Genomic DNA, 56457 nt, shown 5'->3' with positions numbered 1-56457 from the left:
ATGCGGACTGCGCGGCGGTGGTCGAGCTGCCCAGCCGGGACACCGAGGCAGTGCTCGCGCTGGCGCGGCGTGGGTTCGCGCCGGTGAGTGTGATCGCTGTTCGACCCGCTGGTCGGGGAGTTCCGGGGGCTTCCGGTGTCCGCGTTCGTCCGGCGACGCTGGACGATCTTGACGCGGCGGTGGCGCTGAACCTGGAGGTCGTGCGGTACGACGCGCCGTTCAACAAGATCACTCCGCGGGGTGATGTCGTGGAGGCGTTGCGGAATCAGCTGCTGTTTCTGCTCGCGGAGCCGCGGCCGGTGGTGTGGGTGGCCGAGCGGGCGGGGCGGATGGTCGGGCTGGCGCACGTCCAGTTGCCGCCGACTTCCGGGTGGGCTCAGCGGTACACGAGTGCCGAGGGGGTCGGGTATCTCGCCTGCCTGGGGGTCGCCGGGGACGAGCGGGGCGACGGAGTGGGGAGCGCGCTCGCCGCGCGGGCGCATGAAGTGCTGGACGGGGCTGGGGTTTCGGTGACATTGCTGCACCACGCGCTGCCCAACCCGCGGTCCACGCCGTTCTGGTACCGGCACGGCTACCGTCCACTATGGACGACCTGGGTGCGGCGTCCGGTTTTTCGGTGAGTGCGGCCGGTCGCGCGCTGTCCGCTCGATGGAGTGGGCTTGGTTGACAGGAGGACGAGCGCGCCGCTCCCTCCCGTTCTCCCGACACATGGGGTGATCGCGGGGGTGTCGCGGCCATCGCTCGTTTGGGGGCGGTGTGGCCATGAAACGCTGATGCCTCAGGCAAGGCGACGCGCGGTGGTGGCGCGCCGAAAGATTTTCGAGAGCGCGGCAACCTTTTTCGCGGTGCTCGGATCTAGGGGAGTGAACTGTGCACGACCTGGCGGCGGCGGGAGGTGGCGTGCGCGGCGACCTCGACTTCGACGAGTTCGTGCGGGAGAGGTACGACCAGCTCTTGCGCTATGCCGTCATGTTGACCGGGCGCCGGTGGGATGCGGAGGAGGTTGTCCAGGAGGCGCTGTTGCGCTGTCTGCGCCGTTGGCGACGGGTTCCCGCCGATAACGCCGTCGCCTACGCGCGCAAGGCGATCTACCACGAGTTTCTGCGGGTGGCCAAGCGCAAGGCGGTTGTGCCGTTGGACGAGTTCGCCGAGCAGCTGGGGCTGGAGGACTTCTCCGGGGCGGTGGTCGACCGGGACCACGTGCTGATCGTGTTGCAGCAGCTGCCGCCGAGACAGCGGGCGGCGGTGCTTGCCCGGGTGGTGTTGGACCTGTCCGAGGCCCAGGCCGCGGCCGAGTTGGAGTGCACTGTCGGGACCGTGAAGTCGCTGACCAGCCGGGGGATGGCCCGGGTCAGGCAGCTGTGGACCGCCGAGCAGGCGGCCTCGCCGGGGAGGAGCAGGCCATGATCGCGGACGAGCAGGATCGCGCGGCGGCGGCCAGACTCCGAGCCGAGCTGGTCGGGATGGCGGTGCGCAGCCCGGACGGGCACGTCGAACGGGTGCTGCGGCAGGTGCGGGAACGCAGGCGGCGGCAGCGGCAGCAGCGGGTGCAGATCCTGACCGCGGCGGCCGTGGTCGTCATCGCGGTGGCGTGCGCGTCAGTGGTGCTGTGGCGGTCGGTGGAGCCGAACCCGAGAGTGGTGGCCGGGCCGGACCCGATCGTGGCCGCCGCCCCGGTCCTCGACTGGCCGTTACGCGGTGACCTCGCCGCCGACGCCGACCTGCTGGCCAGGGCCGAGACGGTGTGGCGGGAGTCGGACCGGGCCCCGTCAAGCCCGATCCACCCGGTCTACGCCGGGCAGTCGCCGAACCGGGCGGCGAGCTTCGTGGTCGTCGCGCTGGCCGCGCAGGACTCAGACGGGCGCGACCAGGTGGCGTTCGTGACCAGCCCGGTGAGCGTCAGCGGCGCCCCCGACCACAGCGCGCTGACGCTGCGCGCGGTCACCACCGTCGACGTCGGCCAACGCGGTGTCGGCTTCCTCGCCGTCCGCCCCGGGCCCGGCGACGAGGACATCGAGGGCGGCGGCCCGATCGGGTTCGCCATCGCCGCGCCAGGCGTGCCGGGCATCGAGGTGCGCACCGGGATGGTGGACCACCCGGCGCCGACGCCGAGCGTGGAGCCCGGGGTCGTCTGGCCGGTCCTCGCGCCCGGGGTCGGGGCGTGGAACGCGGGCCTGGAGATTCAGTCGGCGCCGGGGGCGGCGCCCACGGTGTTCCGCCTGGCCGCGGGCGTCGACGACCAGGAAACCGGCCCGGTCACCCTGACGACCGCCAACGGCGTCCTCCGCGCCGTCGGCGAGAACGTGCGACCGGGCGACCTCATCACCACCCCCGAGGGCGCCATCGGCGTCGTGACCGCCGCGGACGGCGAGGTGGACACCAGCCTCACCGCCATCGCGGCCGTGGGCAGCGTGCACACCGCCATCTCCGCCGTCCCAGGCCACCTGACCGGCGGCGACACGGTCCTGTTCACCCCCACCGCCCCGGGCGAGGTGGCCCCCGGCAACCGCGTCGTCCTCACCTGCCCCAACGGCGTCGCGGTCACCATCGCCACCCTCACCCGAGCGGGCGACACCTGGCAGGCCACCCCCGTCACCGACCCGACAACGGCCACCGCGGCGACGCGCGTCGGGACCAGGTAGCCCTCAGTTGGTCGAGGCCCACCCGTCGCCCCATACCCGGGCCCCCGCGTTCCAGTCCTTGGTGATCCGGAAGTAGTGCTCGTGGAACGGAACGAGCCCGTTCCAGCAGTACCCGTGGTAGCCCCCGCTCAGCGAATACCGCACCGGCAACCCGATCCGCGTGTCACTCCCGAACGCGTTCCACATCTCCACCCGCACCTCCCGCCACCAATACGACGAGTCGGTGCTCCCCGTGCCCCGCAAACTCACACAGGCCCGCCCCAACACCGAAGGCCAAAACGTCCGCGAAGCCAACGAGGTGGTGAAATCAAAGGAAAAATTGAACGGCAAACTCACCGCCTGAGCGACAAAATCCCCCGTCCCCGTAGCCCGATCACCCCCGTCATCGACCACCAACGCCAACTCAGGAGCCCCCGCGACGGGCCCACCAGCCACCGGTCTGGCCACCTCAGCCGGTTCCTTCCCCTTGCGTTCCGCCCCAGCCTCGGCCCCCGCCCCCACCAAAGCCACCACCAACAAGATCACAGTCGCCACCCGCTTCGCGCCGCCCACAACCCCTCCCACCCACACCCAAAGAACACAGAACGCGAAAACTAGCGGCGCACCCACACCACCCACGTCCATCATTCGGGTGACCACCCCGCAAAATGCGACAAACGCTCGCACCCCAGATCCCCAAAAAGCCTAAACAACACCCCCATCCGCCCGCCGACACCCACCAACCGAAGTGACCACATATTCGGCCCGACGTTTAGTGGTTGTGTCCAACCGACCAGGGGACCCGCCGAAGCGCACCGAGCCACGCCCGCCGAAAGCGAACGCCTTGGCCAACCCCGGTGAAGCCGCGTGCCCATGCACAGCACACTCCTGTATCCACCTCAAAACCGCGGGCGCCACACGAACCAACCACCATCGCGACGAACCCGGGGCACGGCTGATTCGGAACCGATCGCACCGTGGGCGACCCCGCAATTGGTTACACACCTCGCTGGCGCGAAGCGCCGAGCCCTTGGTCGGGCAGGGCTGGAATGGTCACCGATCGCACCGTGGGGGTCTGGGGGCTCGGCCCCCAGATACAACAACGGCCGACCAGGTTCGCGCTCTCCGCGAACACCAGTCGGCCGAGGCCGTGGCGGGTGAAGGATTCGAACCTTCGAAGCTTTCGCGACGGATTTACAGTCCGCTCCCATTGGCCGCTCGGGCAACCCGCCGGGGTGTCCAGTGCTGCTTGGACGACGGGAACCTTACCCAATGCCACCCGGTGAGTTCCAATCGGTCCCCCCTTGCGCGCGGGGGCGGGCTGGTGGGGGTGGCCGGCGGTAGCATCCGAGCCGTCCGAGGGATCACTGAGCGCGGAGGTGCGAGGCACGTGGCGGACCCGTCATTCGACGTGGTGAGCAAGGTCGACCGGCAAGAGGTGGACAACGCGCTCAACCAGGCGGCGAAGGAGCTCGCCACCCGGTTCGACTTTCGCAACACCGGGGCGCAGGTGAGCTGGTCCGGTGAGGAAGCGATCACGTTGCAGGCCGACACCGAGGAGCGGTGCGCCGCGGCGATCGAGGTGTTCAAGGAGAAGCTGATCAAGCGGGGGATCTCGCAGAAGGCGTTCGACGTCGGCGAGCCCGCGTTGTCGGGGAAGGTCTACAAAGTCACCGGGACGCTGGTGCAGGGCATCACGACGGAGAAGGCCAAGGAGATCGCCAAGAAGATCCGTGAGGAGGCCCCCAAGGGCGTCCAGGCGCAGATCCAGGGCGACCAGCTGCGCGTGTCCGGCAAGAAGAAGGACCACCTGCAGGAGGTCATCGCCCTGCTCAAGGGGGCCGATTTCGGCATCGCGCTGCAGTTCACCAACTACCGGTAGACAGCGCAAAACCGAGCAGCGGCAGCCCGCGCGGGGCGGGCATCGTGGCGGCCACGACTCGTCGGGGTCGCCATGGCGCCCGTCCCGGTAGCCTCGTTGTCGAGGGGACCTCGGGCGCGCTGGTCGGGCTCGGTCTCCACCGGGCTGGCGGGCCCCGACCCAGGACCAGACACGACAGGAGCCGTGATGAAGGGCATCGTCCTCGCCGGAGGTAGTGGGACCCGGCTGCACCCGATCACCCAGGCGGTGTCCAAGCAGTTGCTGCCGGTCTACGACAAGCCGATGATCTACTACCCGTTGTCGGTGCTGATGCTGGCGGGCATCCGGGAGATCCTGATCATCTCCACGCCCGCCGACCTGCCGAACTTCCGCAGGCTGCTGGGCGACGGCACGCAGTTCGGCGTGGCGTTCTCCTACGCGGAACAGGCCGAGCCCAACGGGCTGGCCGAGGCGTTCATCATCGGCGAGGAGTTCATCGGCGACGACGACGTGGCGCTGGTGCTGGGCGACAACATCTTCTTCGGGGTGGGTTTCTCCCAGTTGATGCTCGCCAACGTCACCGACATCGACGGCGCGGTGCTGTTCGGGTACCAGGTGAAGGACCCGCAGCGCTACGGCGTCGGCGAGGTCGACGCGACCGGCAGGCTGATCTCCATCGAGGAGAAGCCCGCCCAGCCCAAGTCGAACCGGGCGATCACCGGGCTCTACTTCTACGACAACGACGTCGTCAAGATCGCCAAGAGCCTCACGCCGTCGGCGCGGGGCGAGTTGGAGATCACCGACGTCAACCTGGAGTACCTGCGGCAGGGCCGCGCACGGCTGCTCGACCTCGGCCGAGGGTTCGCCTGGCTGGACACCGGCACGCACGACTCGCTGCTGGAGGCGGGGCAGTTCGTGCAGGTGCTGGAGCACCGCACCGGCGTCCGGCTCGCCTGCCTTGAGGAGATCGCGCTCGACCGGGGCTTCATCACCGCGGACCAGTGCTACGCGCTGGGCGCGAAGCTGGCGAAGTCCGGCTACGGCGACTACGTGATGGGCCTGGCCAAGGCGGCGGGCGCCGCCGGGCAGCCCTAGACCTGGCTCGGCGGCTGGCCCAGCGCCATCCGCTCCAACCGCAGGACGCGGTCGGCGATCGGCGGGTGCGTGGCGAACCGGCGCGCGAGGCCGTCGCCGGGGCGGAACGGGTTGGCGATCATCAGGTGCGACTGGGACACCACCGCGGGCTCCGGCGCGAGCGGGGCGGCGCGGGTGCCCGCGTCGAGTTTGCGCAGCGCGGCGGCCAGGCCGAGCGGGTCGCCGGTGAGTTTCGCGCCGGACTCGTCGGCCTGGTACTCGCGGGAGCGGCTGACGGCCAACCGCACGATCGTCGCGGCGATCGGGCCGACCACGGCGACCAGCAGCAGCGCGATCGGGTTGGCGCGGTCGTCGCCGTCGTCGCCGTCGTCGCCGAAGACGCCCGCGAGCATCGCCACGCTGGCCAGCGTGCTGATCGCGCTCGCCAGCGCGCCCGCGACACAGGAGATGAGGACGTCGCGGTTGTAGACGTGGGCGAGTTCGTGGCTGAGGACGCCGCGTAACTCGCGCTCGTCGAGCAGGTCCAGCAGCCCGGTGGTGCAGCAGACCGCGGCGTTGCGCGGGTTGCGGCCGGTGGCGAACGCGTTGGGCGCCTGGGTCGGGCTCAGGTAGAGGCGCGGCATCGGCTGGCGCGCGGCGGTCGCCAGCTCGCGGACTATCCGGTACAGCGCGGGCTGCTCGGCCTGGGACACCGGCCGGGCCCGCATGGCGCGCAGGGCGAGTTTGTCGGAGTTGAAGTAGGCGTAGCCGTTGACCGCGACGGCGACCCCGAGCCCGATGAGCAGCGCCGTGGTCCCGAACAGGGAGCTGACCAGCAGGATCATGGCGCTCAACCCACCGAGCAGGAGCGCGGTCTTGAGCCCGTTGACATGCCCGTGCATGAGTCCGCCTCCCCTGGTGTGAAACCTGTGTCTGGTCCGGAAGGCCAACGAGCACGTTCGCTGAGAAGTTCCAACCGGACAGTTCGGTCAGCCGCCCGCGTCAGTTGCCGCTCTCACCGAGCCGCCAGTAGGTCGTGGGCCGCACGCGCTGCCGCGGATAACCGCGCTCGGACAACAGATGCGTCCGCACCGCGAGCATCGCGCCGCGCTCCCCCGCCAGCCACACTTCGGGCGTGCCATCGGGTAGTTCGGCTGCCCTGATCGCATCGACAAGCACGGTGCTTTCGCCCGCGGGGACGCCGTCGCGGTGCAGCCAGGTGACCCCGGCGATCGGCTGTTCCTCCGCCGCGTCCGCCACCTCTACGTAGGCCAGAACGGGCTTACCGGGCGGCAGGACAGCGAGGATCGATGAGATGGCGGGCAGCGCTGTCTCGTCCCCGGCAAGCAGGTACCAGTCGGCGGCCGGGTCGGGCTGGTAGGCGGGCGACGGGCCGACGAAGATCATGTGCTCGCCGACCTGGACGCGCTCCGCCCACGCCGAGGCCGGGCCGGAGTCGCCGTGCAGCACGAAGTCGAAGTCGACCTCGTTGGTGACCGGGTCGTGCCTGCGGATGGTGTACGTGCGGGTAAGCGGGCGGACCTGCGACCAGAGCGCGCGGGCGGACTCCAGCGTCAGCGGCTCCGGCAACGCCGTGTCTTCCGGGTAGAAGTAGAGCATCACGTTCTGGTCGGTGCCCGCGCCCGCGAGGTCGGCCAACGAGTCGTCCTGGACGGTGACCCGCGCCAGACGCGGGGTGACCCGCTCGACGCGGACGACCGGGACCCGCCAGAGGCGGGTCTCCTGCCTGCGGGAACGTCTGCGGGCCGGGGCTTCGGATTCGCTGCTCATCACCGCTCATCCTCGCGCTCGGTCCGGTTGCAAGCCAAACCAGCTACCGTTCGTCGGAACGAACAGTGGCGAGGGGGACGGTCATGACGGTGACGCTGCGGTTCGCAGGCTTAGAGCAGTCCGTCGCACGACTTTCCGAAGGCTCGGTTAGCTCACTAGAGCTGGTTGAACAGGCTCTTACGCGGATCGCGGAGACCCAGCCCACGCTTAACGCGTTCCGGGTAGTGCGGTCGGCCTCCGCCCGCGCCGAGGCCCGCGAGGCCGACCGGCGGCTCGCCGCGGGCGAGCGGCTGCCGCTGCTGGGCGTCCCGATCGCGATCAAGGACGACGTGGACATCGCGGGCGAGCCGACCGCGTTCGGCTGCCCCGGCGACTTCCCGGCGGCGAGTGCGGACTGCGCGTTGGTGCGGCTGCTCAAGGCGGCGGGCGCGGTGATCGTGGGCAAGACCAACACCCCGGAGTTCGGGCAGTGGCCGATCACCGAGGGCGCCGCGTTCGGTGTCACCCGCAACCCGTGGGACCTGACCCGCTCCCCCGGCGGCTCGTCGGGCGGGTCGGCCGCTGCGGTGGCGGCCGGGATCGTGCCCGCGGCGGTCGGCTCGGACGGCGCCGGGTCGGTGCGCATCCCGGCGGCGTGGACGCACCTGGTCGGGATCAAGCCGCAGCGCGGGCGGCTGCCGGAGGGCGAACTGTTCCATGGCATCACCACCAGCGGCCCGTTAGCCCGCACTGTCGGCGACGCGGCACTGCTTCTAGACGTGCTAACCGGGCACGGTAGGACGACTTTCCGCGACGCCGTTAACCGCGAGCCGGGGCGGCTGCGGATAGCACTGTCGCTGCGTCCCGCGTTCACCGGTGTGCGTGGGGTCGTCTTGGACCCTCTTGTGCGTGAGTCGGTTGTGCGGCTCGCGCGGGTGCTGCGATCGCTGGGGCACGAGATCGTGGTCGCGGACCCGCCCTACGGCCTGATCGGCCTGAACTTCCTGCCCCGCTCCCTCGGCGGCGTGCACGACTGGCACGGCCGCGTGCCCGACTCAGCGCTGCTCGACCCGCGCACCCAGGACAACGGCCGGATGGGGCGGCTGCTGAGCGGCCGGGCACTGGCCGCGGCCCGCTCCACCCTGATCCTGTTCCAGCGCCGCGTCGCGCGGATCTTCGACCGGGTCGACGTCGTGCTGGCCCCCACCACGGCCCGGCCGCCGCTGCCGGTGGGCGCGATCGACGGCCTGCGCGGCTGGCGGACCGACCAGGAGATCATCCGGGCGTGCCCGTACGCGTGGCCGTGGAACGTGCTGGGGTGGCCCGGGGTCAACGTGCCCGCGGGCCTGACACCGCTGCCGGTGGGGGCGCAGTTGCTGGGACCCTCGGACAGCGAACCGCTGCTGATCTCCCTGGCCGCGCAACTGGAACGCGTCGAACGCTGGGCCGAGCAAATCCCGGCGTGAGATGGGCCTGCCACTTCAGGGAGCGGGCCCCGGGAAAGTCTGCTGCTGTTCATCCGCGAGGAAACACCCAGCGGACAGCCTTCGCCGAAGCGGCGTGTCGGTGACCGCGCACCAGGCAGCCCGCCCTGGTCGGGCCCCATCGCGACTCGGCCGCGCGCGAATCACGCCGCCGCGATTGCGCGGCAACGGCCCACGACGAGATGCTGCGGACAGTGCATGACCGGCCTGGGCGTCCCCGCATCCGAACGCCTGACCGGCCCTGTCGTCACCTTTGCTGCGGGCGCGCACAACCGCGCCGCCTCGCCACCGCGCCCGGTCCCCACCGGCGCAGGCGAAGGCGGTAAAACCGCTGGTCAGCCCTGCGGCGCGGTGAACACCGGCCCAGCCATGGCCGCCACGGCCCGCCTGACCTGCGGCGCCTGCGGGGTCTCCTCGTCCGGAACGCCCTGGAAGACCGGAACGGGCGCCTTCCGCTTCTGCTGCGGCGGGGTGGTCGGAATCTCTTGAGTCATGAACATCCTTCGTGTGATGGCCCGCCTGGCCTCCGACCTCGACTGAGGGGAGTTCGCGGGAAGCGGCCCAAAGACCGCGGGCAAAACCCGGCGACTGAGGCCGGTCACCACCGACTGTACGCGATGATCGACCGGTCGTGGTCAAAATATCGCCCGCCGTGACAGCGCGCCGGACCATCCGATCACAGGGCCACGACACTCCCGGCCCGCTCCGCGGCCCGCCGACGCTGGCTCAGCCGGGCGGCCTCCCTCGCCCCCTGCTCGTGTCAGCAGCAGGCTGGTACTTCTACCGCGACGACGCTTACAGCGCACTGATGGCGTTGTGTGTGCCCGGGGTCGTAAAACTGGCCGCCTACCCTTTGGTACCTGCGCGATCTCCGCCGCACCGAGCGTGACCGATGACGGCTTCCACGACCTAGCCGGACAAGATCGACATGACGTAGCACGACCGGGTGACGTTGTCCGTCTCTCGCCCTGGCCGCGACCTCGGCAGACGTTTATTGTCGGTGGTACGTGGCAGGCTGGCTTCAACGACTTGGGGAGGGAGCCGACATGGGCAACAGCGTTGCGGCAGATGTCGAGATCGTTGAACTGACAGCGGAAGAGGCCACTACCGCGTTCGATGCCATCGCTCAGCGTGAGATGGGCATCTCGGGCGAGGAATTCCTCAACCGCTGGGACGCAGGCGAGTGGAGCGACCAGGACTTGGACGAAGTCCCTGGCCTCGTGGACGTCTGGATGAGCCTGCCACTGGTGCGGTGACTCCGCGGTGCCCGGACGGACTCCAGAAGAAGCCGTACAGAACTTTTTGAAGCCCTTGCAGGCCGCCCTCAAGGTTTTGGATGGCCATGCGAACATCACTGTCGCCAAGAAAGGCGGCTTCCGAAAGGGTGTCACCTACGAGTGGTCACTCAACGCAGGCCGTGGCATGACCCTCGCTCGAACCGGGACATTTTACGCCTCGATGCGCTTTGAAGTAGTAGATTCAAACCCTGTCGAGCACGAAGAGGCGCACCGGGGGAACCTGCGCTGCTCATCAAGGGCCTACAACTACAAGCTTTCCACGCCACGCGGGTCTGACCTCTGGCGCATACACTGGCACCCCACCGGAACCAGTCCAGTAAAAGATCCACACCTGCACATTCCCCCAGATCTCGATCGCCACCTCCCTACCGGGAGAATCACTTTTGAACAGGCCATCAAGTGGCTCACCGAATATGACGCACCCCTCCGGGTGGCGAGAGATCAAGCCTTAGAGGAACTGGCGAAAGCCGAAGCCGGACATCTGCTCTACCGCTCTTGGTCTGACATACCCGTCAAAAACTAGCCCAGCGTCCCCAAGACGAGGACTTCTCGACTCCGGCACGACACGTCAGCCGCAACTCCCACATGGGGCGGCCTGCCCGGCGAGGGTATCCTCGTCGTTTGACGCCGGGTCCCGTGGAGACTCCGAGGACGCCGATCGCGTGTCACGTGTGCTGCTATCGCCTGCACAGCCTCTTAATCCCACGGGTTTTGGCCTGAAGACCTTGGGCGCCCCGGTGCGCCGTTTGAGGCGACATCGCATGATCGCATAATGCGGGATTCGGACAAGGCGCGCGGCCGCGGCAACAGCTATCCCCGGAGTTCCATCGTGCAGGCCCTCGCCCTAGCGCCTACAGCCCGGTCTACCTGGGGAAACGCACCATTTTAAGATCATATAGACCTCGGCGTTCCGCGCCTGTTCCGTGCCCAAGCTTCACCGCGTCTATCGTCTCGCTCCCGTCACGTTCGCCGGACAGCCACCCCTGCGGGTAACGCCCCTTGCCGCTGTGACGACGGCAACACGACACTGTCGTACGCGCGAAGGGGTGATCAGTGCTGCCAGTCGGTCGTACCGCCTTCCCCAGGCGGCCACCTCACGTCCCCGTGGTGCGGTCCGCGCCAACGTTTCCGGCACCGCCACCCCGAGTAGGGCGCGGACCGTGCCGCGGGCTCCCAGGGGTCCAGGGGCAGGGTGCCCCTGGTACCACTCAGGTCAGCTTCTCAGAGCGTCCCTCCGACTTGGCACCCATGGCGGATCGACGGCCCCGATCGTCCTGGTCCTCGTCGCCGGACGACTCTCCAGTTCCCGTGCCGCCTGCGCGGTGCGGCGCGCCCCGGGACCAACAGTCGGAGGCCGTGCCGCGCGCCCGCGCGGGCGTAGCGGAGCGGAAGCCCGCGCCGTGGCGCGATGGATACGAACCCCCGACTGACGGGACAGGCCAACGCGCGCCGCGCCGCGCAGGCGGCGCGGCCTTGATCCTCTAGAGCCAAGTTCTGCAACTAAACAGGGACTCGATTCTTGTGCCTGAAAACCAAAGAAACCGAAGGCGTAAATAGATTGCTTCATATTCCAGCTGCAACAATGGAGTCATCAGAGCGAGTCAAGAGGTTCAAGGAAAATTTGTCAGTCCGCACAGATGATGAGGATTTCGTCCGCCGCTTCATATTGCATGGGGCATGTTTTGCCATGAACGACCAGGTTCACTACGATCTCAAGGAAAGGATCTCGTCAAAATTTTCCATCGATTCAGCGACGGATATTTTTGTCGTAGGATCGGCGAAATTAGGTTTCAGCATCGCACCTTCAAAGCGATTTCGCCATTTCGGCGAAAGCTCAGATATTGACGTTGCCATCGTCAGTCATGAGCTCTACAACAGAATATGGCATGAAATTCATCAATACAAACTATCGGGAGCCGACTGGCCTAAACGGGAATCGTTTGAGTCCTATTTAGCGTGGGGATGGATTCGCCCGACAAGCTGCCCGGTGGGCACAATTTTCATTTCACCAATATTTGGTGGGATTACTTTAGAAAACTGCAAGCCGACAGGGTCGGTGGCCCCTACAAGGTACGAGGAGCACTTTATCATGATTTAAGCTTCCTTATAAAATACCAGAGCGATGCAGTCAGCCTGTGCAGACAGCAGGAACAATTGGAGCAGCTTTGATGCAGACATCCGCCACTAATAAGCGCCTTCGTCTTATCTTGACCGGAATTCGAGACAAGACCGTAATTCCGAATCCTCATTTTCAGCGTCGACTTGTTTGGTCCAACGAGCATAAAGTAGCATTCTTGGACACAGTGTTGGCGGGCTTGCCTTTCCCTGAAATATTTACCAGCGCGGGACAAGTTGACCCTGATACCGGCGACGGTAAAGAACTAATCGTTGACGGCCAACAGCGAATTACCACCTTATACCAGTACTTTACGGCCTCCGAGACGCTGAGTCTCCCCGATAGGATACCCCCTTACTCCAAGCTAAGCTCAAAACAAAAAATCGAGTTCCTCGAATACGAGGTAGTGGTGCGTGACCTCGGTCCCCTCAGCGAAGATGAAACAAGAGATATCTTCCAAAGAATCAACAGCACTAAGTACTCGTTGAATGCCATGGAAGTCAACAACTCTAGATTCGACGGTGCATTAAAGCAGTTCGCAGAAGAAATTGCCAGCAGTTCGTTCTTCGTGAACAACAAGTTTTTTTCGGCCCTGGACGGCCGACGCATGAACGATGTAAAATTCGCCCTGACTCTTATCATCACCATGCTCAGCGGCTACTTCAACCTCGACAACGAGCATGAAGCCTACCTCGTTAAATACAATGACGATTTTCCGAACGCCGAAGAAGTCCGGGTACGTCTATACCAAGTATTCGATTTCATCAAGGAATGTGGATTCGATCGGCAGTCGAGAATCTGGCAGAAAGGACATATGCTCACGGCAATAATTGAAATAGATCATTTGTTGACTTCTACTACAGGCACCCTAAGCAGCTCGAAGACCAAGCAGGCCCTCGAAGAATTCTACCAAGAAGTGAACACCGTTCCTGAGTCACGTAGCCCTAGCTTGGATGCAGCAGAGTACTATAGGAGGAGCCGCTCCGGGCTGAATAACCGCAGTAATAGGATCAGTCGAGGAGAGGTCCTGCAAGGAAGATTACGTGCGGCGCTTACTTCGTGACATCCAACTTCTGACAGCTACGAAAATAGAGAGCTGTGAGGAAGTACGGTCACGACCGCGTCCGCCACGTTCAGAAAACGGTCAACTTTACTTCGCCGGTTGGCGTAGCCGATACAACACACACCCAACATCTGTCCAGCTTGGATGTCACTTTCGGAATCACCAATAAAAGCGGCACTACACGGGGGTATCGAAAGTGCATGCAGCACATTCTGCAACAGATACGGGTTCGGCTTTAGCTTCGTAGGATCGGGGAAGTCTCGCGCCGAAATTGCAGTAACCACTTCCATCAGGTCGTGACGGAAGCAGTACGTTTCAACCGCCAACCGACTATTGTTGCTAACAATGGCGAGGGAACGACCGGTTTCATGCCAAGCACGCATGAGGTTGTGCGCCCCTGGCGTAGGAACAGCGCTGCTTATGGCATCAACCTCATGAGCCGCGAACGCTGCTTCAACATAGCGGGCTTCATCGGAGTCAAGGGTAGCGGCGTAATGGAGAACGTCGAACGGGTCATGAGTCGCGCAAATGCGCCCAGGCAGGGTGTGGCCCGCCCGGCTCAGAATATTGCGAAGCTGCTCAGCGACAACCCGAGCGGGAAACCCCGCAAAAACTGAACAGACGGGGCCGTCAAAGTCGAGTAGGAGCGCATCGGATCTAGCGAAGATACGGCGAACAGTGTTCCAATCGTCCACAGGCGGCGTCGTCACGGTGTGAACTCCACGGAGACGGTGTTCCACATGCTGTTGAACCAGGTTTGGGCTTGGTCGACGTATTGGCTGCCGGTGCTGGTGTCGTCGTCGGTGGCTGAGTGGTGGAAGAGGATGGCGTCTTTGCCCATGAGGTCGTAGATGGGTGTGGGGGTGTCGCCGAAGGTGAGGATGTGTTCTCGGACGGGGTAAAAGCCGAAGAAGGTTTCTTCGCCGTTGATGATGTAGAGCTTGAACAGGGGGGCTGCGTGGTGGACGCGGACGGTGGCGCGGGCTTCTTTGATAAGGCCGAGTGAGCCCAGCTCGTTGACGGTGTCGGTTATGGCGCCGATGTGGCGGTGCATGATCGCGGTTGCGCGGGCTCGGAACTCGGGGCTGTCGGCTAGGTCTTCGACGCGGCACGGGATGGCTAGTGGTGCTCTGGTGTCGGGGATGAGGATGCGGACATGGATGGACTCCGGGCGTAGGCGTCCTTCGCGGATCTTGTCGAGGGGTTCTTGCATCGCGCCGTGGAGGGTTTCGCCGGAGAACCCGGCGAAGTCGATGGTGACGTGTTCGGTGGCGAAGGCGCGTTCGATGTGGGGGCGCAGGCCGACAGGGCGCTCTGTGCGTTCGCGGACGAAGACGCCGCTGCCCTGGCGGGAGACGATCAGGCCCTCGTCGCGTAGCTCACGTAGGGCGTTCTGCACGGTCATGGGGGCGACGTTGTAGGTCTTGGCCAGCTCGTTGCGGGAGGGGAGCTTGTCCCCCGCGCTGAACTTCTTGGTCAGGATCGCCGCCCGTAGGGCGTTGGCGACCTGCACATACGGCGGTCGCGGGTCGTCTGGGTCCAAAGCCATGAAGATCCCTATCCGTGCCTCGTGGGTGTGGCGATCTCGAAATTGCCACACCCAGTCTGACTTTCGGCGTAGGGCTTGTCTAGCTGACCTAGCGAGCTAGCCGTCTTCCGCCACCGTTGACATGTCTAGCCAAGCTGGCGTACCGTCCCTACTTGTACAGCTCGACTAGCTCAGTTAGACAGGTGGAGGTCGCTATGCCGGTCATCCCTACTCGGTTCGCGGTGGAGTTTGGGGAGGTGTTCCCGCTGGGTGCGTTCGTGCTCGGTGTGGAGCCGTCGATGGCGTTCTCGGACAACCCGGGGGCGGCGAAGGTGCAAGAGCGGGACAAGGAGACGGGGCAGCTCGTCTGGGTCGTGCGGGCGTTGGACGCGAACAGTGAGGCTGCTCGGTTCGGGGCTGAGTTCAAGGTGAAGGTGACCGCGGATCACCAGCCGGTTCCGCCTCCTGCGGCCAACGGGTTCCCGTTCGCGGCGGTGGAGTTCGAGCGGTTGACGATCACTCCGTATGCGAACAACAAGGGGCGGGTCGCTTACAGCTTCCGGGCCTCGGGGATGCGGGCGCCTGGTGCTGCTCGTGCGGGCAAGCCCGCCGCGGGCGTTGAACAGAAGAACGCGGCGTGATGACCGGGCGGGCGTCTCGTGAGGCTGTCGCCCGCTGGAACCTCGCGTATGCGGAGCAAACGGCGGCCATGTTCGCGGCGGCTGGCCAAGAGCCTCCGGACGGAGACGCGATCCGTCGTCTTGCCTCTGCTTACGCCGCTGTCGCGGCTGCGTGGCGGACCTTGGCCGCTGAGTTGGCCATCCCGTTGTGGGCACGCCACGCGGCTGCGATCGCCGCCGAAGAGTTCGACCGTCGCGCGGGCATGGAAGACCTGCGCGACCAACAACAGGGCGGGAGGCCCGAACAATGACGGTGAATGTGACGTGTGCTCCGGGTCGGGATGCGTGGGCTGGGTTTGTGGCTGGGAGTCCGGCGTTGGTGCTTTACATGGGCGTTGTGAGTGTGACTGTCCAGTGTGAGCAGGGGCCGGATGGTCATCTGTATTTGGCGAACTTCTGCCGGGGTCTGGCTCGTGAGGCGGCTCGGATGGCGGCGGTGGTGGACCCGGATGGTGAGGCCGCGCCTGCGGAGGGGCTTGGGCCTCGGCATCGGTTGGTCACCGGTGACGATGGTGATTCCGGGGCGGGGTACTGATGCTCGGTGCGATGGCGGGTGCTGGGCTGGGTGCACGTGGTCGTGCCTTCCCTGTGGGAGGGAGGGTGTTGTGGCGGCTGCCTCGGTTCAGCGGTGGAAGTCGACGGGGCCTGTGCCTTTGACGTTGGCCGGTGCGCGGGAGTACGTGCAGCCTGGGCCTGAGCGGTCGGCGTCGCGGAAGGAGTGGATTTCCTTCTATCAGCACTGCGCGACGGTGTTCCGCAAGGTCGCGGGCACCGATCCCCGGCACACGCATGAGGCGATGGCGGAAGCGGCCATTGCCAAGGATTGGGCGGCGAAGCTCCAAGAGAACCGGGAGAAGGTGGGGCCGGAGGCGTACTACATCCCCTGACAGTCCGTATCGGACAGATGAGTTGATCACGCGCTGGTCGCGTGGCGATGCCGCACGCCTGTGTTGCGGCGCAACAACTGTAAGGCACAGAAGCGGATGATGGTTGGTCGCCGTTCCGCTTCTGTGCTGTCCACACCAGACACTGGAGTAGACAAGTGATCACGTTAGAGCAGAGCGCTCACACAGCGCTAGTCGGGTCCACCGGTCGGCGTAGCGGGGGTGGGTTCTGATGGGGCGCAAGGAAGGTTCCCGTTGGGTGGACCCGGCGCCGTTGGAGGTGTCACGTCCTAGGTTGCCGTGGTGGACGATGCTGCCGACCGGGGCGAAGGTCGCCCTGCTGCCGTTCGCAACCCTGTGGGTTGCCTGCTGGCTGGTCTGGCAGGCGGGCAAGGTGATCCGCCGGTATCCGTTGGCCGTGACGGTGTTGGTGCTGGTGGTGTGGGGTTGGGCCACGGTCGGCGAGTGGGCGGTGACGGTGATTGGTGGTGTGTTGCTGGTCGGGTTCTCGGCCTGGTGGTACTGGTGGCCCGACACTTTCGAGCGCTACGCCCTGGCCCTCCCCCGCACCGAGATGCGCCGGTTCTGGGTGTATTCCTGCCAGTGGCGTTCGGTGATGCGCTTGTCGGATTTGGTGAAGGACAAGCGCGGCCGGGAGTATCGGCCCAGGTTGGGCAGGGTTCGGGCGCAGGGCTGGCGGGACTGTGTGAGGGTCCGGATGGTCAAGGGTCAGGCACCTGAGCAGTGGGAACTGCGCGCGTCGGGGTTGGCGCACTCGTTCCGGGCGAACTCGTGCCGGGTGCGGGTGGTTCGGCCGGGAACGATCGAGCTGGACCTGATCCACTCCGACCCGTTGGCCGCTGCCGTGCCTGCCCCGGTGTTGTCGGAGAACCCGGCGTCGGTGGATCTCAAGCGCCTGGTCGTGGGCCGCACCGAGACGGGTAGGCCGTTGCGGCTGCGGCTGCTCGGGACCCACGTGTTGGTGGTCGGTGTCTCCGGGGCCGGTAAAGGCTCGTTGCTGTGGTCGGTGGTTCGGGCGCTGGCTCCCGCGATCCGAGCGGGGCTAGTGCGGCTGTACGGGATCGACCCCAAGGGCGGCATGGAGTTGGGGCAGGCGCCGCACGTGTTCCACCGGGTCGTCTACGACAACGGTGAAGAGGCCGTGGTCATGCTCGAAGAACTCGCCGTAGAGGTGAAGCGGCGGGCCGGGTCCTACCGGGGGCTGCGGCGCTCGTGGTCACCGAACACCGGGGACCCGTTCCTGCTGCTGGTGGTCGATGAGCTGGCCGACGTGATCGCGTACCAGACCGACAAGGGGTTGCGGGATCGCGCGGTGCGGGCGGTGCAGGCCATCACCTCCCAGGGGCGGGCTCCGGGGGTGTGCGTGCTGGGGCTGTTGCAGGACCCGCGCAAGAAGATCATCGGATTCCGGCACCTGTTCTCCACCCGCATTGCGATGCGGCTGGACGAACCCGCGCAGGTCGACATGGTTCTCGGCGACGGCGTGCGCCAACGCGGTGCCGCCGCGCATGAGATCAGCGAGCACACACCTGGGGTGGCCTGGGTCAAGGAGGACGGCAAGCGGGAACCGGTGCGGGCACGGGCCTTCCATGTCACCGATGACGACCTGGCCCAGCTCGTCGGATACGTCACGGGGCAACCGGTGATCGAGGCGGCTGTTGTCGAGCTTCCGAGCAGGGGTGAGGCGGCATGACCGCGATCATCGACGCGCTCCATGCCGTCACCGACCACATGAGCACCCACGACCTGCCGGAAGTCGTGTCGGTGGAAGCCCGGACCTACAGCGAAGAACAGGTAGTCGTCCAGCTTCCGGGCGGGTCCTTCACGGCCACGGCTGCGGCGCTGGTGCGGTGGGCGGGCACCCTCACCGACGTCACCGCGCACGTGTGGCGTGTCCCCCACGGGGAAACGGTGCACCTCGACGTGGCGGGCGCGCTGTCGGACGGGACCTCGGTTCGGGTGTACGACAGCGTCGACCATGACCCGGCTGTGTTCGGCGACTTGCAGCCTGGCGGGCGGCAGAGCGTGGGCCTGTCCGTGCTGCGGGCCTGGGCCGCCGATGTTCCGGGGGTGGCGGCATGACCGCGCCTGTATCGGTGCCCGGTGGGACACGGGCGGAGCGGATGCGCCAACCGCTGGTGCTGGATGTGGTGACCGCGACGGCGGAGAAGTACGGGGTCTGTGTCCGGCCGTTCACGATGGAGGTCGGCGACCTCGACTCCGGGGAGCTGCGGCATGTCCCGGTCCCGTGCGGGTCCACAGTGGAATCGGTGTGCGGGCCGTGCGCTCGCAAAGCTCGGGCGCTGCGGATGGTCCAGTGCCGCGAGGGCTGGCACCTGGCCGACGAACCCGTCTTCGACACAACCCCACCCACCCGGGAACAAACCCAGTTGATGGAGTTCCGGGCCGATCTCGTCACCGAATACCGGGCCGCTGTCGAGGAAGGCCAGGCGGGGCACGCGGACGAGCTGCGAGAGGAAATCCGCTCCGTCGATGACGAACTACGGGCACTCGGGGTCCGTGGACGGCTGCCCTCACCAGACAGGCCCGGCAAGCGGGCACCGAAACGGTCGACCAGGCGGCGGCAGGACGCGCCGAACCTGCCCCGCCGCAAAGTGGAGAAGCGCACCGTGGGGCGGGAGTACGCGGGCGGGTTCCGGCCCTCGATGTTCGTCACCCTCACCTGCGACAGCTATGGGCCGGTCCGCCCTGATGGGACACCGGTCAACCCTGGGCGGTACGACTACCGGCGGGCGGCTCGGGACGCGGTGCACTTCGCCTCCCTGATCGACCGGTGGTGGCAGAACCTGCGCCGCGTCGTCGGCTGGGACGTGCAGTACTTCGCCACCGTCGAACCACAGAAACGAGCGGCGCCGCACCTGCACACCGCGATCCGCGGCTCCATCCCACACGACGTGCTCCGACAGGTCACCGCGGCCACCTACCTGCAAGTCTGGTGGCCACCCCACGACGAACTCACCTACACCGGGAACAAGGTCCCCACCTGGGACGGGGAACGGTTCGTGGACCCCGACACCCGGGAACCGCTGACCCCATGGGCCGACGCGCTCGACAACGTCCAACACCCGGCGCACGTCTCCACCTTCGGGGCACAGGTGCACTCCAAAGGCATCCTCGGCGGCACCGAACAAGCCGGACGCCACATCGGATACCTCACCAAGTACCTCACCAAATCCACCGGTGAAGTCATCGAATCCGGCACCGACCGCCAACGGGCACACCACGACCGCCTGCACCAGGAACTGAGCATCACCCCCTGCTCACCCCGCTGCGCGGTCTGGCTGCTCTACGGCATCCAGCCACTGGGATGCACAAGCAAGACAACCCCAGGGCACTGCAAGGGCCGCGCCCATCGGCGAACAACCCTCGGCCTCCCAGGTCGACGGGTCCTCGTATCGCGCAAATGGTCTGGAAAGACCCTCGCCGACCACCGGGCCGACCGGAAAGCGTTCGTAGTCCAGGCCCTCGCCGCAGTCGGCATCGAGAAGCCCGAACCCGACCGGACACGCCTGGTCTGGCACAAGGTCAAACCAGGCGACCCAACCGTGCCGCCACGCGCACACCTGCTCATGCACGCCATATCCGAACGCATCCGATGGAGAGCCGAATACGACGCGGCGTTGCTCGCGGCAGATGTTTCAGCAACCGCGGCCTGAGGGGGAGCTATGACGCAGGAGAAGTTCGAGAAGCTGTTCAGCACGGCGGAACTGTGTGAGTACCTGGGGATCAGCCGGGACACGTTGTACGAGTGGCGGGAGATCAACGCCGCTCCCCCGGCTTTCAAGCTGCCCAACGGTCACCTGCGGTTCCCTGAGTCGGGGCTACACGACTGGATCGCCGCGCAATGGCGGGGTGCGGCATGAGGCCGACCCACCAGGTTCGGTTCTGGGCTATCAAGACCCGGGCGAGTCGGGCTGACGGGGCGAAGGTGCCTCGGCCGTTCGGGGTGCGCTGGGTGACGGCTGGGCGGGAGCATTCGGAGTGGTTCCGGACGAAGGCGCTGGCGACGAACCACCTGGGGAAGTTGCAGGCGGCGGCCAACCGCGGTGAGGCGTTCGATATCGACAGCGGACTTCCGGAGACGCTGTACCGGGAGGCGAACAGCCGGACGTTGCTGCAGGTCGTTCAACGCTTCATCGACATTGAGTGGTCGGACGCTGCGGCGAACACCAGGCGCCGGTACGTCGACAATCTGGCTACGGCTGTGGGCGCGTTCCTGGTGGAGTCGCGGTCGGCTCCTGATCCGCTGGTGGTGCGGCGGGTGTTGACGACGTGCCTGCTTCCCACGAATGCGCGCAAGCCGGATGCGCAGTCGGCGGAAGTCGCCGAGTGGATCGTGAAGCACTCTCGGCCGGTGTCCGAGCTGGCCGACAAAGTGGAGATGGCGAATCTGCTGCGGGCGTTGGGGCTGAATCTGAATGGCAAGCCCGCCGCGGCCTGGACGGCTCGGACTCGGCGGGGGACGTTGCATCACGCGTTGTCGCTGGCGGTGGAGCTTGGAGAGTTGGGGCGGAATCCACTGACGGGGATCAAGTCAAGTCGGGCTAAGGGGAATCCGGAGGTTGACCCTCGGGTGGTGGTGAACCCGGCTCAGGCTCGGCAACTGTTTGCCGGAGTGACCTATGTCGGGCGGCATGGGCGGGGTGGCCGATACGACTACCTCTATGGGTTCTTCGCCTCGATGTACTACGCGGCGCTGCGGCCTGCTGAGGCGAACCGGCTCTTGGAGCAGGACTGCAAGCTCCCGGATTCCGGGTGGGGTGAGTTGGTGCTGTCGCAGTCGGCGTCGCTCTCCGCGGCTCGGTATACCGACTCCGGGGAGCGGTGGGAGGAACGGGCGTTGAAGCGGCGGGCTGCGGGGGCGGTGCGGGTGGTGCCGATTCCGCCCCAGCTCGTTGCGATTTTGCGGGAGCACATCGACCGGTTCGGGGTGACCTGGGACGGGCGCCTGTTCCGCGGGCAGGAGAAGGGGGAGCCAGTGACGCCTGCGGTCTACACCGATGCGTGGAAGCGGGCTCGGCTCATCGGGCTGTCACCGTAGCAGGCTCGGTCTCCGCTGGCGAAGCGGCCGTATGACCTTCGGCACGCGGCGGTGTCGACCTGGCTGGCGGCTGGAGTGCCGGTGGCTGAGGTCGCCGAGCGGGCTGGGCACACGGTCGATGTGCTGTTGAAGGTCTACGCGAAGTGCCTCGACGGGCAGCGGGACGCCTCGAACAGCCGGATTGACGATTGGCTGTCGTGAACATCGACGCAGGTAGAGTGGGTGGAAACGGCTTCCGGGTGATCACCTGGGAGCCGTTTCGCCGTTCCGTGATGGTTCCGTGGCGAGCCACATTCGGCCCTGGTTCTCGACGGACAGTCACAGACGACCATCGACCGGTCTTGTGTCGATCTTCGCAGGTCATGGGACAAATTAGAGCCTGTCCCTGCTGACGCGAGAGTCACTTACAGTGACGGATTTATCCCCGGAGTTCCATCGTGCAGCATTTGGGGCCGCCGCCGGATTTGCGGAGTTCGGAGATGTCCACGAAGTGGGGTTCGTAGCCTCGGGCGAGTAGTTCGGTCGCCAGGTGGGTGGCCTCGGTGGGGAGGATGACGTTGTGGCCGTCGGAGACGGCGTTGAGGCCTAGGCAGGTGGCGTCTTCTTCGGTGGCTATCACCGCGTCCGGGTAGAGGCGGCGGAGTAGGCGTTGGGTGCCTGGGGTGAAGGCGTCCGGGTAGTACGCGATGGTGGCTCGGGTGGTGAGGGTGGCTTCAGTGAGGACGAACAGGGCTACGTCCAGGTGGTAGTAGCGGGGATCTACTAGGTGCAGGGAAACCACGGGGACGCCGAGGACCTCTTGGGCTTCGGTGTGGGCGCCGGGGTCGGTGCGGAAGCCGGTGCCTGCCAGGAGGAGGTCGCCAGTCCAGGTGAAGTCGCCTTCGGCCTCGTTGGTGTGGGTGGGCATCACCACTGTGCGGTAGCCGTGGGTGAGGAACCAGGTGCGGTAGAGGTCCGCTTCAGGGGCGCGTTGGGGGGCGCGGAAGCGGGCGCCGAGGACCACACCGTCGATGACTGTTGCCGCGTTGGCCGCGAAGACCATGTCGGGGAGGGCCGGGTGGGGGGTGATCAGGTCCACCTGGTGGCCTAGGCGCTCGTAGGTCTGCTTGAGCGCCGTCCACTGGGTGACGGCCTTCGCCGTGTCCACTGGGCGGGTCGGGTCCATCCAGGGGTTGATGGCGTAGTCGACCCGGAAGTGGCGGGGTTCGCACATCAGGTACCTGCGGGTGATCGGCGGGGCAGGGCGAACCTGGACGGACGTCATGGATCGAAATGTAAGTGGCGGGAATCCTGTCGACAATGCCGTTTTGACGCCGTTCTACCGGCAGAATGTTGCGTGTGGACGTCATAGATCAACGAATCGTTTCGCGGCTGGTGGCTGATGCTCGGTCCAGCTACGCCGAGATCGGTAAGGCGGTGTCGCTGTCCGCGCCCGCGGTGAAGCGGCGGGTGGATCGGCTATTGGAGACGGGGGTGCTGCGGGGGTTCACGGCGGTGGTGAATCCGGAGGCCCTGGGGTGGGGGACCGAGGCGTTCGTGGAGGTGCACTGCCAGGGGAACGTGTCGCCGGATCGGATTCGGCAGCGGTTGGAGCCGTTGCCGGAGGTGGTGGCCGCGTACACCGTGTCCGGGGCCGCCGACGCGATCGTGCATCTGCGGGCCGCGGACATCCACCATTTGGAGGACGCGCTGGAGCGGTTGCGGGCCGTGGACATGGTGTCGCGAACGGTGTCCACCGTGGTGCTCTCCACACTGCTGGAGCGGCCGCCCGCTCCGGACACGCCCTAGGGTCGCCGTCATGACTGATGTTCTCCTGGAGCGGCGCGACGGCGTCGCCGTCATCACGCTCAACGATCCCGACCGGCGCAACGCGTTGACGCTGTCCATGTCGGCTCGGCTGGCTTCGCTCGTCGCCGAGTGCGAGGGGGATCCGGGGGTGTCGGCGATCGTCGTCACGGGGGCGCCGCCCGCGTTCTGCGCGGGAGCCGACCTGTCGGTGCTCGGGGAGTCGCGGGAAGAGGGGCTGCGGGGCATCTACGCGGGGTTCTTGGCGGTCGCGCGCTGCTCGCTGCCGACGATCGCCGCCGTGGGCGGGGCCGCGGTCGGGGCCGGGCTGAACCTCGCGCTGGCCGCCGACGTGCGGTTGGCCGGGCCCAAGGCGCGGTTCGACGCGCGGTTCCTCCAGTTGGGCATCCACCCGGGCGGCGGGATGACCTGGATGCTGCAACGGCTCGTGGGGCCGCAGACGGCCACGGCGATGACGCTGTTCAAGCAAATCCCCGACGCAGCCGAGGCGCTGCGGGTCGGGCTGACGGTGGGGACCGTCGAGGGGGACCACGCCGCGCTGGTGGACGCGGCGGTGGCGCTGGCCGCGCCCGCGGCGGCGGGACCGCGTGAACTGGTGCTGTCGATCAAGCGAACTCTGCGGACGACGGCGGCCTTGACCGACCACGGCGACGCCGTGGAGACCGAGCTCGTCGCCCAGGTCGACTCGATGGCCTCGCCCGCCTTCGCCGAGCTGCTGGCCAGCATGAAGGCGCGGATCTCCGGGAACCCGACAAGCACCCCTTAAGCGGACGAGAGTATCCACACAGAGAGAAAGCCTGGCCCACTCTTCGGGATAGCTGTAACCCCGGGTTACACTAAAATCAGGTCGACGTCAGGCCCGTGACCGATACTTGTGCCGGTCACGGCGCCGGGCTGTGATCTGTAGCGCGTTGCGGCGGCTCACGCCATCGCGATGCCTACCGTGAAAAGTGGGAAACAACAGGTCGGCCGGTGCCGTGCTGGTGAACGCTCAACAGAGCACAACCAGCCGCGCTCCAGAGGGCGGAGACTACCCTCGGGCGCGAGCCGCGGCGCTCCGGCCGACTCGGCGGGAGCCAGGCCGTGGCCCAAGTCGGCGTCAGGAGAGAGGGATCGGCGAGCTCATGAGCACACGAGTGGACGGCGACGCTGCCGGATCTGCCCGACCAGGCGGGGTGAAACTCGACCGGGTCGTCATCCGATTCGCCGGTGACTCCGGTGACGGCATGCAGCTCACCGGCGACCGCTTCACCTCGGAGGCGGCCGCGTTCGGCAACGACCTGTCGACCATGCCCAACTTCCCCGCGGAGATCCGCGCACCACAGGGCACCATCCCCGGTGTCTCCAGCTTCCAGGTGCACTTCGCCGACTACGACATCCTCACCCCCGGCGACCGCCCCGACGTGCTGGTGGCGATGAACCCCGCCGCCCTCAAGGCCAACATCGCCGACCTGCCCGCGGGCGGCACGCTGATCGTCAACACCGACGAGTTCGTCAAGCGCAACCTGGTCAAGGTCGGCTACGACGCCAACCCCCTCGACGACGACTCGCTGGCCCCCTACCAGGTCCACCAGGTCGCCATGGCCACGCTGACCCAGGGCGCGCTCGCCGAGACCGGCCTGGGCAAGAAGGACGCCGAGCGCTGCAAGAACATGTTCGCGCTCGGCCTGCTGTCGTGGATGTACCACCGGCCGACCGAGGGCACCGAGCGGTTCCTGCGCGAGAAGTTCGCCAAGAAGCCCGAGATCGCCGAGGCCAACGTGCTCGCGTTCCGCGCGGGCTACTACTACGGCGAGACCACCGAGGCGTTCGCCGTCACCTACCAGGTCGCCCCCGCGAAGCTGGCCACCGGCACCTACCGCCAGATCACCGGCAACACGGCCCTGGCCTACGGCATCGTCGCCGCCGGGCAGCAGGCGAAGCTGCCGGTGCTGCTGGGCACCTACCCGATCACCCCGGCCTCGGACATCCTGCACGAGCTGTCGAAGTACAAGCAGTTCGGCATCACCACCTTCCAAGCGGAAGACGAGATCGCGGGCATCTGCGCCGCCCTGGGCGCCAGCTACGGCGGCGCGCTTGGCGTCACCAGCACCTCCGGACCCGGTGTCGCGCTCAAGTCCGAGACCATCGGCCTCGGCGTGATGACCGAGCTGCCGCTGCTGGTGATCGACGTGCAGCGCGGCGGCCCGTCGACCGGTCTGCCCACCAAGACCGAGCAGGCCGACCTGCTGCAGGCCATGTTCGGCCGCAACGGCGAGTCGCCGGTGCCGGTCGTCGCGCCGCAGTCGCCAGCCGACTGCTTCGCCGCGGCCATCGAAGCCACCCACATGGCGCTCAAGTACCGCACGCCGGTGCTGCTGCTCTCCGACGGCGCGATCGCCAACGGCTCCGAGCCCTGGCTCATCCCCGACATCGCGGACCTGCCCGACCTCAGCGTCGAGTTCGCCACCGAGCCCAACGCCCCGGACGGCACGTTCTGGCCATACCTGCGCGACCAGGAGACGCTGGCACGGGCGTGGGCGGTACCCGGCACCCCCGGCCTGCAACACCGCATCGGCGGCCTGGAGAAGGCCGACGGCTCGGGCAACATCTCCTACGACCCGGACAACCACGACCGCATGGTCCGGCTGCGCCAGGCCAAGATCGACGGCATCGAGGTCCCCGACCTGACCGTGGACGACCCGTCCGGCAAGGCGCGGGTGCTGGTGCTGGGCTGGGGCTCGTCCTACGGCCCGATCGGCGCCGCGGCCCGCCGGGTGCGCAAGCTCGGCCACGCGGTCGCGCAGGCGCACCTGCGCAACCTCAACCCGTTCCCGAAGAACCTCGGCGACGTGCTCAAGTCCTACGACAAGGTCGTGGTCCCGGAAATGAACCTGGGCCAGCTTGCGTTGTTGCTACGGGGCAAGTACCTGGTGGATGTCATCAGCTACACCAAGGTCGCCGGTCTCCCGTTCAAGGCTGAGGAGCTGCAGGACGTGCTCACTGACATCGTGAAGGGGGTCGATGCCGCATGACCGCGATCGACTTGGGCTTGCCTGGTCTCAGCGGCCTCGCGGGCGTGCCGACTACCGACGAGCCGCAGAAAGCCAAGGACTACAAGTCCGACCAGGAAGTCCGCTGGTGCCCAGGCTGCGGCGACTACGTGGTGCTCAACGCGGTGCAGTCGTTCCTGCCGTCGCTTGGGCTCAAGCGGGAGAACATCGTCTTCGTCTCCGGCATCGGCTGCTCGTCGCGCTTCCCGTACTACATGAACACCTACGGGATGCACTCGATCCACGGGCGCGCCCCGGCCATCGCGACCGGCCTGGCCACCGCCCGCCCGGACCTGTCGGTCTGGGTCGTCACCGGCGACGGCGACGCGCTCTCCATCGGCGGCAACCACCTGATCCACACCCTGCGCCGCAACGTGAACCTGAAGATCCTGCTGTTCAACAACCGGATCTACGGGCTGACCAAGGGGCAGTACTCGCCGACCTCCGAGACCGGGAAGATCACCAAGTCGACCCCGATGGGCTCGCTGGACCACCCGTTCAACCCGGTGTCGCTGGCCCTGGGCGCGGAGGCCACGTTCGTCGGCCGCGCGCTCGACAGCGACCGCAAGGGCCTCACCGAGGTCCTGCGCCAGGCCGCCGAGCACCGCGGCTCGGCCCTGGTCGAGATCTACCAGAACTGCCCGATCTTCAACGACGGCGCGTTCGACGTGCTCAAGGAGCCGGGCGAGGCGGCCCAGCGGCTGGTCAACCTGGAGCACGGCAAGCCGATCCGCTTCGGGGCCGACGGCGAGTACGGGGTCGTCCGGTCCGGCTTCGGGTCGCTCGACGTGGCGAAGGTCAGCGAGGTCGGCGAAGACGCGATCGTCGTGCACGACGCGCACACCCCCGACCCGTCGTACGCGTTCGCGCTGTCGCGGCTGTCCGCCCAGGACCTCAGCCACACCGTGACCGGCGTGTTCCGCTCGGTGGCCCGCCCCACCTACGACGACCTCGCCCGCGCCCAGGTCGAGGACGCCAAGGCCAGCAAGCCCGCCGACCTCCAGTCCCTGCTGCGCGGCAAGGACACCTGGACCGTCGTGTGAGCTGACCCCGACAACGCGCGAGGCCCCGATCCGGTCACCGGATCGGGGCCTCGCGCGTTAAGCCGTCAGCCGTGCCAGGGGGTGAAACCGGCGCGCTCGGCGTCGGTGGTGGTCTTGAACCAGACCGTGGCCCGGACAGTCGGGTAGTCAGGGGACTCGGTGGTGTGGAAGCGGCCCTGGGCGCCCTTGACGGTGTACTCGTCGGACGGGGCCGCGCCGTCCGGGCCCGCGGGGGCCGCGTCGGCGGACAGGGCGTCGTCCAGGGTGCCGAAGACCCGGGTGACCTCGCGTTCCTGGGGGACGACGGGGATCTGGCCGGTGGGGGCGTCGTCCGGCCACGGGGTGGTGGGCGCGGCGGGCGCTGTGGCGGGCTCGGCGGGCCGGGTGGCGGCGAGATAGCGCCACGCGGCATAGGCACCGAGGAGGAACGACAACAGACACCAGAGAACTGGTCGACGCAACGGGCTGGCCTCCTCGTGGACCTCCCCGGCGGTGGCCCGACAGTCTTCTACCACCCCGGGCCGCGCCACTGCCAGTCGCCACTCAGGCCAGCGGCCGGAACCCCACTCGTTCGGCATCGGCGACCGAGCGGAACCACACCTCGGCGATCGTGCGGTCGAACTTCGGGGACTCCGGGGAGCAGTAGCGCAGCGCCGTGACACTCGCCTTGATCGTGTACTCGCTCGACGGCGACCGGCCCCCGGGCAACGGCATCGCCGACCCGGGCCCGAACGGGCCGGGCGGCACGAACGGGTCAGCGCCTGCGGAGGTCGACTGCAACGTACGGGCGCCGCGCAACCGCTGCGGGGGCAACGGAGCGGCCTTCGGCGCGGGCGCCTCGTCCGCGGCGACGATCGGCTCGAACAGGGACCGCTCACGCACCGGCTCATCCGGGAACGGCTCCACCGCCGGGGACTTCGTCGGCTGCGGGGCCGCCGCCGGGGCTTCCGCGGCCTGCTGCGACCCGAACGGGAACCGGTTCTGCGGCTTGGACGGAATGCGCTTCGGCAACACGTTGGCGGGCCGGTCCGCCGCCTGCCCGTTGGGCTCCTCCGGCTGGAACGCGCGAGGCTGCCGCACCGGCAACGGCGGAGCGCCCGCGGACTCAGCGGCCCGAGCCCCCGTGCTCGGCGCGGGCGAGTGGCCGGAGCGCGCGGCCGACTGCTCGGCGGGGGTGGGCTGGTCGAGGTATCCGGTGGTTGAGCCACTGAAGGCGCCCGACTGCTCGCCGCGCGCCGCTTCGGCCTGCTCAGCACGGGCGGAGGACGAGCCGAAGGCCCGCGACAGCAGGCTCCGGGCGGACGCCGTGGGCTGCTTGGGCTGCCCGGTCGCCGAGCCGCCGAAGCCCGCGGTCTGGCTTGCGGCGGCGGGCTGGTCGGCGGGGGGCTGCTCCAGGTGGCCTGCCGAACGGCCCCCGAAGGCAGGCGGATGATCGGGGCGTGCGGCGGACGACGAACCGAAAGCGGCAGGCTGATCACCGCGGGCGTTGACGGAGTCGGACTGATCCAGGTGGCTGGTCGATCGACCGAAGGTGGCGGTCTGATCACCGCGAGCCGCGGCCGCGCCAGTCCGGGACTCATCCGAGTGGCTAGCCGACCGGCCAAAAGTGGCGGTCTGCGCGCGAGCGGCGTCGGGTTCGGACTGGTCTGACCGACCGAAGGTAGCGGTCTGATCGCCGCGAGCGGCGGCCGCGTCAGTGCCGGGCTGATCCGAGTGGCTGGTTGACCGGCCGAAGGTGGCGGTTTGCGCGCGAGCGGCAGCGGCGTCCGTTTCGGATTGGCCGAGGTGGCTGGCAGGCCGACCGGAGGTGGTCGACGGATCGCCGGGGGCGGCGGGTGCGCTGAAAATGGTGGTCTGCTCGGCGTGAGCGGCGGGGGTGTCGGTGGTGGGCTCGCCGACAGCGGAGGTGTGGTCGGTGGGAGTGGTCTGCTGGGCAGCGGACTGCTCACCGCGGGTGGTGCGTGGCGAGGTGGCGGTGGGCGTCGGGTGTTCTGTGCCTGCCGGGTCGCTGGTGGGCTGGTCGGGCTGGGGGGGTGATCCGGCGGTGAGCGAGGCGGAGTAGGCGGCGGGCTGTTCGCCGTGGGCGGGGCGGGCGGAATAGACCGTGGGCTGGTCGGCGCGGGTGGTGGCTGGAGCGCCAGAGGGCTGTTGGTCAGCGTGGGCGCCGGGCGAAGCGCTGTGCGCCGCGGCCTGCGGGTCCTGCGAATCGCCGTGAGCGGTGGGGGCGCTTGGCGAAGCGCTGTAGGCGGTGGGCTGGTCACCGTGCGCGCCCGCGGGAGCGCTGTAGGCGGTGGGCTGGTCACCATGGGCGTCTGCCGGAGCGCTGTAGGCGGTGGGCTGGTCGGCGGGCGCGTTTGACGACGCGCGGTAAGCCGTGGACTGGTCACCTGGGGCGCTTGGCGCGGCCGCCTGCGGGTCCTGTGCATCGCCGTGGGGGGTGGGGGTGTCTGGTGAAGCGGTGTAGGCGGTGGGGTGGTCGCCGGGGGTGGTGGAGTGGGGGGACTCTCCGGTGTCGTCGTCCAGGACGGCGTGGAGGAAACGGGGGGACGTGTCCAGGGCGCCGACGTCGGGGACCTTGCCGGAGCGCGTGCCCTCGTAGCCCTTGTCCTCGGCCAGGTCGGGGAGGTCCTCCGAGAGCACCTCGTCCAAGTCGTCGTCCAGGTCGTCTACCAGGGCGTCTTCGCGGGCCGGTTTGCCTTCCGCGTCGATGCGGCGGATCAGCTCGGCGGGGATGGGGGTGGTGCGCTGGGTGAAGACCGTGCCGTGGCCGTCGTCGTAGGGGGTGCGGGGGGTGATCTCGTGGGCGGTTTCCGGGTCGTCCTCGTCAGTGAGGTCGTCCACGAGGTGCTCGTCCGACTGCCAGCGGTCGGGGTCCGGCTCCCGCCTCGCGGTGGGGATGTACTGGGTGGCCTCGGCCGCTTCGGGCTGGGGCTCGTCGTGGCTGGTCAGGACCAGGGAGCCGCGTTGGGCCGCTTCGTCGTCGCCCTCGTCGTGCTCGTCGGCATAAACATCGCGGTCGTCGCGGTCGCCGTCGTGGTCGTCGTCGGCGTAGTCGCGGTGGTGGTCCGAGTGGTCCGAGTGGTCCGAGAGGTCGTCGTCGGCGTAATCGTCGTGGTCATCGCGGTCGTCACGGTCATAGGAGTCGTGGGAGTCGTAGGAGTCCCGCGAATCACCGTGGGGGGCGACGAGAGTGCGGCTGTGGCCAGGCGACGAGTAGTCGTCGTAGTCGTCCTCGGCAAGGGGCTCGGGACGCCGCCTGCGGGTCGCGGCGAGCTGGCGTTCGAGGGCGGCTGCGCGCTTGCGGGCGGGGTTGGCGATGAGCACCCAGCAGAGCAGGGCACCGACCAGGAAACCGGCGAGGCTCCACACCCACACCTGCCCGAAGAACGGCATCGCCGACGTCTCCCTCCAGTCCGCGCCCCTCGACGCGGCACCCGGTTGTCCAAGCCTAGGGGAGGTTACTGCGGCGACAGCGGGCACTGGCAGCGTGCCGGGCAATTCATCGGTACGTCACATTTACCGATCGAGATATTGCCGTGATCGTCTCTCATCGGGTTCGGGCGACTACATAACGTGTCAAAAGTTCTAAGGCCTCGCGTGCCGCGCACGCGGGCAGGGTGGCCAGGGCCGCGTGGGCGCGGTCGGCGTATTCGTCCAGTGTTTGGCGGGCGCGCTCAAGACCGGGGGACTTGCGCAGCAAAGTGAGCGCGTCCTCAATGTCGGCGTCGTCGGAGATGGGGCCCGCGAGCAATTCCGTCAACCGGGGATCGGCGTCGTCGGCGAGCGCGTAGAGCATGGGCAGGGTGCGCACGCCTTCGCGCAGGTCGGTGCCGGGGGTCTTGCCGGACTCGGCGGCCGGTGAGGCGATGTCGATGACGTCGTCGGAGATCTGGAAGGCCGCGCCGATGATCTCGCCGAACCGGACCAGGGCGGCGATCTCCTCGGGCGACGCGCCGGAGAACATGCCGCCGTAGCGCCCGGCGGTAGCGATCAGGGAGCCGGTCTTCTGGTCGATGACCGACAGGTAGTGCGTGATGGGGTCGTCGTCGCCGGGGCCGACTGTTTCGCGCATCTGCCCGGTGACCAGTTCGCGCATGGTCTCCGCGATGAGCCGGGTGGGCAGCGCGCCGAGGTCGGCGACGAGCATCGAGGCGTGCGCGAAGAGGAAGTCGCCGGTGAGGATGGCGACCGAGTTGTCCCAGCGGGCGTTGGCGCTCGCGTCACCGCGGCGCATGGTGGCCTCGTCCATGACGTCGTCGTGGTAGAGGGTGGCCAGGTGGACTAGTTCCACGGCGGCGGCGGAGGTGATGACCTCGTCGGTGTTGCCGGTGTTGAACTGCGCGGCGAGCAGCGCGAACAGCGGGCGGAAGCGTTTGCCACCGGCCTTGACCAGGTGCAGCGCGGCCTGGTCGACGAAGTCGACGTCGCTGTGCACGACGCTGCGCAACAGGTCCTCGACCCGGGTGAGCCCGTCGCCGACCGCGTGGAGCAGGTCCGGGTCGGCGGCGTCGAGCCCCAGGAACGCGGGCAGCTCGGGAACGCCGGTGTTCTCGGTGGCAGTCACGTCAGCGGCACTCCTGGTCAGCTGTGGCTCTTGACTATCGAGCCTACTTGCCCAACCACACGCGAGTGCCCCGGATATACCAAAGGCCACTTCCGCCGAGCGGGAAGTGGCCTTTGGTTTACGCGCTGTGCGCGGTGGACTACTGAATGGCGAACACTCCGCCTGCCGCCCAGTCCAGCGCGAACGCGGGGGCGATGCCGAGCAGCAGGGTGACCAGCACGCCGAGGGTGATGGCCGCGGTGGTGAACGCGCCGGGCACGGTCACCGTGGGGCCTTCCGCGGCGGGCTCGCTGAAGTACATCAGCACGATCACCCGCAGGTAGAAGAACGCCGCGACCGCGGAGGCGACCAGCGCGACCACCACCAGCGGGGCCATGCCATCGGCGATCGCGGCCTCGAACACCACGAACTTCCCGACGAACCCGCTGGTCAGCGGGATGCCCGCGAGGGCGAGCAGCAGGAAGGTGAACACCCCGGCGACCAGCGGCGACCGCTTCGCCAGGCCCGCCCACTGCGACAGGTGGGTGGCCTCGCCGGAGGAGTCGCGGACCAGGCTGATCACGCCGAACGTGGCCAGCGTGGTGAAGCCGTAGGTGAGCAGGTAGAACAACGTGCCGGACAGGCCCTTGTCGGTGAGCGCGATCGAACCGACCAGCAGGAAGCCCGCGTGCGCCACCGACGAGTAGGCGATCATGCGCTTCACGTCGGTCTGGGTGAGGCCGAGGATCGCGCCGATGACCATGGACACGATGGCCACGCCCCACAGCACGCCGCGCCATTCCCAGTTGGTCGACTCGAAGGCGACCTGCAGCACGCGCAGGATGCCGCCGAACGCGGCGACCTTGGTGCAGGCGGCCATGAACGCGGTGACCGGGGTCGGCGCGCCCTGGTAGACGTCGGGGGTCCAGGTGTGGAACGGGCCGACGGACGCCTTGAACAGCAGGCCGACCACCAACAGGCCCATGCCCGCGAACAGCAGCGTGTCAGAGCGGTCGCTGCCCGCGGCGGACGCGGCGATGTCGGCGAGCCGCACGGAGCCGGAGTAGCCGTAGAGCAGGGCGATGCCGTAGAGGAAGAACGCCGAGGCGAACGCGCCGAGCAGGAAGTACTTGACCGCGGCCTCCTGGGAGAGCAGGCGGCGACGACGGGCCAGGCCGCACATCAGGTATAGCGGCAGCGACAGCACTTCCAGCGCGATGAACATGGTCAGCAGGTCGTTGGCCGCGCAGAAGATCATCATGCCGCCGAGCGCGAACAGCGTCAGCGGGAAGACCTCGGTCTGCATGCCGGTTGAGGCGACCTGCGCGCGGTCCTGGACGGTGCCGGGCCGGATCGCGGCGCTGGCGACGAACGCGCCGCCCGGCTCGACGGACCGGTCGGCGATCATCAGCACCGCGCCAAGCGACAGCGCGAGCAGCGTGCCCCACAGGAACAGCGCGGGCCGGTCGACCGCGAGCGTGCCGTACATGGCCTGCTCACCGGCCGCGGGCGCGTCGCTGAGGTAGATCGCGAGCACCACGCCCGCGCCCGCCAGCGCGAGCAGGGTGAGCACCACCTGGAACGGCCAGCGCTGGTGCCGGGGCAGGAACGCCTCGAACAGCACGCCGACGCAGGCCGCGCCGAGCACGATCAGGATGGGCCACACAGCGTCCAGGGGCGGAGCCTCCACCTTGGGCGGCGCGGGCGGCTCCTGGGCGAGCAGGAGCACCGAGGAGATCACGGACACTGCAGTTGCCTCTCTGCGGACTGGACCGGCTGGACCGGGTCGACCAGGCGCGCCTCGCACATCGTGGCGTCCACGGTGGGCGTCACGGTGTCGAGGACGGGCTTCGGGTACACGCCCAGGCCGACGATCAGCAGGAGCAGCGGCGCGAGGACCGCTTTCTCCCGGCCGTTCAGGTCGAAGATGCCCTTCTTCGCGCCGACCTCGGGGTCGAGCACGACCGCGCGGGCCGCGCCGGGGCCGCCGCGCGCGGTGTCGACGGCCAGTGTGTCGACGGCCAGTGTGTCCCCACCGCTGTCCACTAGCGCGCTGCCGCGCAGCGGCCCCTGCATGACCCGCTGGTAGAGCCACAGCACGTAGAGCGCGGCGAAGATCATGCCAACGGTGGCGATGATCGTGAAGACCGGCGCGTTCGGGAAGGAGCCGATGAGCACCAGGAACTCGCTGACGAAGGAGTTGGTGCCCGGCAGCGACAGCGTGCTCAGGCCCGCGATCAGCAGCATCCCGGCCAGCAGCGGGGTCAGCTTCGCCATGCCGCCGTAGTCGGCGATGCGGGTGGAGCCGCCGCGGGCGATCACCATGCCCACGACCAGGATCAGCGTCCCGGTGGCGATGCTGTGGTTGACCATGTAGGTGACCGAGCCGGTCATGGCCTGCGAGCTGAACGCGAAGATGCCCAGCGCGATGAAGCCGAAGTGGGCGATGGAGACATACGCGATGAACCGCTTCATGTCGGTCTGCCCGGTGGCCAGCAGCGAGCCGTAGACCACGCCCGCGACCGCGAGGATCAGCACCAGCGGGGCGAGTTCTGCGCTGGCGGCGGGGAACATCGGCAGCAGGTAGCGCAGGAAGCCGAAGGTGCCGACCTTGTCCAGGATGCCCACGAGCAGCACCGCGACGCCGATGGGCGCCTCGGCGGTGGCGTCGGGCAGCCAGGTGTGCAGCGGCACCAGCGGCGCCTTGACCGCGAAGGCGATGAAGAAGCCGAAGAACAGCCAGATTTGCGTCGACAGCGGCGCGTCGCTCACGACCCGCACCAGGGTGGCCCAGTCGAAGGTGCCCTGCCCCAGTTCCTCGCCCGCCATGACGTAGCAGCCGATGACCGAGGCCAGCATGATCAGGCCGCCGAGGAAGGAGTACAGGAAGAACTTGACCGCCGCGTACTGCCTGCGCGCGCCGCCGTAGGAGCCGATCAGGAAGTACATCGGGATCAGCATGATCTCGAACAGCACGTAGAACAGGAACACGTCGGTCGCGGCGAACACGCCCACGGTCAGCGCCTGTTCCAGCAGGATCAGCCCGAAGAACCCGCCAGCGGTGCGGCCCTCTGGCAGCTTCTCGGCCCAACCCGCGCCGATCACCAGCGGCACCAGCAGCGCGATGACCGCGATCATCACCAGCGCGATGCCGTCGACGCCGAAGGAGATGTGCACCCCGAACGCGGGAATCCAGTCGAACGAGAACGCCTGTTGCAGGCGCGCCCCGCCCGGCTCGAAGCTGGCCCACGCGACCAGCGCGAGCACGAACTCGACCACCGAGAACCCGAGGGCGGCGAGTTTGGCGGTGCGGTCGTTGCCGCGCAGCGCGACCACGACGGCCGCGCCGACCAGCGGCAGCAGCAGAAGCGCCGCCAGCAGCCAGGACCCCGACGTGCTCATCCGAACCTCACCATCAGCAGTGCGGCGATCACCAGGATCGACCCTCCGAGCATGGACAGCGCGTAGGAGCGCACGAACCCGGTCTGCATCCGCCGCAGTCGCCCGGAGCTGCCGCCCAGGCTTGCCGCGATGCCGTTGACCAGGCCGTCGACGCCCCGGTTGTCGATGTAGACCAGCGCCCGGGTCAGCCAGACCCCCGGCCGGGCGAACAGCGCCTCGTTGAGGTGGTTGCCGTAGAGGTCGGCGCGCGCGGCACGGACCGGGAACGACACCCGCCTCGGCCGGGTCACCGGCTGCTCACCCCGGCCGAAGAGCAGGAACGCCAGGCCCGCGCCCAGCGCCGAGATGGCCACGGTGAGGAACCCGACCATGCCGTGCGAGAGCGGCCCGTGCTCCTCGACCAGCGGGCCGATCGACGGGGTGAGCCACTCGGGCAGCGTCCCGCTGAGTGTCAGACCGGCGAAGACGGAGCCGATGGCCAGCACGATCATCGGGATCGTCATCGTCGCGGGCGCCTCGTGCGGGTGGTAGTCGCGGCCGTCCTCGCTCTTGAGGTCCGTCCAGCGGGGCTTGCCGAGGAACACCAGGATCAGCAGCCGGGTCATGTAGAACGCGGTCAGACCAGCGCCCAGCAGCGCGATCCCGCCGAACACCCAGCCGCGGTTGCCCGGCTCGCTGAACGCGGCGGCGATGATGGCGTCCTTGGAGAAGTACCCGGACAGGAACGGGAAGCCGATCAGCGCCAGGTAGCCCAGGGTCCAGGTGACGAACGTGATCGGCATCTTGCGCGCCAGCCCGCCCATCCGCCGGATGTCGCCCTCGTCGTTCATGCCGTGCATGACCGACCCGGCGCCGAGGAACAGCCCGGCCTTGAAGAAGCCGTGCGTGAGCAGGTGCAGGATGCCGAACGCGTACCCGGCCGGGCCGAGGCCCACGGCGAGGATCATGTACCCGATCTGGCTGACCGTGGAGTAGGCCAAGACCTTCTTGAAGTCGTCGTAGGCGCAGCCGATCACGCACCCGATGAGCAGGGTGACCGCGCCAATGATCATCACGACCAGGCGCGCGTCGGCGGCCTGCGGCAGCGAGTAGATCGGGCTGCACCGGGCGATGAGGTACACGCCCGCGGTGACCATGGTCGCCGCGTGGATCAGCGCGGACACCGGCGTCGGGCCCGCCATCGCGTCGGGCAGCCACGCCTGGAGCGGGAACTGGCCGGACTTGCCGCACGCGCCGAGCAGGAGCAGCAGACCGATCGCCACGACCGTGCCGGTCGACTGGTTCCCGATCTGGGCGAACACCACGTCGTACTGGGTGCTGCCCATGGTCTTGAACATCAGGAAGATCGCCAGCGCCAGGCCGACGTCGCCGACCCGGTTCATCAGGAACGCCTTCTTCGCCGCCGTGGCCGCGAAGTCCTTGCCCTGGTACCAGCCGATCAGCAGGAACGAGGCGAGGCCGACACCTTCCCAGCCGAAGTAGAGCGTCACGAACCCGTTGCCCAGCACCAGCAGCAGCATCGCGGAGACGAACAGGTTCAGGTACGCGAAGAAGCGGCGGCGGTCGCGGTCGTCGGCCATGTAGCCGATCGAGTAGATGTGGATCAGCGCGCCGACGCCGGTGATCAGCAGCACGAACGTCAGCGACAGCGGGTCGATCCGCAGGCCGAACTCGACGTCGAGGGCGTTGACCGGCATCCAGTCGAACAGGTGCGCCTCGCGCACCCGCTGGTCCTCGGGGAGCGAGGTCGTGCCGAAGAAGAGGACCAGCCCGTAGACGAACGCGGCGATGACCGTGCCGCTGCCGAGCAGGTGCCCCCACTTGTCGGTGCGCCGCCCGCCGATGAGCAGCACGGCCGCGCCGAGCGCGGGCAGCACCAGCAGCAGCCAGGCGGCGCCCGCGGCGCCGGAGGCCTGCTGGACTTCCATGGCCAGGTTCGTTCCCGGCACCGAGATTCCCGTCACGGAAGTGCTCCCTAGTACTTCAGCAGGTTGGCGTCGTCGACCGAGGCGGTGCGGCGGGTGCGGAAGATCGACATGATGATCGCGAGGCCGACCACGACCTCAGCGGCGGCGACGACCATCACGAAGAACGCCATCACCTGGCCGGACAGGGTGCCGTTGATCCGCGCGAAGGTCACCAGCGACAGGTTCACCGCGTTGAGCATCAGCTCGACGCACATGAACACGACGATCGCGTTGCGGCGCACCAGCACGCCCACCGCGCCGATGGTGAACAGCAGCGCCGACAGCAGCAGGTAATACGACGGGGTCACGCTTGGTCCTCCTTGCCCGGAGCGAGCGCGCGGGCGTCGGGGCCGGGCAGGGCGCCCGCGACGGCCTTGCGCTCCTCGTCCAGCTTCTCGGCGGCGGTGGCCTCGATGAGCCGCGACAGCGACTCCGGCGCGACCGAGCCGTCCGGCAGCAGCGCCGGGGTGGCCACCGAGTTCGATGTGGCGAACACGCCGGGGCCGGGCAGCGGCGACGGGCGGTCGTGCTCGCCGCGGAAGCGGGCCTCGACGGTTTCCTTCTGCGTCTTCTTGCCGCGCTGGTGGCGGTCGACGTAGCCGAGCACCATCGCGCCGATGGCGGCGGTGATCAGCAGCGCCGAGGTCAGCTCGAACGGGAACAGGTAGTCGGTGAAGATCTCGTTGCCGATGTTGGCGACGTTGCCCTTGCCGCCGTTCGCCTCGTCGCCGGAAAGCCCGATAGGCCGCACGTCGGTAAGCGAGCGGGCGACCGCGCCGACGATCAGCACGGCGAGCCCGACGCCGAGCACGCCCGCCCACAGCCGCTGGCCGCGCAGCACCTCGACCACCGAGTCCGAGGAGTCGCGGCCGACCAGCATCAGCACGAACAGGAACAGCATCATGATCGCGCCGGTGTAGACGATGATCTGCACGAAGCCCAGGAACGGCGCCTGCTGCACCAGGTAGATCACGCCCAGGCTGAGCATGGTCAGCACCAGGAACAGCGCGGAGTGCACGGCGTTGCGGGCGAAGATCATGCCCAGGCCGCCCGCGAGGGCCAGCGGCCCCAGAATCCAGAACGCGATGGCCTCACCGGTGGTGACGGTGGTGGCGGCCTCTTGGGCCAGCAGCAGCGCGCTCACTTGGCCTCCTCCTGGACCGCGCCCTTGTGCTCCAGCTCAGGACCCTTGACGTAGTAGTCCTGCTCGGTCTCGCCGAGGCGCATCGGGTGCGGCGGCTGCTCCATGCCCGGCAGCAGCGGCGCGAGCAGCTGCTCCTTGGTGTAGATGAGCCGCTGCCGGTCGTCGTCGGCGAGCTCGAAGTCGTTGAGCATGGTCAGCGACCGGGTCGGGCACGCCTCGATGCACAGGCCGCAGCCGATGCAGCGCAGGTAGTTGATCTGGTAGTCGGCGCCGTAGCGCTCCCCCGGCGAGTACCGCGCCTCGTCGGTGTTGTCGCCGCCCTCCACGAAGATCGCGTCCGCCGGGCAGGCCCACGCGCACAGCTCGCAGCCGACGCACTTCTCCAGCCCGTCCGGGTGCCGGTTGAGCTGGTGGCGGCCGTGGTAGCGGGGAGCGGTGCCGGGGAAGTTCTCCGGGTACTCCTCGGTCACGACCTTCTTGAACATCGTGCTGAAGGTGACGCCGAAGCCCTTCAACGGGTCGAAGATGCTCACTTCTTGGACTCCTTCGCCGAAGTCGACCCGACGGCGGCCGGTTCGCGCTTGCGCCGGGACCGCGCGGGCTTGGCCGCGACCTTGCTCGGGATGGTGAGGTCGAGCGGCGGGACGGGGTAGCCGCCGCCGGTGACCGGGACCTGGTTCTCGTCCTCGTCGCGGGCCGCGCGGTCGGGCAGCAGGAAGCTGAGCCCGATCAGGACCACCAGCACGATGCCGCCCGCGACCAGGATGGTGCCCGCGGAGATCTCGCCCTCGCTGCGGAACGCCCGCAGGGCGACCACGAGCACGATCCACACCAGGTTCGCCGGGACCAGGACCTTCCAGCCCAGCCGCATGAACTGGTCGTAGCGCATCCGGGGCAGCGTGCCACGCAGCCAGATGAACACGAACAGGAACACCCAGGTCTTGCCGAAGAACCACAGCAGCGGCCACCAGCCGCTGTTGAAGTAGTTGTCGTTGATCAGCGAGATCGGCCAGGGGGCCATCCACCCGCCGAAGAACAGCGTGGTGCAGAACGCGGAGACGATGACCATGTTGACGTACTCGGCGAGGAAGAACAGCGCGAACTTCATCGAGCTGTACTCGGTGTGGAAGCCGCCGACGAGCTCCGACTCGGCCTCGGGGAGGTCGAACGGGGCCCGGTTCGTCTCGCCGATCATCGAGATGAAGTAGATGGCGAAACTGGGGAACAGCAGGTAGAAGTACCAGCCGCCGGATTGCGCCGCCACGATGTCGCCGGTGGAGAGCGAGCCAGCGTAGAGGATGACCGCGACGATCGACAGGCCCATGGCGATCTCGTAGGAGATCACCTGCGCCGCCGAGCGCAGCCCGCCGAGCAGCGGGTACGGCGAGCCGGACGACCAGCCGGCGAGCACGATGCCGTAGACGCCCATCGACGAGCAGGCCAGCACGACCAGCACGCCGACCGGCAGGTCGACCAGCTGCAGCACGGTGCGCTCGCCGAAGATCGAGACCTCCGGTCCGAACGGGATCACCGAGAAGGCCAGGAACGCCGGGATCACGGACATGACCGGGGCCAGGAAGTAGACCTTCCGGTCGGCCGTGTCCGGGATGATCTGCTCCTTGAACGGCAGCTTGATCGCGTCCGCGAGGGACTGGAACCAGCCGTTCGGGCCGACCCGGTTGGGGCCGGGGCGGTGCTGCATCCTGGCGACGATCTTGCGCTCTAGAATGATCATGGCCATGGTGGCGAGCGCGCCGAGCGCGAGCAGCGCCACGGCTTTGATCAGGATCAGCCAGAGCGGGTCGTCGGCGAGCAGTTCGGCCCGGGTCATGCGTTGCCTCCACTTACTGACACCACGGCGCCGTGCCCGACGCCGAGGACCCGGCGCACGGCTGCGGGCCCGGAGTTGCCGGGCAGCCAGACCACGCCGTCTGGCAGGTCGGCGACCTCGACCGGGACGGTGATCGTGCCCCGGTCGGTCGAGACGTTCACCGTGCCGGTGACCGGGACGCGCAGCGCGGTCGCGGTCTTGAGCGACAGGCGGGCGACGACCGGTCGGGCGGTGCCCGCCAGGTGCGGCTCGCCGTCTTGCAGCGACCCGTTGTCCAGCAGCATCCGCCAGGTCGCCAGCACGGCCTGCCCGACGCCGGGGGCGAGCGCGGCGGCCGACGCGGCGGCGCTGGACGCGGTCTCGCGCGGGGGCTTCGCGGTGCGGGCGACAGCGGGCAACCGGGCCAGGTCGGCGGCGCTGGCGGCCGGGGTCTGGGTGAACAGGTCGACGTCCATCTCCACGGCCAGCGAGTCCAGCACCCGGCAGTCCGGCAGCGCGCCGGTGCCTTCCAGGGTGCTGGCGAACTCGCGGCGGCGGCCCTCCCAGTTGAGGTAGCTGCCGGACTTCTCCGCGGCCGGGGCGATCGGCAGCACCACGTCGGCGTGCGCGGTGACCGCGCTGTGCCGCAGCTCCAGGCTCACCACGAACCCGACCGTCTTGAGCGCCCGCTCGGCCAGCACCGGGTCGGCGAGGTCGTCGGGGTCGACACCGCCGACGACCAGCGCGTCGAGCTGGTAGGCAGCGGCGGCGGCCAGGATCTCGTCGGTGTCGCGGCCGGTCAGGCTGGGCAGCGCGCCCTCGGCCAGGCCCCACACCTGCTCGACCACCGCGCGGGCCTTGGCGTCGGCGACCAGCCGCCCGCCAGGCAACAGCGTCGGCGCGGCGCCCGCGTCGAGCGCGCCCCGCTCACCCGCCCGCCGCGGAATCCAGGCGACCTTGGCCCCTGTCGACCCGGCCAGCCGCAGCACGGCGCTGAGCAGGCCGGACACCGTCGCCGCGCGCTCGCCGACCAGGATGACCGCGCCCGGTTTCGCCAGCGCTTCTGCGACGTCCTCGGGCAGGGTCGCCAGCGCGCCGGGCTCGCCGCCGGGAACGCAGTGGATCAGCGTGGCGTTGGTCTTCTCGACGCTTGGGCTCGTCCACTGTCCGATGTGGAACACCTGGGTGCGGTTCTTGCGGGCCGCCTTGCGCAGCCGCAGGAACACGATCGGCGATTCCTCTTCGGCCTCGAACGCCACGGTGAGGACCGCGGGGGCGCGCTCGATGTCGGCGTAGGACGCCCCGGTCTCCGGGGTGGACCCGACCACCGTGGCCGCCAGGAAGTCCAGCTCCTCCGCGGAGTGCGGGCGGGCGCGGAAGTCGATGTCGTTGGTGCGCAACGCGATCCGGGCGAACTTGCCGTAGGCGTAGGCGTCCTCGACGGTCAACCGGCCGCCGGTCAGCACCGCGGCGCCCCGGCCGTCGCGGGCGGCGACCAGGCCCTCGGCCGCGATCTGCAGCGCCTCGGTCCAGCTCGACTCGACCAGCTCGCCGGTCTTGGCGTCGCGCACCAGCGGGCGGGTGATCCGGTCGCCCGCGCCCGCGTACCGGAACGCGAAGCGGCCCTTGTCGCAGGTCCACTCCTCGTTCACGGCCGCGTCGTCGCCCGCGAGCCGTCGCATGACCTTGCCGCGCCGCCAGTCCGAGCGGGTCGCGCAGCCGGACGCGCAGTGCTCGCACACGCCGTCGGTGGAGACCAGGTCGAACGGGCGGGAGCGGAACCGGTACGCGGCGCTGGTGAGCGCGCCGACCGGGCAGATCTGGATGGTGTTGCCGGAGAAGTACGACTGGAACGGCTTCTCTTCCGCGATGCCGATTTGCTGCTGGGCACCGCGTTCGAGCAGTTCGATGAACGGGTCGCCCGCGATCTGCGAAGAGAACCGGGTGCAGCGCTGGCAGAGCACGCAGCGCTCGCGGTCGAGCAGCACCTGCGTGGAGATCGGCAGCGGCTTCGGGAACGTCCGCTTGGTCTCCACGAACCGGGATTCCGTGCGGCCGTGGGCCATCGCCTGGTTCTGCAGCGGGCACTCGCCGCCCTTGTCGCAGATCGGGCAGTCCAGCGGGTGGTTGATGAGCAGCAGCTCCATCACGCCCTGCTGCGCCTTGTCCGCGACCGGCGAGGTGACCTGGGTCTTGACCACCATGCCGTCGGCGACGGTGATCGTGCAGGACGCCTGCGGCTTGGGCATCGGCCGCCCGCCCATCTCGACCTCGACCAGGCACTGGCGGCACGCGCCAGCCGGTTCGAGCAGCGGGTGGTCGCAGAACCGGGGGATCTGGATGCCCAGCCGCTCCGCGGTGCGGATCACCAGCTCGCCCTTGGGCGCGACAACCTCGGCCCCGTCGACGGTGAGCCGCACATGCCCTTCCGGCACGGGAGGCTTCTCCACGGAGGTGTTTTCCGGCGCGATCGTCATGAGTGCGCTCCCACGTAAACCCCGCGGTTCTGCTCGCACAGGGCGAGGAACTCGTCGCGGAAGTACTTGATGCCGCTGGTGATCGGGCTGACCGCGCCGTCGCCGAGCGCGCAGAACGACCGGCCCAGCACGTTGTCGCAGATGTCGAGCAGGGTGTCGATGTCGGCCTCGGTGCCCCGGCCCTCGACCATCCGCTCCAGGATTCCGGCCAGCCAGTAAGTGCCCTCTCGGCACGGCGTGCACTTGCCGCACGACTCGTGCTCGTAGAACTGGGTCCACTTCATGACCGCCCACGGCACCGACACGGTCTCGTTGAAGACCATGACCGCCGTGGTGCCCAGCATCGACCCGGCCGCCGCAGCGCCCTCGAAGTCCAGCGGGACGTCCAGGTGCTCGGTGGTGAACATCGGCGTGGACGACCCGCCCGGGGTCCAGAACTTGAGCGGGATGCCGTCCTTCATGCCGCCCGCGAGGTCCAGCAGCTCGCGCAGCGTCGTGCCGAGCGGGGCCTCGTACTGGCCGGGCTTCTCGACGTGCCCGGAGATCGAGTAGATCTTCGGGCCGGGCGACTTCTCAGTGCCCATGGTGCGGAACCAGTCCGCGCCGCCGTTGACGATGAACGGCACGCTGGCGATGGTCTCGACGTTGTTGACCGTCGTCGGCGCGGCGTAGAGGCCCGCGGCGGCGGGGAACGGCGGCTTGAGCCTCGGCTGGCCGCGGCGGCCCTCCAGCGAGTCGAGCAGCGCGGTTTCCTCACCGCAGATGTAGGCGCCCGCGCCCGCGTGCACGGTGATCTGCAGGTCGAACCCGGAGTCGAGGATGTTCTCACCCAGGTACCCGGCGGCGTGCGCCTCGCGGATCGCGGCGTTGAGCCTGCGGATGCAGTGCAGCGCCTCGCCGCGCACGTAGATGAAGCAGTGGTGCGACCGCATCGCGTACGAGGCGATGATGCAGCCCTCGATCAGCGAGTGCGGGTCGGCCATCATCAGCGGGATGTCCTTGCACGTGCCCGGCTCGCCCTCGTCGGCGTTGATCACCAGGTAGTGCGGCTTGTCCTCGTTGGGCGGCATGAACGACCACTTGATGCCCGCCGGGAAGCCCGCCCCGCCCCGGCCGCGCAGGCCGGAGTCCTTGACCAGCTGCACCAGCTGCTCCGGCGTGCCCTTGAGCGCCTTGCGCAGGGCGGTGTAGCCCTCCAGCTGCTCGTAGGTCTTGATCGACCACGAGGTCGGCGACAGCCAGCGCTTGGTCAGCACGGGGGTGACCGGCGCGGGCTTGTTCGGAGTCGTCATTTCTGCTGAACCTCCGGGAGCGGCGCGTTCGGCATGGGCGGAGCCGTCCAGCTGTTGGCCTCGGCGAGCGCGGCGCCGCGCAGCGTCTCGACCGCGGCGGACGGACCGTCCACACTGGACCGGTAGCTGTCCTCGTCCTCGGGCCAGAACCCGGCCAGCTCCAGCTCGGCGGTGCGGAAGTCGCGCAGCGGCGCGCCCCGAGTCGGCGCTGGCCGCTCCCCGTTGCGCAGCGCGTCGACCAGCGCGACCGCCGACTCCGGGGTCTGGTTGTCGAAGTACTCGTAGTTGACCTGGATGACCGGGCCCAGGTCGCACGCGGCCAGGCACTCGGCGTGCTCCAGCGTGATCGAGCCGGGCGCGCCCGGCTCCCCCGCGGTCTCGTTGTGCCCCAGGCGCTTGCCGTCCTCGCCCAGGTGCTCTCCGAGCGTGCGGTAAATGTCGTCGCCGCCCAGGACCGCGCACAGGGTGTTGGTGCAGACGCTGACCAGGTGCTCACCGCAAGTCTTGCGCTTGTACATCGTGTAGAACGTGGCGACAGCGCTGACCTCGGCCGCGGTAAGCCCCAACTGGAGCGCGCAGAACTGGATGCCCGCCTGGCTCACCCGGCCCTCGACCGACTGCACCAGGTGCAGCATCGGCAGCAGCGCCGACCGCGACTGCGGGTAGCGGGCGATGATCTGCCCGGCCTTCGCCACGGTGTCGGCGTCGAACACGCTCAGGTCTTCCGCGACGTCGGTCACCAGGTGCTCCGCGGGCACCGGGGCCACGCCGGTGACGTCGGTGTCGCCCACCGTCGCCTGGTGCGTCTGCCCGGCGCCAACGCTGGAGCCGCCATAAGTCGAACCGGTGCTGCTCAACGGTCACACCCCCCCATCACAGGATCGAGCGAGGCGACGGCCGCGATGACGTCGGCGAGCATGCCGCCCTCGGACATCGCGGGCATCGCCTGCAGGTTCACGAAGCTGGGCTCCCGCACGTGCACGCGCACCGGCCGGGTGCCGCCATCGGAGACCACGTGGTAGCCCAGCTCGCCGCGCGGCGACTCGATCGGCACGTACACCTGGCCCGCCGGGACCTGAAAGCCCTCGGTGACCAGCTTGAAGTGGTGGATCAGCGACTCCATCGACTGGCCCATGATCTTGCGGACGTGCTCAAGGGAGTTGCCCATGCCGTCCGCGCCGATGGTCAGCTTCGCGGGCCAGGCGATCTTCTGGTCCTCGACCATGACCGGCCCGGGCTCCAGCTTCTTGAGCGCCTGGTTGATGATCCGCAGCGACTGGTGGATCTCGTCCAGGCGCAGCAGGTAGCGGGCGAACGAGTCGGCGTCGTTCGAGGTCGGGACCTCGAAGTCGTACTCCTCGTAACCCAGGTACGGCTCGACCTTGCGCAGGTCCCAGGGCAGGCCAGCCGAGCGCAGCACCGGGCCGGTGATCCCCAGCGCCAGGCACGCGTCGACCGGGAGGTACCCGACGTCCTTGAGCCGGTTGCGCCAGATCGGCTGGCCGGTGAGCAGCTTGTCGTAGTCCGGCAGGCGCTTGGTCATGGTCCGCAGGAACTCTTTGACCTTGACCTCGTAGCCCTCGGGCAGGTCCTGGGCGACGCCGCCGGGGCGGATGAACGCGTGGTTCATCCGCAGGCCGGTCAGGAACTCCAGCAGGTGCAGCGCTTCCTCGCGCTCGCGGAAACCGGAGGTCATCGCGGTCAGCGAGCCCAGCTCCATGCCCCCGGTGGCCAGCGCGACCAGGTGCGAGCTGATCCGGTTGATCTCCAGCAGCAGCACCCGGATCACCTGCGCGCGGCGCGGGGCCTCGATGCCCAGCAGCTTCTCCACCGCCAGGCAGTACGCGGCCTCGTTGGACAGCGGCGCCAGGTAGTCCATGCGCGTCACGAACGTGACACCCTGGGTCCAGGTGCGGTACTCGCAGTTCTTCTCGATGCCGGTGTGCAGGTAGCCGATCACCGAGCGGGCCTGGGTGACCGTCTCGCCCTCCAGTTCGAGGACCAGGCGCAGCACCCCGTGCGTGGACGGGTGTTGCGGCCCCAGGTTGACGATGATGCGCTCGTCGTGGGTCGCGTCGTCCAGGACGGTGTCCCAGTCGCCGCCGGTGACCGTGTAGACCCGGCCCTCGGTGGTCTCACGCTCGGCTGCGTCCTGGATGTCCTGAATGGACTCGTTGGTGGTCACGAGTACGACCTCCGCTGGTCGGGCGGAGGGATCTCCGCGCCCTTGTACTCCACGGGGATGCCGCCGAGCGGGTAGTCCTTGCGCTGCGGGTGCCCGTCCCAGTCGTCCGGCATGAGGATGCGAGTCAGCGCGGGGTGGCCGTCGTAGACGATGCCGAACATGTCCCACGCCTCGCGCTCGTGCCAGTCCGCGGTCGGGTAGACCTCGACCACCGAGGGCACGTGCGGGTCGTCCACGTCCACGGCGACCTCCAGCCGGATGCGGCGGCGGAACGTCATGGACGTCAGGTGGTAGACCGAGTGCAGACGTTGTGGAACGTCCACTCCGTAGTCCACACCGGACACCGAGCTGCACAGCTCGAAGCGCAGCGCGGGCTCGTCGCGCAGCGCCCAGCACAGCGCGACCAGGTGCTCGCGGCTCACGTAGAAGGTGATCTCGCCGCGGTCGACGGTCACCTGCTGGATCGCGGCCTGGGGAATCTCGCGCCGGGCCATGGCCGCGGCGAGGTCGTCGGCGAACTCGTCGAACCAGCCGCCGTAGGGCCGCTCGGCCGGGGGCGGGCTGTACGCGGGCAGGCGCAGGCCGCCGAACCCGGAGGTGTCGCCGGTGCCCGCGACGTTGAACATGCCCTTGCGGGTGCGGCCAGCGGTGACCGGCTGGGGCTCGACGGGCTCGCGGTGCTCCGCGACCCCCGCGTCGGGCTCGATGCCGGTGTCCGGGCGCTGCGCGGTGGAGTTCTCGTCGCCGATCTCTTGACCGGGGGCGTCTGCCTGGGGCGTGGTGGGTTTGTCGTCAGCCATTCCGGGTCACTTCTTCGCGAATTTGACCGAGGACGCGATCAGCTCCGTGCGGGCGCCGCTGGCGGCCCGGATCGCGGCGCGGGTCGCGTTGATCGGCTCGTCCTGGATCTTGGCGTGCAGCTTGAGGATCGCGTCGAGCAGCATCTCCGGCCGCGGCGGGCACCCCGGCAGGTACATGTCGACCGGCACGATGTGGTCGACGCCCTGCACCACGGCGTAGTTGTTGAACATGCCCCCCGATGAGGCGCACACGCCCATCGCCAGCACCCAGCGCGGCTCGGCCATCTGGTCGTAGATCTGGCGCAGCACCGGGGCCATCTTGTTGGTGACCCGCCCGGCGACGATCATCAGGTCGGCCTGCCTCGGCGACGCGCGGAACGCCTCCATGCCGAACCGGGCGATGTCGTAGCGCGGCCCGCCGGTCGTCATCATCTCGATGGCGCAGCACGCGAGCCCGAACGTGGCAGGCCACAGCGAGTTCTTGCGCCCCCAGTTCACCAGCTTCTCCAAGCTGGCCAGCATGATGCCGTTGGGGAGCTTCTCCTCGATACCCATGACGTCTGCCTCCCTTCCCCCACCGTCCGTCAGTCAGTCAGTTCCAGTCGAGACCGCCGCGCCGCCACACGTAGGCGTACGCGAACCCGACCGTCGCGATGAACAAGAAGATCTCGACCAGCCCGAACATCCCCAACGCGTCCGCCGTGACCGCGAACGGGTAGAGGAACACCATCTCGATGTCGAACAAGATGAACAACATGGCGGTCAGGTAGTACGCGACCGGCACCCGCCCCCCACCGACCACCGGCTGCGGCGACGGCTCGATCCCGCACTCGTACGCCTCGAACTTGGCCCGGTTGTACCGCCGCGGCCCCAGCAGCGGCCCCAGCAGCGCGGAGAACACGGCGAACGCCGCCGCCAGGGCGAACATCACCACCAGAGGCAGGTAGACCGCCAAGTTCGACGACACATCCGAAGACTGGGCTACGAGCATGGGCACCTTCGTCGTCCTTTCCCGCGTCCTCCGGTCGGAACCCTATGGGGCATGAGTCACAGCACCGGTTGTTAGGCAGCCCTAACCATTCGGGTGGTGTTTGTGAAAACATTCACAAGCCAGACCGCCTTGTTGTGAACGGCTTCACAAGCACCGCCGCCAGTGTAGGACGTTGCTCACAGCACGAATTCCGACCCCCAGCGCAACGCCAAGTGAACACCCGGGACCACCTCCCGGGGCCGCTCAGCGAGCTAGTGCCACTTCTCAGGACGGCGATGAGTGCGAGCCCCGTCCGTCACTTCGTCCGGCAGCAGCGCGGCCGCCAGGTGAGCCTGGTTGATGAGGAACGGGACGACGTTCGGCGGAAGATGCTTGACCGGAGGCTGGTGACCAGGCGGGCAGGCAAGGTAGATCGGCCTACCCGGATCGACCTCGGCTGTGGCGGTGAGGGCCGGGTTGAGATCGCTGTCGGTGGACACCAGCACGGAGACATCGCCATAGTTTTCGGCCTGGTTGAAGCAGCTAGCCTAGAGGCATACGACGTCGGTCACGGCCGACAGGGTGGCCCCCTCGGGGGCCACATTTTTTTGTCCGGAATCCGGTGCCCCCGGCACGAGCAACCGGGGGCACCGAGACGAGCGGCTCCAGCGTGACCGCGTCAGAGGCTGGGGGCGACCTTGGTGGCGGCGGTGATGACGCGGTCGAAGGCGTCGCCGTCCTTGGGGTCGTAGAGGCCCGCGAGGAGCTTGAGGACCAGCTTCATCAGCGTCTTGCGGGGCAGGCCGTACTTGGTGGCCATGGTCATCACGGCCGGGTTGCCGATGAGCTTGGAGAACACGTTGCCCAGACGGTAGTAGCTGCCCAGAGCCTGCTTCAGCGCCACCGGGTAGCCGTTGAGTGCCCTCTCCCGAGCCGGGCCCTCGGCGCGGGCCAGGGCCTGGATGACGACCTCGGCCGCCAGCCGCGCCGACTCCATGGCGTAGCCGATGCCCTCGCCGTTGAAGGGGTTGACCAGGCCGCCCGCGTCGCCGATGAGCAGGAGGCCGTCGCGGTAGTGGGGGGTGCGGTTGAAGCCCATGGGCAGGGCCGCGCCGCCGATCTTGCTGGTGGCGTTGTGCTCGCGGAAGCCCCATTCCTCCGGGGTGCCGTCGAGCCAGGACCGCAGGAGCTGGCGGTAGTCGGTGCTGCCGAACGCCTTCGACGTCGACAGGATGCCCAGGCCGACGTTGACCGTGCCGTCGCCCATGCCGAAGATCCAGCCGTAGCCGGGGAGCAGCACCGGGTTGGCCGGGTCGGACCGGTCCCACAGTTCCAGGTGGGACTCCAGGTAGTCGTCCTTGCTGCGGGGGCTGGCGTAGTAGCGGCGGACGGCGACGCCCATGGGCCGGGTGTCGATCTTGTCGAGGCCGACGGAGAGGGCAAGGCGGGCGGAGACGCCGTCGCAGGCGAGGACCAAGGGGGCGCGGTAGGAGACCGGCGTCTTGTCGGGGCCGGTCTTGGCGGACACGCCGACCACGCGGCCGGTGCGGTCGTCGGTGACGGCTCCGGTGACGGTGGTGTTCTCCTGGAGCCGGGCGCCCGCGCGGGTGGCGGTGCGGGCCAGCATGTCGTCGAAGTCCTGGCGGGGCCGGACGACGCCGTAGGGCGGGAACGTGGCCAGGTCGGGCCAGTCCAGTTCCAGGGTGATGCCACCGCCGACGACGCGCAGGCCCTTGTTGTGCAGCCAGCCCGCCTCTTCGCGGGTGTCGATGCCCAGGTCGATCAGCTGTTTCACACCACGCGGGGTGAGCCCGTCGCCGCAGACCTTCTCGCGGGGGAAGGCGCCTTTCTCCAGCAGCAGCACATCCAGGCCCGCCCGGGCGAGGTAGGTCGCCGCGGTGGAACCGGCGGGCCCGGCGCCCACCACGATGACATCGGCGTCCTCGCCTGCCCGGCGGCGGCTGATCGCTGCGCTCATGACGCTCCTTGTGAAAGTCTTCACGTGCTGTCGCCGAGTCTAGAGGGCGGTGAAACGACGCCCGTGCGCGCAGCGATCCTCCCGGGACTGCCGAGGCGGAGGACTGCTGGCGATGACCGACCCTGAACTCATTCCACCGGTAGTGCGCCCCGCGCGCGGGGCACGGTTTGTCGCGTCGGCGTTGATCCTGCTCACCACGTCCGTCGCCTGCTTGGCGGCATGGCAGTCGTGGCGGTCGTACTGGCTGGTCCGGGACGTGCTCTCGGTCGTGCCCACGGCGACGGCCGAGCAGCTCGCCACCGCGCAGACCCGGGCCGAACTGCTTTCCTGGGCCTGGATGGGCGGAGTGGCGCTCTCGGGCGTGGCATTCCTGGCGTGGCTGTGGAAGGCGCGGGTCAACGCCGCCCGGATCTGCCTCGCCCCGCAGCGGCTGCGCGTCCGCTGGGCGCTGGGCGCCTGGTTCGTGCCCGTGGCGAACCTGTGGTGGCCCCAAATGGTGCTGGGCGACGTGTGGCGGGCGAGCAAGCCGGACGCGCCCGCGGATTTGACGACCGCGCCCGCTGGGTGGCTTGTCGGGCTCTGGTGGGGGACGTTTGTCGCCATGCACGGTGTTGATCTCTTCGCGGTGCATGTGCTGGCTGACGAAAGCTCGGTGGCGGCGTTTGAGAGTGTGTTCTTCGCGAACGTTCTCAGTGGGGGGCTGGCGGTGGTGGCGGCCGTGGCGATCCTGGTCGTGATGCGGCGGGTCGACTGGTGGCAGGCTGGTCGCGCCATTCTGCGCTGAGTTCCATTCCTTCCCGACCTTGGGTTATCCACAGGTTCAGGGTGGTTATCCACAGGGCTGGCGCGCCTCTTCCGTTCGCTGACCTGCGGCGATAGACTGGAGCGGGGCGGCCCCCCGGGGAGGGTGGGGTTTGCTGTCGCTCGGGTTGGTGGGTTTCTGGGGTGGCTGGCTGGGGCTGCCTGCTCGATGGGGTGGAGTGGTTTCTTTGGGGCCCCTACGAAGGAAGATCCCGTCGTGGGAAAGACGGGTGGGGAGCCTTCGGCCCCACGACCACGGCAAGTTTAGGGATCTTCCTTCACCCCCAAAGAAACCACTCCACCCCATCGAGCACCTGGCAGGCTCGGGTGCGGCTTCGTTGAGGGGCGGGTTCGCTGCTCGACCCGCCCCGTTGAGCACCTGGCTGGGTTTTGTGCGGCCTGGTTGGGTGCGGGGGTCTTATTCCGCTCTTGTCGAGCGTCTGCTCTAGCGGTCGCGAAGTGGCACCGGGCTTTGAAGCACCCACCCGTTGCCTGTAGGCGCTTGGTGGGACGTGGAGCAGCACGCCCGCCAGCTTCGACTGGTTGGTTTGCCGGGAGTTGTCGGAGAAGGAGTAGTTGAGTGTCAGACGGCGCGTTTGCGGTGGGCTAGGCCTGCGGCTACGGCGCCTGCTACGGCGCCTGCGCCTAGGACTGAGGGGACGCCGATTTTGGCGGCTTTGCGGCCGGTGCGGAAGTCGCGGATTTCCCAGCCGCGTTTGCGGGCGGCTTCTCGGAGGGCGCTGTCGGGGTTGACCGCGACCGCTGTACCGACGACGGAGAGCATGGGGATGTCGTTGGAAGAGTCCGAATACGCGGTGCAGCGGCGCAGGTCCAGGCCCTCCCGGGCCGCTAGGGAGCGGACCGCGTGGGCTTTGGCTGGGCCGTGGAGCATTTCGCCGACTAGTTTTCCGGTGAAGACGCCGTCTTCGCTTTCCGCGACGGTGCCCAGGGCGCCGGTGAGGCCCAGGCGGCGGGCGATGATGGTGGCCAACTCCACCGGGGTGGCGGTGACCAGCCAGACGCGTTGGCCCGCGTCCAGGTGCATCTGGGCCAGGGCGCGGGTGCCCGGCCAAATCTTGTCGGCCATGAGTTCGTCGTAGATTTCTTCGCCGAGGGTGGTTAGTTCGGCGACGGTGTGGCCTGCCACAAAGGACAGTGCCTGTTCGCGGCTGCTGCGGATGCCGTCGGCGCTTTCCTTGCCGCCCACGCGGAACATGACCTGTTGCAGGGCGAACTTGACCAAGTCCGAATTGGAGAAGAACTTGCGCGCCGCCAGGCCGCGGGCGAAGTGGAAGATCGACGCGCCCATCATGATGGTGTTGTCGACGTCGAAGAACGCCGCCGCGGTCAGGTCCGCGGGCTCCGCGGTTCTCGACGGCTCCGACTGTTCCATGGCGACGGCTGCCTCGGCGCTCGCCTCGCCCGCGAGCGCGGCCAGGCGTTCCAGTTCGGGGTTCTTCCTACCCCCACGCCGCAGGGACACCGCACGCCTCCCGTGGTTCGGGCACTCTGACCATGGCTGTAGGCACAGCGTAGCGATCCGACGGCCGGTTTCGCGCGGCCCTCAGCCGATGCCGAGCCCGGGCCCGCCGGGCAGCAGCGGCGGAAGGGCCAGCGTGGGCAGCGGCAACGGCAGCGGCGCCACGACCGGCGGCGGCGCCGGGGCGGTGACCTCCGGCGACGTCAGAGCGGGTGCGCCGATCAGCGGCGGCAGCGACACCAGGGGCGGCAGCCCGTCGGTCCCCGGCAGGTCGGCGCGCGGAGTGCCGGTGCCCGCGGGCGGCGCGCTGGACGACGGCCGCTCGCTCGGGCCGGGCGCGATGACTACTCCCGGTGTTCGCTCGTCCCCGGGCGGACTGGGATCGGGGCCCGCGGCAGGCGGTGTGAGCACCCGGGGTGAGCCCGCGCCCGCGTCGCACCGCCCGGTCGCGGGCAGTGGGCCGATCTCGTCGGCCGAACCGGAGACGACCTCCTCGCAGGGGAAGCGGGCGAGCAGCCCGGTCGACCGGGCCTCGATCTTGCCCAGCAGCGCCAGCGACGACGCGTGCCTGCTCCGCGCCGCCGCGGGCAGCCTCGGGCCGACCGCGGCAAGCCGGGCGCCGTGCTGCCGCGCCCACAGCCGCAGCGTGTCGAGCGGGCCGCTGTCGCGGGCGGTGGCGGCGGCGATGAGGCCGCGGGCGCCCGCGGTGGCGTCGTTGTCGAAGTCGCTCAGCGCGGACAGATAACCGCCAGCGGGCGCGTCGGCCGGGTTCGGGAAGCGCAGCGCCAGCGTCTCGATCTCGGTGATCCTGGCCGCGGCGAAGCCCAGGTGCTTGACCGCTTTGTCCTCGTCGCCGAAGGTCAGGCCGAGGGACGCGGCCTCGCCGGTGCGCTTCATGCCGTAGAGGGTGTCGCCGGGCAGGGCGTCGCGGGCCAGCAGCAGGCTCATCCCGGCCAGCGAGAACACCAGGGCGAGCACCGCGATGGCGGCCACCGCGAGCCTGCCGCGCGCGCCGGACCCCGCTCTGGCCGCCGCCGAGTCGGACCGGGGGCGGCTGACCCGCCGGGCGCGTGGCGCGCGGCCCGCGCGGGCGGGTCGGGGCGGGCGGCTCGGCGCGGGGGACGTGCCGCGCACCGGTTTGGCGGAAAGCTCGGCGAGGATCTTGGCGCGCATCCGGTCGGTGGCCTCGGCCCCGGGCGCGGTCAGCGGCCGCAGGCCCGCGAGCAGTTCCACGACAGCATCGACAGCGCGGTCGTCGTCGGTGAACTCCGACTCAAGCTCGACCGGCTCGCGGGGGTCGCCCGCGCGCGCGCCGCTGGGGCTCGACGGCCCCGATCCGCTCTCCACTATCCCGCTCCGACTCTTGTGGGTCTCCCCTGGTGAAACGACTGGCCAGGCCCCGGGTTACGGCGTGGCGGCGCCTGCCGTTGGCTCGACACCGGCGTAGACGACTGTGCTGTCAACGCTGTCAACGCAGTTCACCGGGCAGAAGTTGCGCGAGCCTGCGCACGGCCCGGTGCTGCAGCGCCTTCACCGCGCCCTCGTTGCGGTTCATGACCGCGGCGGTCTCAGCGACCGACAGGCCCTGCAGGAACCGCAGGACCACGCATTCGCGCTGGTCGTCGCCCAGTTGGTCGATCGAGCGCAGCAGCGCGTCGCGGGTGGCCATCGCCATGACCCGCTGCTCTGGCCCGGCCTCGACGCGTTCGGAGTCGCGGATCTCGGCGGTGACGACCTCCAGCCGGAACCGGCTCGACTTCACGTGGTCGAGCACCAGGTTGCGGGCGATGGTCACGAACCAGGCGCCCACGTCGCGGCCCTGGTAGCTGACGGAGGTGATCCGCCGCAGGGCGCGCAGGAAGGTCTCGCTGGTGACGTCCTCGGCCAGTTCGCGGTCGCCGACGCGGAAAAGGACGTACCGGAACACGACGTCCACATACCGGTTGTAGAGCTGCCCGAAGGCCACCGTGTCCCCCGCCTGGGCCGCGCTGACCAGCTCCCAGGACACCGCGTGCTCGGCGTCGGGCCGCGCCTGCCCGGGTTCGCCATCGGGTGGCGGCCCGCCGGTCCGCGCGCGGCTCGACCCGGCCCGGTCCGGCGCCGGTCGGGCTGGTGGCACGGCCGCGGCCGTGTCCGATCGCGTTTGGCGGGTCATCGAGCGGCCGCACACTCCCTCGGCGTCCCCACGGTCGCCACCGTTGGGGTTTCGTCAGCAGCTTACGTCTGGTTACTTTGTGGTAGGGGACAAGTCCGGGCGTCCAAGGATGGGTTCTCCTGGGTACTTAACCCTGCCGTTGGTGATCCATGCCACACTGCGACTTCCCTGGATTCCCTGAGATCCCGAGTGAAAGGGCCTGGCGATGACCGAGGCGCCTATCGGAAACGTCGCGAACCTGGTGGCCGGAGCGTGCGAGAAGGTACCGGCCCATCCGGCTCTGGTCGATGCCTCCGCTGACCGTTCACTCACTTGGCAGCAGCTTGACACCGTCGTTGATCGTTATGCGAATGTGCTGGTGAAGGCCGGTCTCACGGCGGGCGACCGGGTCGCGCTCGCCCTGCCGAACACCCTGGCGGCCTGCGTCGCGCTGTTCGCCGTGCTCCGCGCGGGCGGGGTGGTCGTGCCGGTCGGGGTCGACGCGGCGCCCCGCGAGGTCGAGCGGCTGCTGGAGCACAGCGGGGCGAGCCTGGCCCTGGGTGTGCCCGGGACGGCCGCGCTCACCCCACCCGACCTGGACCCGTCCACTGTGGTCCCCGACGAGCGGTTCGCCGCGGTCGGCGGCGGCGAGGACCTGGCGTTCCTCTGCTACACCTCCGGCACGGCGGGCGTTCCGCGCGGCGTGATGCTCTCGCACCGCGCGCTGCTGGCCAATGTGGAGCAGTGCGCCGCCCTGCGCCCCGCCCCGGTCACCGCCACCGACCGCGTGCTCTTGGTCGTGCCGCTTTCCCACGCGTACGGACTATCCGGCCTCTGGCAAGTGGCGGCGGCGGGTGCTACCGGTGTCCTCTTGGACAAGTTCGGTGTGGACAGCGCTCTCGACGCCTGTCAGGCCAACCGGGTGACCGCCGTCGTCGGCGTGCCCGCCATGTACCAGGCTTTCGTCGCCGCGGGCGCGGACCGTCTCGGCGAGGCCCTGGCCACCGTCCGCCTCGCCACTTCCGGCGCGGCCCCGCTGGACCCGCGCACCCTGGCGCTGTTCCGCCAGGAGACAGGGCTACCGGTGTACGAGGGCTACGGCCTCACCGAGACCGGCCCCGTGCTTACCTCGACCCTGGTAAGCGGCGCCGCGAAGGCGGGCTCGGTGGGCAAACCCATTCCCGGCGTCGAACTCCGCCTGGTAGACAGCGACGGCAGGCCACTGGATTCGGACACCGACCCCGACGAGACTCTCGCCCACGATTTCCTCGCCGACGGTTCCGAAACCGGCCTCATAGCCGCCCGGGGAGCCAACCTGTTCAGCGGCTACTGGCCGGACGGCGCCCACGGCCCCGACCCCGACGGCTGGTTCCGCACCGGAGACGTCGGCTATTTCGATGACGAGGGCGATCTGAGGTTGGTAGACCGGGCCAACGACCTCATCATCGTCAACGGCTTCAACGTCTACCCCCACGAAGTCGAGCACGTGGTGATGGAACTGGACGAGGTGGCCGAGGCCGCGGCCGTGGGCATCCCCGACGACCGCACCGGCGAACGAGTCAAGGTAGTAGTGGTCCTGCACCCAGGCGCCACCCTCACCGAAGACCACCTCCGCGCCCACTGCGCACAACGGCTGGCCAGGTTCAAGATCCCCACCACCATCGAGTTCACCGCCACCCTCCCGCACTCGGTGACCGGCAAACTCCGCCGCGCCACCCTGCGCGGTAGCGTCGCTCCATGACCCACGTGACCGTAGTGACCCGCCAGGGCTGCCACGCCTGCGAGGTGGCAGAGGCCGACATAGCCCGCATCTGCGCAGACTTCACCACAGTCACCTGGGCCACCAAAGACGTCGACACCGACCCAGAACTCCGCGCGGAATACGGCGACCGAGTCCCCGTAATCCTCATCAACGGCGAAGAACACGGTTACTGGAAAGTCGAAGAACCCCGCCTACGCGCCGCCCTAACCTAACCTGAACCACAGACATAGACATAGACATAGAGACAGCCCTAAACCCACCCCCCTGCCAGGCAGCACCAACGCCCGCCAGGTGCTCGATGGGGTGGAGTGGTTTCTTCGGGGGAGAAGGAAGATCGCTAAGCTGGCTCCGCACGTGTGAGGCCGAAGG

54 protein-coding genes and 1 tRNA gene (1 of these 55 only partly in view) are annotated in these 56457 nt (G+C 68.6%); 25 read left to right on the top strand and 30 right to left on the bottom strand.

Annotated features, from left to right (window positions below):
* The 3 genes from ACZ6SD_RS15400 to ACZ6SD_RS15390 all read left to right on the top strand — a co-directional run.
* On the top strand, positions 1-620 hold the 3' portion of the coding sequence (locus ACZ6SD_RS15400) for a GNAT family N-acetyltransferase (RefSeq protein ID WP_465317586.1). Its footprint begins 292 nt before the window's first position; 620 of the gene's 912 nt are visible here — the last part of the coding sequence; the start codon falls outside the window, past its left edge; its stop codon occupies positions 618-620.
* A gap of 250 nt (positions 621-870) precedes the next feature.
* Complete coding sequence (locus ACZ6SD_RS15395; protein WP_091453994.1) at positions 871-1407, top strand: sigma-70 family RNA polymerase sigma factor; 537 nt, start codon at positions 871-873, stop codon at positions 1405-1407.
* Positions 1404-2642: a hypothetical protein gene (locus tag ACZ6SD_RS15390; RefSeq protein WP_465317585.1), complete on the top strand. Its 1239-nt coding sequence runs from the start codon at positions 1404-1406 to the stop codon at positions 2640-2642. Before ACZ6SD_RS15395 ends, ACZ6SD_RS15390 begins: the two co-directional genes overlap by 4 nt.
* A gap of 3 nt (positions 2643-2645) precedes the next feature.
* On the opposite strand, the gene ACZ6SD_RS15385 is transcribed toward ACZ6SD_RS15390, so the two are convergent.
* Positions 2646-2834, bottom strand: coding sequence for a hypothetical protein (locus ACZ6SD_RS15385; protein WP_465317584.1), 189 nt, complete (start codon positions 2832-2834; stop codon positions 2646-2648).
* 938 nt (positions 2835-3772) lie between these two features.
* Positions 3773-3853, bottom strand: a tRNA-Tyr gene (locus ACZ6SD_RS15380).
* Positions 3854-4011: 158 nt separating this feature from the next.
* On the opposite strand from ACZ6SD_RS15380, the gene ACZ6SD_RS15375 reads away from it, so the two are divergent.
* Together ACZ6SD_RS15375 and rfbA are read left to right on the top strand one after the other, a co-directional pair.
* Positions 4012-4503, top strand: coding sequence for a YajQ family cyclic di-GMP-binding protein (locus ACZ6SD_RS15375; protein WP_465317583.1), 492 nt, complete (start codon positions 4012-4014; stop codon positions 4501-4503).
* Positions 4504-4689: 186 nt separating this feature from the next.
* On the top strand, positions 4690-5577 hold the full coding sequence (rfbA, locus tag ACZ6SD_RS15370) for a glucose-1-phosphate thymidylyltransferase RfbA (RefSeq protein ID WP_465317582.1): 888 nt from the start codon (positions 4690-4692) through the stop codon (positions 5575-5577).
* Here the strand turns inward: rfbA and htpX are convergent.
* Positions 5574-6458: a zinc metalloprotease HtpX gene (gene htpX, locus ACZ6SD_RS15365; RefSeq protein ID WP_465317581.1), complete on the bottom strand. Its 885-nt coding sequence runs from the start codon at positions 6456-6458 to the stop codon at positions 5574-5576. The genes rfbA and htpX overlap by 4 nt on opposite strands.
* Positions 6459-6558: 100 nt before the next feature.
* A complete protein-coding gene (locus tag ACZ6SD_RS15360) occupies positions 6559-7347 on the bottom strand; it encodes a siderophore-interacting protein (RefSeq protein WP_465317580.1) in 789 nt (262 codons plus the stop codon).
* 83 nt (positions 7348-7430) lie between these two features.
* Between ACZ6SD_RS15360 and ACZ6SD_RS15355 the strand changes: the two genes are divergently transcribed.
* Positions 7431-8792, top strand: coding sequence for an amidase (locus ACZ6SD_RS15355; RefSeq protein ID WP_465317579.1), 1362 nt, complete (start codon positions 7431-7433; stop codon positions 8790-8792).
* 353 nt (positions 8793-9145) lie between these two features.
* Here ACZ6SD_RS15355 and ACZ6SD_RS15350 read toward each other — a convergent pair whose 3' ends face one another.
* Positions 9146-9304, bottom strand: a complete 159-nt coding sequence (locus ACZ6SD_RS15350) for a hypothetical protein (RefSeq protein ID WP_465317578.1) — start codon at positions 9302-9304, stop codon at positions 9146-9148.
* 552 nt (positions 9305-9856) lie between these two features.
* Here ACZ6SD_RS15350 and ACZ6SD_RS15345 point away from each other — a divergent pair.
* From ACZ6SD_RS15345 to ACZ6SD_RS15330, 4 genes are all read left to right on the top strand, one after another.
* Positions 9857-10066, top strand: coding sequence for a hypothetical protein (locus tag ACZ6SD_RS15345; protein ID WP_465317577.1), 210 nt, complete (start codon positions 9857-9859; stop codon positions 10064-10066).
* Positions 10067-10073: 7 nt separating this feature from the next.
* Positions 10074-10631 carry a hypothetical protein gene (locus ACZ6SD_RS15340; protein ID WP_465317576.1) on the top strand — a complete coding sequence of 186 codons (558 nt, stop codon included), beginning with the start codon at positions 10074-10076 and terminating at the stop codon, positions 10629-10631.
* Positions 10632-11627: 996 nt separating this feature from the next.
* Complete coding sequence (locus tag ACZ6SD_RS15335; RefSeq protein ID WP_465317575.1) at positions 11628-12206, top strand: hypothetical protein; 579 nt, start codon at positions 11628-11630, stop codon at positions 12204-12206.
* Between the two features lie 37 nt (positions 12207-12243).
* Complete coding sequence (locus ACZ6SD_RS15330; protein WP_465317574.1) at positions 12244-13287, top strand: DUF262 domain-containing protein; 1044 nt, start codon at positions 12244-12246, stop codon at positions 13285-13287.
* 17 nt (positions 13288-13304) lie between these two features.
* Here the strand turns inward: ACZ6SD_RS15330 and ACZ6SD_RS15325 are convergent, their stop codons facing one another.
* Both ACZ6SD_RS15325 and ACZ6SD_RS15320 read right to left on the bottom strand, forming a co-directional pair.
* Entirely contained in the window at positions 13305-13997 is a 693-nt protein-coding gene (locus ACZ6SD_RS15325) for an HAD family hydrolase (protein WP_465317573.1), read from the bottom strand.
* The gene (locus ACZ6SD_RS15320) at positions 13994-14836 is read right to left on the bottom strand and encodes a GntR family transcriptional regulator (RefSeq protein WP_465317572.1); all 843 of its coding nucleotides are present in this window, start codon (positions 14834-14836) and stop codon (positions 13994-13996) included. The genes ACZ6SD_RS15325 and ACZ6SD_RS15320 overlap by 4 nt, the downstream gene beginning before the upstream one ends.
* A gap of 194 nt (positions 14837-15030) precedes the next feature.
* Between ACZ6SD_RS15320 and ACZ6SD_RS15315 the strand changes: the two genes are divergently transcribed.
* The 8 genes from ACZ6SD_RS15315 (at position 15031) to ACZ6SD_RS15280 (ending at position 21462) form a co-directional block, all read left to right on the top strand.
* A complete protein-coding gene (locus ACZ6SD_RS15315) occupies positions 15031-15456 on the top strand; it encodes a plasmid replication, integration and excision activator (protein ID WP_465317571.1) in 426 nt (141 codons plus the stop codon).
* Positions 15456-15746, top strand: a complete 291-nt coding sequence (locus tag ACZ6SD_RS15310; protein WP_465317655.1) for a hypothetical protein — start codon at positions 15456-15458, stop codon at positions 15744-15746. Before ACZ6SD_RS15315 ends, ACZ6SD_RS15310 begins: the two co-directional genes overlap by 1 nt.
* Positions 15747-16148: 402 nt before the next feature.
* Positions 16149-16382, top strand: coding sequence for an AMED_5909 family protein (locus ACZ6SD_RS15305; RefSeq protein WP_465317570.1), 234 nt, complete (start codon positions 16149-16151; stop codon positions 16380-16382).
* 307 nt (positions 16383-16689) lie between these two features.
* Positions 16690-18093 carry an FtsK/SpoIIIE domain-containing protein gene (locus ACZ6SD_RS15300; protein ID WP_465317569.1) on the top strand — a complete coding sequence of 468 codons (1404 nt, stop codon included), beginning with the start codon at positions 16690-16692 and terminating at the stop codon, positions 18091-18093.
* Positions 18090-18482, top strand: a complete 393-nt coding sequence (locus ACZ6SD_RS15295; protein ID WP_465317568.1) for a hypothetical protein — start codon at positions 18090-18092, stop codon at positions 18480-18482. The genes ACZ6SD_RS15300 and ACZ6SD_RS15295 overlap by 4 nt, the downstream gene beginning before the upstream one ends.
* Positions 18479-20077, top strand: coding sequence for a replication initiator (locus ACZ6SD_RS15290; protein ID WP_465317567.1), 1599 nt, complete (start codon positions 18479-18481; stop codon positions 20075-20077). The genes ACZ6SD_RS15295 and ACZ6SD_RS15290 overlap by 4 nt, the downstream gene beginning before the upstream one ends.
* Positions 20078-20086: 9 nt before the next feature.
* On the top strand, positions 20087-20284 hold the full coding sequence (locus ACZ6SD_RS15285; RefSeq protein WP_465317566.1) for a helix-turn-helix transcriptional regulator: 198 nt from the start codon (positions 20087-20089) through the stop codon (positions 20282-20284).
* Entirely contained in the window at positions 20281-21462 is a 1182-nt protein-coding gene (locus ACZ6SD_RS15280; protein WP_465317565.1) for an integrase, read from the top strand. The genes ACZ6SD_RS15285 and ACZ6SD_RS15280 overlap by 4 nt, the downstream gene beginning before the upstream one ends.
* Positions 21463-21880: 418 nt before the next feature.
* Here the strand turns inward: ACZ6SD_RS15280 and ddaH are convergent, their stop codons facing one another.
* Positions 21881-22726: a dimethylargininase gene (ddaH, locus tag ACZ6SD_RS15275; protein WP_465317564.1), complete on the bottom strand. Its 846-nt coding sequence runs from the start codon at positions 22724-22726 to the stop codon at positions 21881-21883.
* A gap of 74 nt (positions 22727-22800) precedes the next feature.
* Here ddaH and ACZ6SD_RS15270 point away from each other — a divergent pair, with 74 nt between their 5' ends.
* From ACZ6SD_RS15270 to ACZ6SD_RS15255, 4 genes are all read left to right on the top strand, one after another.
* The gene (locus ACZ6SD_RS15270; protein WP_465317563.1) at positions 22801-23250 is read left to right on the top strand and encodes an Lrp/AsnC family transcriptional regulator; all 450 of its coding nucleotides are present in this window, start codon (positions 22801-22803) and stop codon (positions 23248-23250) included.
* A 10-nt stretch (positions 23251-23260) separates the two neighbouring features.
* Positions 23261-24034, top strand: a complete 774-nt coding sequence (locus tag ACZ6SD_RS15265) for an enoyl-CoA hydratase (protein ID WP_465317562.1) — start codon at positions 23261-23263, stop codon at positions 24032-24034.
* A gap of 358 nt (positions 24035-24392) precedes the next feature.
* Complete coding sequence (locus ACZ6SD_RS15260) at positions 24393-26282, top strand: 2-oxoacid:acceptor oxidoreductase subunit alpha (protein ID WP_465317561.1); 1890 nt, start codon at positions 24393-24395, stop codon at positions 26280-26282.
* Positions 26279-27343, top strand: coding sequence for a 2-oxoacid:ferredoxin oxidoreductase subunit beta (locus ACZ6SD_RS15255; protein WP_465317560.1), 1065 nt, complete (start codon positions 26279-26281; stop codon positions 27341-27343). Before ACZ6SD_RS15260 ends, ACZ6SD_RS15255 begins: the two co-directional genes overlap by 4 nt.
* 65 nt (positions 27344-27408) lie before the next feature.
* Here the strand turns inward: ACZ6SD_RS15255 and ACZ6SD_RS15250 are convergent, their stop codons facing one another.
* The 19 genes from ACZ6SD_RS15250 to ACZ6SD_RS15160 all read right to left on the bottom strand — a co-directional run bounded on the left by ACZ6SD_RS15250 (position 27409) and on the right by ACZ6SD_RS15160 (position 49911).
* Positions 27409-27777 carry a sunset domain-containing protein gene (locus tag ACZ6SD_RS15250; protein ID WP_465317559.1) on the bottom strand — a complete coding sequence of 123 codons (369 nt, stop codon included), beginning with the start codon at positions 27775-27777 and terminating at the stop codon, positions 27409-27411.
* Between the two features lie 109 nt (positions 27778-27886).
* Positions 27887-30736: a sunset domain-containing protein gene (locus tag ACZ6SD_RS15245; protein WP_465317558.1), complete on the bottom strand. Its 2850-nt coding sequence runs from the start codon at positions 30734-30736 to the stop codon at positions 27887-27889.
* A gap of 154 nt (positions 30737-30890) precedes the next feature.
* Positions 30891-31907, bottom strand: coding sequence for a polyprenyl synthetase family protein (locus tag ACZ6SD_RS15240; RefSeq protein ID WP_465317557.1), 1017 nt, complete (start codon positions 31905-31907; stop codon positions 30891-30893).
* A 139-nt stretch (positions 31908-32046) separates the two neighbouring features.
* Positions 32047-33615, bottom strand: coding sequence for an NADH-quinone oxidoreductase subunit NuoN (gene nuoN / locus ACZ6SD_RS15235; RefSeq protein WP_465317654.1), 1569 nt, complete (start codon positions 33613-33615; stop codon positions 32047-32049).
* 8 nt (positions 33616-33623) lie between these two features.
* Positions 33624-35288 (bottom strand): NADH-quinone oxidoreductase subunit M, encoded by a 1665-nt coding sequence (locus ACZ6SD_RS15230; protein ID WP_465317556.1) that lies wholly within the window; start codon positions 35286-35288, stop codon positions 33624-33626.
* A complete protein-coding gene (nuoL, locus tag ACZ6SD_RS15225) occupies positions 35285-37216 on the bottom strand; it encodes an NADH-quinone oxidoreductase subunit L (RefSeq protein WP_465317653.1) in 1932 nt (643 codons plus the stop codon). The genes ACZ6SD_RS15230 and nuoL overlap by 4 nt, the downstream gene beginning before the upstream one ends.
* A gap of 47 nt (positions 37217-37263) precedes the next feature.
* Positions 37264-37563 carry an NADH-quinone oxidoreductase subunit NuoK gene (gene nuoK, locus ACZ6SD_RS15220; RefSeq protein ID WP_465317555.1) on the bottom strand — a complete coding sequence of 100 codons (300 nt, stop codon included), beginning with the start codon at positions 37561-37563 and terminating at the stop codon, positions 37264-37266.
* Positions 37560-38399: an NADH-quinone oxidoreductase subunit J gene (locus tag ACZ6SD_RS15215; RefSeq protein ID WP_465317554.1), complete on the bottom strand. Its 840-nt coding sequence runs from the start codon at positions 38397-38399 to the stop codon at positions 37560-37562. Before ACZ6SD_RS15215 ends, nuoK begins: the two co-directional genes overlap by 4 nt.
* Positions 38396-38932, bottom strand: a complete 537-nt coding sequence (gene nuoI, locus ACZ6SD_RS15210) for an NADH-quinone oxidoreductase subunit NuoI (RefSeq protein ID WP_465317553.1) — start codon at positions 38930-38932, stop codon at positions 38396-38398. The genes ACZ6SD_RS15215 and nuoI overlap by 4 nt, the downstream gene beginning before the upstream one ends.
* Positions 38929-40230 (bottom strand): NADH-quinone oxidoreductase subunit NuoH, encoded by a 1302-nt coding sequence (gene nuoH, locus ACZ6SD_RS15205; protein ID WP_465317552.1) that lies wholly within the window; start codon positions 40228-40230, stop codon positions 38929-38931. Before nuoH ends, nuoI begins: the two co-directional genes overlap by 4 nt.
* Entirely contained in the window at positions 40227-42686 is a 2460-nt protein-coding gene (locus ACZ6SD_RS15200; protein ID WP_465317551.1) for an NADH-quinone oxidoreductase subunit G, read from the bottom strand. The genes nuoH and ACZ6SD_RS15200 overlap by 4 nt, the downstream gene beginning before the upstream one ends.
* On the bottom strand, positions 42683-43978 hold the full coding sequence (gene nuoF / locus ACZ6SD_RS15195; protein ID WP_465317550.1) for an NADH-quinone oxidoreductase subunit NuoF: 1296 nt from the start codon (positions 43976-43978) through the stop codon (positions 42683-42685). The genes ACZ6SD_RS15200 and nuoF overlap by 4 nt, the downstream gene beginning before the upstream one ends.
* Positions 43975-44835 carry an NADH-quinone oxidoreductase subunit NuoE gene (gene nuoE / locus ACZ6SD_RS15190; protein WP_465317549.1) on the bottom strand — a complete coding sequence of 287 codons (861 nt, stop codon included), beginning with the start codon at positions 44833-44835 and terminating at the stop codon, positions 43975-43977. Before nuoE ends, nuoF begins: the two co-directional genes overlap by 4 nt.
* Positions 44832-46163, bottom strand: a complete 1332-nt coding sequence (locus tag ACZ6SD_RS15185) for an NADH-quinone oxidoreductase subunit D (protein WP_465317548.1) — start codon at positions 46161-46163, stop codon at positions 44832-44834. The genes nuoE and ACZ6SD_RS15185 overlap by 4 nt, the downstream gene beginning before the upstream one ends.
* Positions 46160-46963: an NADH-quinone oxidoreductase subunit C gene (locus tag ACZ6SD_RS15180; protein WP_465317547.1), complete on the bottom strand. Its 804-nt coding sequence runs from the start codon at positions 46961-46963 to the stop codon at positions 46160-46162. Before ACZ6SD_RS15180 ends, ACZ6SD_RS15185 begins: the two co-directional genes overlap by 4 nt.
* 6 nt (positions 46964-46969) lie before the next feature.
* Positions 46970-47518, bottom strand: coding sequence for a NuoB/complex I 20 kDa subunit family protein (locus ACZ6SD_RS15175; protein WP_091453936.1), 549 nt, complete (start codon positions 47516-47518; stop codon positions 46970-46972).
* A gap of 37 nt (positions 47519-47555) precedes the next feature.
* Positions 47556-47954 (bottom strand): NADH-quinone oxidoreductase subunit A, encoded by a 399-nt coding sequence (locus ACZ6SD_RS15170; protein WP_465317652.1) that lies wholly within the window; start codon positions 47952-47954, stop codon positions 47556-47558.
* 251 nt (positions 47955-48205) lie between these two features.
* Positions 48206-48439, bottom strand: coding sequence for a hypothetical protein (locus tag ACZ6SD_RS15165; protein WP_465317546.1), 234 nt, complete (start codon positions 48437-48439; stop codon positions 48206-48208).
* A gap of 173 nt (positions 48440-48612) precedes the next feature.
* The gene (locus ACZ6SD_RS15160) at positions 48613-49911 is read right to left on the bottom strand and encodes a geranylgeranyl reductase family protein (RefSeq protein ID WP_465317545.1); all 1299 of its coding nucleotides are present in this window, start codon (positions 49909-49911) and stop codon (positions 48613-48615) included.
* Between the two features lie 112 nt (positions 49912-50023).
* Here ACZ6SD_RS15160 and ACZ6SD_RS15155 point away from each other — a divergent pair, with 112 nt between their 5' ends.
* On the top strand, positions 50024-50695 hold the full coding sequence (locus ACZ6SD_RS15155; RefSeq protein WP_465317544.1) for a DUF4328 domain-containing protein: 672 nt from the start codon (positions 50024-50026) through the stop codon (positions 50693-50695).
* 600 nt (positions 50696-51295) lie between these two features.
* Here the strand turns inward: ACZ6SD_RS15155 and ACZ6SD_RS15150 are convergent.
* From ACZ6SD_RS15150 to ACZ6SD_RS15140, 3 genes are all read right to left on the bottom strand, one after another.
* Positions 51296-52105, bottom strand: coding sequence for an HAD family hydrolase (locus ACZ6SD_RS15150; RefSeq protein ID WP_465317651.1), 810 nt, complete (start codon positions 52103-52105; stop codon positions 51296-51298).
* 171 nt (positions 52106-52276) lie between these two features.
* A complete protein-coding gene (locus ACZ6SD_RS15145) occupies positions 52277-53539 on the bottom strand; it encodes a DUF5667 domain-containing protein (RefSeq protein ID WP_465317543.1) in 1263 nt (420 codons plus the stop codon).
* Between the two features lie 121 nt (positions 53540-53660).
* The gene (locus ACZ6SD_RS15140; RefSeq protein ID WP_465317542.1) at positions 53661-54347 is read right to left on the bottom strand and encodes a sigma-70 family RNA polymerase sigma factor; all 687 of its coding nucleotides are present in this window, start codon (positions 54345-54347) and stop codon (positions 53661-53663) included.
* Between the two features lie 205 nt (positions 54348-54552).
* On the opposite strand from ACZ6SD_RS15140, the gene ACZ6SD_RS15135 reads away from it, so the two are divergent.
* Positions 54553-56067, top strand: a complete 1515-nt coding sequence (locus ACZ6SD_RS15135) for an AMP-binding protein (RefSeq protein WP_465317541.1) — start codon at positions 54553-54555, stop codon at positions 56065-56067.
* Entirely contained in the window at positions 56064-56300 is a 237-nt protein-coding gene (locus ACZ6SD_RS15130) for a glutaredoxin family protein (RefSeq protein WP_465317540.1), read from the top strand. Before ACZ6SD_RS15135 ends, ACZ6SD_RS15130 begins: the two co-directional genes overlap by 4 nt.
* Positions 56301-56457: the final 157 nt, after the last annotated feature.

This window comes from Actinokineospora sp. NPDC051303, from assembly GCF_055586285.1.
This window is presented reverse-complemented; position numbering and strand designations above follow the sequence as displayed.

Bases quoted from the DNA above. Each gene is read 5' to 3' on its own strand.
- nuoF (WP_465317550.1), bottom strand. From the start codon at position 43,978: ATGACGACTCCGAACAAGCCCGCGCCGGTCACCCCCGTGCTGACCAAG.
- ACZ6SD_RS15160 (WP_465317545.1), bottom strand. From the start codon at position 49,911: ATGAGCGCAGCGATCAGCCGCCGCCGGGCAGGCGAGGACGCCGATGTC.
- ACZ6SD_RS15280 (WP_465317565.1), top strand. From the start codon at position 20,281: ATGAGGCCGACCCACCAGGTTCGGTTCTGGGCTATCAAGACCCGGGCG.
- htpX (WP_465317581.1), bottom strand. From the start codon at position 6,458: ATGCACGGGCATGTCAACGGGCTCAAGACCGCGCTCCTGCTCGGTGGG.
- ddaH (WP_465317564.1), bottom strand. From the start codon at position 22,726: ATGACGTCCGTCCAGGTTCGCCCTGCCCCGCCGATCACCCGCAGGTAC.
- ACZ6SD_RS15175 (WP_091453936.1), bottom strand. From the start codon at position 47,518: ATGGGTATCGAGGAGAAGCTCCCCAACGGCATCATGCTGGCCAGCTTG.
- ACZ6SD_RS15155 (WP_465317544.1), top strand. From the start codon at position 50,024: ATGACCGACCCTGAACTCATTCCACCGGTAGTGCGCCCCGCGCGCGGG.
- ACZ6SD_RS15355 (WP_465317579.1), top strand. From the start codon at position 7,431: ATGACGGTGACGCTGCGGTTCGCAGGCTTAGAGCAGTCCGTCGCACGA.
- ACZ6SD_RS15260 (WP_465317561.1), top strand. From the start codon at position 24,393: ATGAGCACACGAGTGGACGGCGACGCTGCCGGATCTGCCCGACCAGGC.
- ACZ6SD_RS15265 (WP_465317562.1), top strand. From the start codon at position 23,261: ATGACTGATGTTCTCCTGGAGCGGCGCGACGGCGTCGCCGTCATCACG.
- ACZ6SD_RS15140 (WP_465317542.1), bottom strand. From the start codon at position 54,347: ATGACCCGCCAAACGCGATCGGACACGGCCGCGGCCGTGCCACCAGCC.
- nuoH (WP_465317552.1), bottom strand. From the start codon at position 40,230: ATGACCCGGGCCGAACTGCTCGCCGACGACCCGCTCTGGCTGATCCTG.
- ACZ6SD_RS15315 (WP_465317571.1), top strand. From the start codon at position 15,031: ATGCCGGTCATCCCTACTCGGTTCGCGGTGGAGTTTGGGGAGGTGTTC.
- ACZ6SD_RS15135 (WP_465317541.1), top strand. From the start codon at position 54,553: ATGACCGAGGCGCCTATCGGAAACGTCGCGAACCTGGTGGCCGGAGCG.
- ACZ6SD_RS15290 (WP_465317567.1), top strand. From the start codon at position 18,479: ATGACCGCGCCTGTATCGGTGCCCGGTGGGACACGGGCGGAGCGGATG.
- ACZ6SD_RS15180 (WP_465317547.1), bottom strand. From the start codon at position 46,963: ATGGCTGACGACAAACCCACCACGCCCCAGGCAGACGCCCCCGGTCAA.
- rfbA (WP_465317582.1), top strand. From the start codon at position 4,690: ATGAAGGGCATCGTCCTCGCCGGAGGTAGTGGGACCCGGCTGCACCCG.
- ACZ6SD_RS15170 (WP_465317652.1), bottom strand. From the start codon at position 47,954: ATGCTCGTAGCCCAGTCTTCGGATGTGTCGTCGAACTTGGCGGTCTAC.
- ACZ6SD_RS15285 (WP_465317566.1), top strand. From the start codon at position 20,087: ATGACGCAGGAGAAGTTCGAGAAGCTGTTCAGCACGGCGGAACTGTGT.
- ACZ6SD_RS15310 (WP_465317655.1), top strand. From the start codon at position 15,456: ATGACCGGGCGGGCGTCTCGTGAGGCTGTCGCCCGCTGGAACCTCGCG.
- ACZ6SD_RS15255 (WP_465317560.1), top strand. From the start codon at position 26,279: ATGACCGCGATCGACTTGGGCTTGCCTGGTCTCAGCGGCCTCGCGGGC.
- ACZ6SD_RS15200 (WP_465317551.1), bottom strand. From the start codon at position 42,686: ATGACGATCGCGCCGGAAAACACCTCCGTGGAGAAGCCTCCCGTGCCG.
- ACZ6SD_RS15360 (WP_465317580.1), bottom strand. From the start codon at position 7,347: ATGAGCAGCGAATCCGAAGCCCCGGCCCGCAGACGTTCCCGCAGGCAG.
- ACZ6SD_RS15130 (WP_465317540.1), top strand. From the start codon at position 56,064: ATGACCCACGTGACCGTAGTGACCCGCCAGGGCTGCCACGCCTGCGAG.
- ACZ6SD_RS15245 (WP_465317558.1), bottom strand. From the start codon at position 30,736: ATGCCGTTCTTCGGGCAGGTGTGGGTGTGGAGCCTCGCCGGTTTCCTG.
- ACZ6SD_RS15320 (WP_465317572.1), bottom strand. From the start codon at position 14,836: ATGGCTTTGGACCCAGACGACCCGCGACCGCCGTATGTGCAGGTCGCC.
- nuoL (WP_465317653.1), bottom strand. From the start codon at position 37,216: ATGGAAGTCCAGCAGGCCTCCGGCGCCGCGGGCGCCGCCTGGCTGCTG.
- ACZ6SD_RS15350 (WP_465317578.1), bottom strand. From the start codon at position 9,304: ATGACTCAAGAGATTCCGACCACCCCGCCGCAGCAGAAGCGGAAGGCG.
- ACZ6SD_RS15230 (WP_465317556.1), bottom strand. From the start codon at position 35,288: ATGAGCACGTCGGGGTCCTGGCTGCTGGCGGCGCTTCTGCTGCTGCCG.
- ACZ6SD_RS15300 (WP_465317569.1), top strand. From the start codon at position 16,690: ATGCTGCCGACCGGGGCGAAGGTCGCCCTGCTGCCGTTCGCAACCCTG.
- ACZ6SD_RS15345 (WP_465317577.1), top strand. From the start codon at position 9,857: ATGGGCAACAGCGTTGCGGCAGATGTCGAGATCGTTGAACTGACAGCG.
- ACZ6SD_RS15390 (WP_465317585.1), top strand. From the start codon at position 1,404: ATGATCGCGGACGAGCAGGATCGCGCGGCGGCGGCCAGACTCCGAGCC.
- ACZ6SD_RS15295 (WP_465317568.1), top strand. From the start codon at position 18,090: ATGACCGCGATCATCGACGCGCTCCATGCCGTCACCGACCACATGAGC.
- ACZ6SD_RS15150 (WP_465317651.1), bottom strand. From the start codon at position 52,105: ATGGAACAGTCGGAGCCGTCGAGAACCGCGGAGCCCGCGGACCTGACC.